A 50,671-nucleotide genomic window follows, 5' to 3' on the forward strand; every position below is an offset into this window, starting at 1 on the left:
AATCGTGACCGAAGTTAATTGCGAGAAAAATTTAATTCCAATCTTTTTTTCAATCTCGGGTCTACTATCTATTTTTACATTATCAAAGCGTTTATTTCCTAATACTAAGTTGTCAAAAGAAAGGGTTTCAAAAGCATTTATTTTCATCTCAGAAAGGCTCATACTTATTCTTGAACTACTAATAATATCATTTTTAGGATCTTTTTTCAACTTCTTAAGCACAGGCTCGTTAGTTGGAACTTCAAGAAAATCGTTGTATCCCGTATCGATTAAACAATTTTTTAATACATTTCCTTGGATCTTAATAGTAGTAAAATGCCTGTTGCTTTTGTACACAATCGGTATGGTTAGCATTTCAGTAGTAGGTTCAAAAACAGTTTTAGAAACATACAGTAGTTTTTTGTCAAAATCAATTTTCCAATTCAAATTGTTGATGGCATTCGCGCCAAGTAAATACAGGTCTTTACAGGCTAGAAAGGGCATGTCATAAATAACACTTTTGATATCTTTAATTTCAAAAGTACCAATAGTTACCGTTTCTATTTCTGTAGATTGCATGGTGTTTTGATTTTCGTTACTATCAGTAATATTTTTTTTTCCAGAAATCCTAATGTTAGCCGCGTTAGCTTTGGCCGTAGGAACTACACCAAGCGAAGCACCAGTATCTAGTGCAAAATCTGTAGCTACTCCGTTTAGTTTTCCTTTAAAAACCAATAAAGATGATTTCAAGGTAAATGGAATTGTGTCTATTTTTGTTTTTTGAGCGTAATTTGAAAATGAAAAGCTCAAGAATAGTGTTAAAGCAAAAATTCTTTTCATCATTAAATTTTATTTAGGTTAGATTTTAATTTTTGGATAGACCTTGAAATGAAAATGCTACCTATAATTCCTGGTAAACTCCAAGCTACCACATCTGGTAAAAAAGTATTGTTAACTACAATAAAAGCTGTAAAAGCTGCAATATAAGCACCTGTCATGCGGCCAATATGATTTTTTAAACCGTATAAGGTATCGGTAACTTTACCTGTGTAGGCTTTGTATTCTATGTAACACAATCTTAAACTGGCAGTTCCAAATAATAGAAATACGATACCAAAAACTTGTTTAGCTAGTAAATAACGGATGCCAATGTAGTAAAAAAGTGCTGAGCAGATCAACATGGCAATCGTAAGTATTGCATCGCCAAGTTGCGGTTTCTGACCTAAATGGGCTTTTTTTAACTGAATCATTCTGTATCCCGAAACGGCCAAATAGATCGTAAATACACCTACTATAAAAAGAAATAAATTAGGATGTACGTACGATAAGTAAAAAGCACACAATCCGGTGCTGACCATTGCTACGGTAAAAATCAAACCAATTCTTTTATGAAGTCGATCGCCTTTTTTGCGAATTAAAATAACGGTACCCAACAGTAAACCAGTAAATCCAGAAAGAATGTGAAGTATTAAAATAGTTTTGAATAGCATAACAGATTATTTTAAATGAAAAAGGTTACGTAAATATATTGCTATCTTACGTAACCTTTAAAAAATGTATACTGAAATGTTTTAGTTCAATTCTGAGTTGTAGATTTTAATTACTCAAGCGATTGTAAACTCACCAGTTTATTGTAAACACCTTGCAATGCAATCAATTCTTCGTGGTTTCCTTGCTCGACAATTTTTCCTTTTTGCATCACCACAATAACATCTGCTTTTTGAATCGTGGATAATCTATGTGCAATAACAATTGAAGTTCTGTTTTGCATCATGTTCTCTAGCGCTACTTGCACAAATTTTTCACTTTCAGTATCCAATGCCGAGGTTGCTTCATCCAAAATCATGATTGGCGGATTTTTCAAAACGGCACGAGCAATAGACAAACGTTGTTTTTGTCCACCGGATAATTTGTTTCCGCTGTCGCCAATGTTGGTATAAATTCCTTTTGGTAAATCTTTTACAAACTCAAATGCATTTGCAATTTTCAAGGCTTCAATGATTTCTTCATCGGTAGCATCTGGCTTTCCTAATGATATATTGGCTTTGATGGTATCATTAAATAAAATACTGTCTTGTGTTACCAATCCCATTAAACCGCGTAACGATTGCAAATCAAGATCCTTAATGTTTGTTCCATCAATTGAAATCGTGCCTTCGTTTACATCATAAAAACGAGTTAGTAAGTTAGCAATAGTACTTTTTCCACTACCAGATTGTCCTACCAGCGCCACCGTTTGTCCTTTTTTTACTTGCAACGAAAAGTTTTTTAGCACTTTTTCGTCTTCGTATTTAAAGTTGATGTTTGAAATAGTAATATCTGATTCAAATGCGTCTTTTTCAATAGCATTGTCTTTGGATGTGATTTCGTTTTCTACATCTAAAACCTCAAAAACGCGTTCGGCAGCAGCCAATCCGTTTTTTACAGAATAAGATGCTTTTGAAATGGCTTTTGCTGGTGTTAAAATATTGAATGCCAGTGTTAAGTATACAATGAATGAAGCGCCATCAAGAGTTTTGTCATTTAAAACCAATAGGCCTCCGTAAAAAAGTAAAATAGCTATTGTAGTTACACCAAGAAATTCGCTTAAGGGTGTCGCTAAGTTATTTCGGCTTCCGATGCTGTTGTTCAAATTTAACAAACGGGTTACAGATTCATTAAAGCGACCTTTAAAAGTGGGTTCGGCATTGTAACTTTTGATCACTTTTAAACCGCCTAAAGTTTCTTCAACCACAGAAATTAAAGAACCACTTTCTTTTTGCGCCTCCATCGATTGGCTTCTTAAATTTTTAGCCAATTTAGAAATGATATAACCCGAAATAGGCATGAAAATTAGTACAAATAATGTCAATTTGGTACTAATGGCAAACATCATTCCCAATGCAAAAACGATCGTCAAGGGTTCTTTTACAACCAATTCTAAAATGGAGAAAAAAGAGTTTTGAACCTCGTTGACATCACCCAGCATACGCGCCATCATGTCTCCTTTTCTTTTTTCAGAATAGTAGGAAATAGGCAATTCAATAATTTTGGCGTACATCGAGCGTCTCAAATCCTTTAAAACACCGTTTTTTAGGTGCATGATGTGATAGGAAGCCAAGTAGTTGAACAAATTCTTAATGAAAAATGTTGTGATGACCATGGCTACAACAAACAATAAAACAACCTCAGTACTTTCACCATCTGATAAAGAGGATATTTTAAAATTAATGAACTCTGTTACATAATCCTTAAGATTTCCTATTCCAGTGTAAATTGGCTGTTCATATACTTTTTCTGTTTTGCCAAAAAGTACCTGCAATACAGGAAACAAAGTCAGCATTGAAATCGTGCTAAACAAAGCATACAAAATATTATAAATCACATTCCAAATAATGTGTGATTGATAGGGTTTTGTAAAAGGTATTAATTTTTTTATATTTGGATCCATTAGTTCAATTGCATTGCAGTAATAATGTTGGCGATTTTTTGGTCCAGAATTGCTTCCACTTCTTCAAAATCTTCAACAGACTCTAGTACAGTATTTACACTGATATAAAATTTAATTTTTGGTTCGGTACCACTTGGGCGAGCGCATATTTTAGAACCGTCTTCGGTATAGTAAATCAATACATTTGATTTTGGAATCGTCATGGCTGATTCAGTACCATCTAACAAGTTTTTAGCAGTGCTAGATTGGTAATCTTCTACCATGATCACTCTTTCACCATTGATTTCTTTCAATGGATTTTCGCGTAAGTCAATCATCATCTGAGTGATTTCTTGCAAACCTTCCATTCCTTTTTTAGTGATTGATACCAAGTGTTCTTTGTAAAAACCATTATCTACATATAATTTAATCAGTTCTTGATATACGGTACTACCATTGGCTTTGGCTTGAGCCGCCATTTCACAAACCAATAGTGTTGCTGCAACAGCGTCTTTATCTCGTACAGCGTCGCCTACCATATAACCAAAACTCTCTTCGCCACCACCAATGAACTCTAGCTCTGGAAAGTCTTTGATCATTTTGGCAATCCATTTAAAACCGGTTAAACCTACTTTGCATTCTACGCCATAATTAGTAGCAAGTTCCATCATCATAGGAGTTGATACAATCGTAGAACCAATAAATTGTTTGTCGTTAATTTTTCCAGCTTTTTTCCATTGCTCAAGCAAGAATGCGGTCATCAAAACCATAGTTTGATTTCCGTTTAACAATACCATTTTACCCTCGTTATCGCGCACCGCAACTCCCAATCTGTCACAATCTGGATCAGTACCCACAACAATATCGGCATTAGTTTTATCTGCCAACGCCAATGCCATAGTCAAAGCTTCAGGCTCTTCGGGATTCGGAGATTTTACCGTTGGGAAATCACCATTTGGTTCGCGTTGTTCCTCTACAATATGTACATTGTTATATCCGGCTTGCGCCAAAGTTTCTGGAATGATAGTTATTGAGGTACCGTGTAAGGAGGTAAATACAATATTTAAATCGTCTTTTGCTGTTTGCGATGTGTTAAAACTTGCATTTGCAATAGATGATGCTATAAATGCGGCATCAATAGCAGTATCTACGTAGTGAATTAAATCTTCATTTGCTGTAAACTGAATTTGATCATAGGTCAATTTTTCAATTACATCAATAATACCTTTATCTTCTGGTGGAACAATTTGACCACCATCTTGCCAGTACACTTTGTATCCATTATATTCAGGTGGGTTGTGTGATGCCGTAAGTACAATACCACATTGGCATCCCAAATGTTTTACCGCAAAAGACAATTCTGGTGTGGGTCTCAATTCCGAAAACAAATATACTTCAATCCCATTTGCCGAAAATACATCAGCAACGATTTTGGCTAGTGTATCACTATCATGACGACAATCGTAAGCAATAACGGCCTTCAAAGGTTGGTTTGGAAACGCAGTATGCAAATAATTAGACAATCCTTGGGTACTCTTTCCTAATGTATATTTGTTAATACGGTTGTTTCCTACTCCCATTACACCACGCATTCCTCCAGTTCCAAATTCTAAGTTCTTATAAAAACTTTCCTCTAAATTTTTTGGAGAAGTAGTCATCAATTCTTTTACAGCCACTTGTGTAGCGCTATCAAATGTAGGGGTTAGCCACTCATTTACAGCGTCTAAAATGTTTTGTTTGATTTCCATCGTATGTTTTTTTTTATTTTTTGGAGCTTTATCCTGCTATTCGTTACAATCTTTTATGCGCCGCGGCGCATAAAAGGATTTTCACTGCTATCAGGGCTAGGGTTTGTCCCGTTGTATGTCGTTTTTTCTTAAAACTACAGGTTTACACTGCTTGCAATTTTATAGCGCTCTTCATTATTTTTTGTTCTCAAAATGATTTCACCTAGAAATCCCGCTAGAAATAATTGTGTTCCCAAGACCATTGTGGTTAAGGCAATATAAAACCAAGGATTATTGGTCACTAGGCTATAACGCATATCGTTGTACATGTGGTATAACTTTGAAATACCGATGTAACCAGCAAGCATAAATCCTATAATGAACATTAAAGATCCTATGGCGCCAAAAAGGTGCATGGGTCTTTTTCCAAAGCGAGACAAGAACCAAATGGTAATCAAATCTAGGAATCCGTTAATAAAACGTTCCATCCCAAACTTAGTTTCACCATATTTTCTGGCTTGATGTTGTACTACTTTTTCACCAATTTTTCCAAAACCAGCATTCTTAGCCAATACCGGAATATAGCGGTGCATTTCACCAGAAACTTCAATATTCTTAACTACAATATTTTTATACGCTTTCAATCCGCAATTGAAATCATTCAATTCAACTCCCGATGTTTTTCGTGCCGCCCAGTTGAATAGTTTCGATGGTAAATTTTTAGCCACTACTGAGTCGTAGCGTTTCTTTTTCCACCCCGAAACCAAATCATATTTCCCATTTGTAATCATGTCATACAATCCCGGAATTTCTTCAGGACTATCTTGCAAATCAGCATCCATGGTAATGATGACATCTCCTTGAGCTTTAGCAAAACCAGCATGTAATGCCTGTGATTTTCCAAAGTTTTTCATAAAACGCACTCCTTTTACATGAGGATTATCTTTTGAAAAGCCTTCAATGAGTGCCCAAGAATTATCAGTACTGCCATCATCTAAAAAAATGATTTCATACGTGTAATTGTTGGATTGCATTACTTTGATAATCCATGAGTAAAGCTCATGTAGTGACTCCTCTTCGTTTAAAAGAGGAATTAGTATAGATAAATTCATTAATTTTTATTCTTGTGTAGATTTGCTTTTAAAAATAGCTGCTAAAATTAAACCAAAAATAGAACTAAACCCGATAGAAAAAAGAGAGCCTTTTAATAATTCGATTGGAGAATAAGGGTCGTTTTCTCTCATTTTTGCAATTGCTTCGTTAATAGCTGCTGACGGCGCTCCTAACTTTTGCATCATGTTCATAGTGTATTTAATAATTAGTTCATTAACGGTTTCTTTTGCCGATGGATCAACTACATTGAAAAGTAAAATATTAAACAAAACTGAAATTAAGATTCCAATTACGATTGCTATAAAGTATGTTGTAAATGCATCTTTAAACGAAAAAACACCTTTTAACTCTTTTTTTGTTTTTACCAATAATACGATACCCAAAACTAAATAAGTTAAAATACTGAGTACGCCAATCCACCATTCAGTAAACAAATTAAGATCAACAGCATATATTGTTGCTGTTATTAGTGCAGAAACAATTCCAATTATAACTCCAAATGTAATTCCGTTTTTTTTAACAATTTCGTTGATCATTTTAGTTGGTTTTTAAATTAATCCACAAATATAACAATTCCCAATATATTCAACACTAAAAAACGTTTTTTGAGTTCATATAAAAAAAGTGAAACAAAGATTTGTTTATTGAAAAAATAGTGTAAATTTGCAGACTCAAAATAAAAGTATAAAACAAAAAAGTTATGAGGGGTTTATACCTTTTCTATAACAAGAAAAGCTTCAAAGCCAATTATAATTAACAAATAAAAAAGATTTACAAGATGAAAAAAGGAATTCACCCAGAAAATTACAGATTAGTAGCCTTCAAAGACATGTCAAATGAAGAAGTTTTTATTACTAAATCTACTGCAGATACTAAAGAAACAATAACTGTTGATGGTGTTGAATACCCAGTTGTAAAAATGGAGATCTCTAGAACATCTCACCCTTTTTACACAGGTAAATCTAAACTTATCGATACTGCAGGACGTATTGATAAATTCAAAACTAAATACGCGAAACACGTTAAATAATTATAACTTGTTTTTTATAATAGTAAAGCCTTTCTTCAAGAAAGGCTTTTTTTATGCTATTTATTTGAAAACTTTGTAACTTTGAAGTCAATATTGCAAAAATTAAGGTGCAGTTGACACCGATATACTTATAAATAATACACACTATGAATTACATCCTTTTTGACGGACCTTCAAGAAATGCCTTATTGCCTTTTACGTTTACTCGTCCTGTTGCTGATATCTTGATTGGTATCATGACAATTAGACAAAAATGGGAATTGCATTTGGGCTCTACAACAACAACACTTACAGAGGAATATTTATCAGAAAAATATCCAATGGTGGAATTAGAAGTCAATGTAATGATTAATGCATCGTACCTTCCTAATGCGGTGTTAGCAGAGATGGTAAGCAATCTAGAGCCTAATCAAGCTATTTTTAAAGGAGACGAAGTGATTGCTTTTTACACAACAGAGGAGCAAGAAGAAGTAGATTTTGATACTTATGAGATACTTGAGTATACTGAAGATTGTTTAACGGTGCATAATTCTTGGGATATTTTTGCTAAAAATGATGCTGCCATTCGAGAAGATTTTGAATTTTTAACCGAAGATAGAAAATCACAACCCATTCCAAAGAGCGTAAATGTTATAGCACCAGAGAATATTTTTATTGAGGAAGGAGCAAAGTTAGAATTTGTAACTTTGAACGCATATACTGGTCCCATATATATTGGTAAGGATGCAGAAATTATGGAAGGCTCTGTAATTAGAGGTCCATTTGCCTTGTGCGATCATGCGCAGGTGAAATTAGCTACCAAAATTTATGGTGCTACTACGGTTGGTCCACATTCTAGAGTAGGTGGCGAAGTCAATAATTCGGTTTTGTTTGGGTATTCAAATAAAGGACATGATGGATTTTTAGGAAATTCGGTTCTTGGAGAATGGTGTAATATTGGTGCCGATAGTAACAACTCAAATTTGAAAAATAATTATGAGGAAGTAAAATTATGGAGTTATGAAACCGAAGGATTTGCAAAAACGGGACTTCAGTTTTGTGGTTTGATGATGGGTGATCATAGTAAATGTGGCATCAATACTATGTTTAATACAGGAACAGTGGTAGGTGTGAGTGCTAATATTTTTGGAAGTGGCTTTCCTCGCAATTTTGTGCCAAGTTTTTCTTGGGGTGGAGCCGCTGGATTTACAACTTACATCACTAAAAAAGCTTTTGAAACAGCCCGATTAGTTATGAGCCGCAGAAATATAGAGTTTGATGAAAGAGAAGCGGCTATTTTAGAACATGTTTTTGAGGAAACCAAAAAGTGGAGAAAAGAATAAAATAGTTTTTTTAAGGTCTTTTATTTTAGAATGCTATTGCTGTGAAGGAAATGCTGTGTGCTATTATCCTTTTCAGCAATGGCATTTTTTGTTTTTTGGATATTAAAAACTTTCTGGGTTGCAAATTGTCTAGTTCTGTATTTAAACTATCTTTGCACCTTCAAAAAACGGTTTCATAAAATATTGAATCCTTTACGCTTTTGAACATTAAACTTTAAACTCAAATAATGATTACAGTAAATGATATTTCAGTGCAATTTGGTGGTACAACGCTTTTTAGTGATGTTTCTTTTGCCATAAATGAAAATGACAAAATTGCCTTGATGGGTAAAAATGGCGCGGGTAAATCTACCTTACTTAAAATTATTGCAGGACAAAGTAAACCTTCAACCGGAAATATTTCGGCACCAAAAGATGCAGTAGTAGCTTATTTGCCGCAGCATTTGTTAACAACTGATGGGGCTACCGTAATGGAGGAGGCATCAAAAGCTTTTGGGGAAATTTTTTCAATGAAAGCTGAGATAGACGAGATTAACGACCAATTAACCATTCGTACCGATTATGAAAGTGATGCGTACATGAAATTAATCGAAAGAGTTTCAGACTTAAGCGAGAAGTTTTATGCCATTGAAGAAGTGAATTACGAAGCCGAAGTTGAAAAAATATTAACTGGTTTGGGTTTTTTACGTGAGGATTTCACCAGACAAACATCGGAGTTTTCAGGAGGTTGGAGAATGCGAATTGAGTTGGCTAAAATTCTTTTGAAAAAACCAGACTTAATTTTACTAGATGAACCTACCAATCATATGGATATTGAGAGTATTCAATGGTTAGAGGATTTTTTGATAAATTCAGCCAAGGCGGTTGTGGTAATTTCACACGATAGAGCGTTTGTTGATAATATTACAAATCGTACTATAGAGGTTACTATGGGTCGTATTTATGATTATAAAGCCAAGTATTCTCATTATTTGGAGCTAAGAAAAGACCGTCGTATGCACCAGCAAAAAGCGTACGATGAACAACAACGCATGATTGCTGATAATCGTACTTTTATAGACCGTTTCAAAGGAACATTCTCTAAAACAGATGCCGTACAATCACGTGTAAAAATGCTCGAAAAATTGGTGATTGTTCAAGTGGATGAGGTAGATACATCGGCTTTAGAATTAAAATTTCCTCCAGCTGCTCGCTCTGGTCAATATCCCGTTATTGTGAAGGAGTTGACTAAATCGTATGGTGATCATGTAGTTTTTAAAGATGCTAGCTTGGTTATTGAAAGAGGTGAAAAAGTAGCTTTTGTAGGTAAAAATGGTGAGGGTAAATCGACTATGATTAAGGCCATTATGAAGGAGATTGGCATTGATGGTGGTAGTTTAGAGATTGGTCATAATGCTCAAATTGGGTATTTTGCTCAAAATCAAGCTTCGTTATTAGATGAAAATGCAACGATATTTGAAACCATAGACGATATTGCCGTAGGTGATGTACGTACTAAAATAAAAGATATTTTGGGCGCCTTTATGTTTCACGGTGACGATGTTACTAAAAAGGTAAAAGTACTTTCAGGTGGAGAAAAAACACGTCTTGCGATGATTAAATTGTTGCTTGAGCCTGTAAATTTATTAATTCTAGATGAGCCTTCGAATCACTTAGATATGAAAACCAAAGACATTATCAAAGATGCTTTGCGTGATTTTGACGGAACTTTGATTCTAGTGTCACACGATCGTGATTTCTTGGACGGATTAGCAACAAAGGTTTTCGAATTTGGAAACAAACGAGTGGTGGAGCATTTTGAAGATATTACCGGTTTCTTGGCTAATAAGAAAATGGAAAGTATGCGTGAAATTGAAAAATAATTTTTTAGATTAGAAGTGATAAAAAAGAGGCTGTGTCATAAGATACAGCCTCTTTTTTTATAGTCTTATTCCTGGTGGAAGTAATTCTTTGTAAATTGGATTTTTTTTAAAGAATGCTACAATTCTTGGCAAAATCGGAACTACTTTCCACTTTTTTTCGATGGCATTTTCTAAAATACTTTTTAAAAAATCATTCAAAAAATCTTCATTGTCAAAGCCTTCGGGTGTGTTAATTTTGGTTAGAAAAAGTTTCTTTTCCTGAAAGGAGTATTCCACCGACACGAGTCCTTGCGTTGTAGTAGCCTCATACTGTCTCGAAAATGCATTATCTTTAATTTCCATAAAAAAAGTATTGTAGTTATTGTTACATAGGGATTTCGATCAATAAAATTTTTGACTGTTTAAGAATTTTAATTTCGATGTTTTCAACAGCAGTAATTCCTATAGCGTCTCTCGCAGATAATTTTTCATTATTAATTTCGATTTCACCTTCAATCAAGAATAAGTATATGCCGTTGTTTTCAATTTTTACGGGATACGTTACGGTCCTGTCTTGATCAAAAATACCTAAATTGAAAAACGTGTTTTGATACACCCATAGCGCGTTTCCGTCGTTTTTGTCCTTAGGCGATACAATGTTTACAAAGCTATTGTTGTTCTTTTCTAGGTCAAATGATTTTTGGTCGTATCTCGGAGTAACGTTTTCTTGATTAGGAAATACCCAAAGTTGTAAGGTCTTTGCGTTTTCTGTTTGGGATGCATTCATTTCAGAATGTTCTACGCCGCTACCTGCGCTCATGACTTGAACCTCTCCAAAACCAATAACGCCTTGGTTGCCCATGCTGTCTTTGTGCATCAAACCACCTTCGAGCGGGATGGTGATAATTTCCATATTGGCATGGCTGTGCGTGCCAAAACCAGCACCAGCAACAATAGTATCATCATTTAGAACACGTAACATGCCAAACTGTATGCGATCCGGATTAAAATAATTACCAAATGAAAATGAAAAATTAGCTTTTAGCCAGCCAAAGTCGGCTGTGCCTCTTGTATTTGATTTGTAAATTTGCGAAGTCATAATTTATTATTAATATATGATTGTATGTAGGTGTATTTTCTAAAAAAAAATTAATTTTAAACAAATTTCGGTATAATAATATCGAAAGGTGTTATAAATAAGTTAAAAGCAATTATGAGTAAAATACATGTTTATTTTATGCCTGGTTTAGCGGCCAGTATAACTATTTTTGAGCGTATAAAACTACCTGAAACTGATTTTGAAATACACTTCTTGGAGTGGGAAATTCCATTTGATAATGAAACATTGGTAGCGTATGCCAAGAGAATTGCAGATAAAATAGTTCATCAAAATCCTGTTTTAATAGGAGTTTCTTTTGGGGGTATTTTAGTTCAGGAAATGGCAAAACATATTGCTGCTAGTAAAGTGATAATTATTTCAAGTGTCAAGAGTAATGCTGAATTCCCTCTTCGATTAAAACTGGCTAAGTCTACTAAAGCATACAAGTTAATCCCGATGAACTTGATTTTGAACATAGAAAGTTTGGCTAAATTCTCTTTTGGAGAAAAAGTAAATCAAAGACTCAAGTTGTATGAGAAGTTTTTATCTGTTCGGGATATTCGGTATTTAAATTGGGCAGTAGAACAAGTGGTGCTTTGGGATAGAGTTGTAGTTGATGAAAATGTGATTCACATACATGGAGATCTAGACGATGTTTTTCCTATAAAAAACATAAAAAAATGTATTGTTGTAAAAGGTGGTACTCACATTATGATTTTAAATAAATACAAATGGTTGAATGAGAAATTACCACTTATAATTAATGATTGTTATGGGGTTTTAAACATTTTTGAATAAAGTGTGCTTAATGTTTTCTTGTAGTTGTGTTGAAGCTTAATTTAGTGTTTGTTGTGCGAATCATATCTTCAAAAAGGGAATAACTCATTGCGAATGCTGCGTCCTTGGAAATTTTTATTTTATTTTGATTTTTAATTCGGTTAATGGTTACTACCTTTTTATTTTCGTCTATGTAATAAACGGTAGGCATTCCTAATGTGTGTTTTAAAGTAGCTACTATTTTAAAATCATTTTGGTAAGCCTCATTAGCGTAGCAAATTTTTATTTTAGAATTAAATTGATTTGCTGTTTTCTTTAAATTTTTCTTTTTGTCCCAAAAGACTATGACTATTTGTAAATTATTACCATATTTATTAGCTAGTGTATTCAAAGCTGGAGCATCTCCTTTGTTACGCACGCACCAGCTGGCATAAGTTACTAATAAAATGGGTTTGTTTATTTTGTGAAGTATTACTTTTTTTGAATGATATCCTTTTATTGTAAAATCATCAAATAGAGTACCATTTAGTTTATGTTGGACTAAAGAGTCAAATAAACGCTTGCCCTCTGTGAAGTCTTTATTTTCAAAAGCAATTGCACTTGCTGATCGATAAGGTTTAATATTGCGTTTTACAGCATCAGAAAAATAGACAATACTATCTTGTGCATAATTGCCTGTGGTAAAGAGGAAAAATAACAGTAAGTATAATTTTCTCCACATATATTTTTATTATTGTTTAAAAGTATGTTAATAACTTTATTAATTTTAATAAAATCGTTCAATTACCAAAAAAATCGACAAACTGTAATAGGTGTAAAAAAACCACTTACAATTGTAAGTGGTTCGTAATTAATTTATTAAAAAAAAAGAGTTACATCTTTTTCATTTGCTCTTTCATCATTACAATTTGCTCTTTCAGCATGTTTTGTTTGTCTAATTTTTTAGCTTCGTTCAATAATGTTGTTGCTTCCAGCTTACGACGTCTCGTCATGGCTACACCAGCAAGGTTTAATTTGGCTACAGCCAAATCCATATCCATTGATAAACCAAGTTCAATTGCTTTTTTGAAATATTTCTCAGCTTGATTGATATTAGTTTGAGAAAGCATAATTCCGTGAAGGTAATTAAAGTAACCCTGTTGTTTTTGTACCAATGCAGTCTCTGGATTTTTAATGTATGCTAACCATTTTTTTGCACCTTCAAAATCTTGTTTTCTTAATTTAAGAAAAGCTAAAAGGATGAATTCATTTTTAAAATATAAAAAAACGGGGATAACACTTAGTATTAAAAGAAAAATTCCGTTACCAATATTACTCTCTGTGAATTGCCAAATGCCAGTAGCTACAATAAGTCCGGCAATAATAAGTTTGATATTTCTGTGAAACATAGTATGTTTAATTTAAGATTACAAATATAGTAAAATGAATTGAAAATAATTTTGCAAAACTACTTGTGAGGAAAAAAAGTCTTTGTATATTTGCACTCGGTTTTCGAATAAACAATTATTCAAATTAGTAGACATATAAATAAGATTTTAAAGATACAAAGCAATGAGCAAAAGAACATTTCAACCATCGAAAAGAAAAAGAAGAAATAAGCACGGATTTATGGACAGAATGGCTTCTGCTAATGGAAGAAAAGTTCTTGCGCGTAGAAGAGCTAAAGGAAGACATAAATTGACTGTTTCTAGTGAACCAAGACACAAAAAATAATGTTTGAATAAACATAATTAAGGCGTTACTTTTTTTAGTATCGCCTTTTTTTATACCTATTCGTTAAAAAAGGAAAGGTATTTTTACAGTTAAGTATCTATTTTTGATACTTTTAATAATTATAAACAACAACTACACAACACTACATAAAATGCCAAAAGATACATCTATAAAATCCGTTTTGATAATAGGTTCTGGTCCTATTGTTATTGGTCAAGCTTGTGAATTTGATTATGCAGGCTCACAATCCGCACGTTCTATTCGTGAAGAAGGAATTGAGGTCATCTTAATCAACTCTAACCCAGCTACAATTATGACTGATCCCTCAATGGCTGATCATGTTTATTTGAAGCCATTGACCACAAAGTCAATCATTGAAATTTTAAAAGCACATCCTCAAATTGATGCAGTTTTACCAACGATGGGAGGGCAAACGGCCTTGAATTTATGTCTAGAGGCTGAAGAAAAGGGGATTTGGAAAGATTTTGACGTAAAATTAATTGGTGTTGATGTTAATGCTATTAATATTACTGAGGATAGAGAGCAGTTCAAACAATTGCTTAAAAAAATAAATGTACCCTCGGCACCTGCTGAAATATGTACATCCTACCTTAGAGGGAAAGAAATTGCGCAGGAATTTGGTTTTCCATTGGTAATCCGTCCTTCGTTTACATTAGGAGGAACGGGAGCAGCAATTGTATACAAAAAAGAAGATTTTGATGAACTTTTAACTAGAGGTTTAGAAGCTTCTCCTATACACGAAGTTTTGATTGACAAAGCTTTGATGGGTTGGAAAGAATATGAATTGGAACTTTTGAGAGACAAAAATGATAATGTCGTTATCATTTGTTCTATCGAAAATATGGACCCGATGGGGATTCACACCGGAGATTCCATTACAGTTGCTCCAGCAATGACTTTATCTGATACAACGTTTCAAAAAATGCGTGATTATGCTATTTTGATGATGCGTAGCATAGGGAACTTTGCGGGTGGATGTAACGTACAATTTGCTGTTTCGCCAGATGAAAAAGAGGATATTGTAGCCATTGAGATCAATCCTCGTGTGTCTCGTTCTTCTGCGTTAGCATCCAAAGCAACAGGATATCCTATTGCAAAAATCGCCTCTAAACTGGCATTGGGTTACAACCTAGATGAATTGCAAAATCAAATTACAAAATCTACTTCGGCATTGTTTGAGCCAACTTTGGATTATGTAATTGTAAAAATACCACGTTGGAACTTTGATAAGTTTGAAGGAGCTGATAGAACATTAGGACTTCAAATGAAATCTGTAGGTGAGGTGATGGGAATAGGACGTTCGTTTCAAGAAGCTCTTCACAAGGCCACACAATCTTTAGAAATAAAAAGAAATGGTTTAGGAGCTGACGGAAAAGGATATACCAACTACGAACAAATTATTGAGAAACTAACTTTTGCAAGTTGGGATCGAGTTTTTGTGATTTATGATGCTATTGCCATGGGAATTCCTTTGAGTCGCATTCATGAAATCACTAAAATAGACATGTGGTTCTTGAAGCAATATGAAGAACTTTATACTTTAGAAAAAGAAATTTCTACATTTAAAGTTGAAACGTTGCCAAGAGAATTGTTGCTTGAAGCCAAACAAAAAGGGTTTGCTGACAGACAGATTGCGCACATGATGGGTTGTTTAGAAAGCCAAGTTCATGATTTGCGTACCGCTAAAAATATCAACCGTGTATTTAAACTGGTAGATACTTGTGCTGCGGAGTTCAAAGCAAAAACACCATATTACTATTCTACTTTTGAAGCTGAAATCGAAAAAGCAGATGGTACACGTTACGTAGACAATGAAAGTATTGTTACGGATAAAAAGAAAATTATTGTTTTGGGCTCAGGGCCAAATCGAATTGGGCAAGGTATTGAATTTGATTACTCTTGCGTACATGGTGTGCTTGCTGCAAAAGAATGTGGCTATGAAACCATCATGATCAACTGCAATCCCGAAACGGTTTCGACCGACTTTGATACGGCAGATAAATTGTATTTTGAACCTGTTTATTGGGAACATATTTATGATATTATTCAACACGAAAAACCAGAAGGAGTTATTGTTCAGCTAGGGGGTCAAACGGCTTTGAAATTAGCTGAAAAATTATCTAAGTACGGAATCAAAATCATAGGAACTAGTTTTGATGCACTGGATTTAGCTGAAGATAGAGGGCGTTTTTCTGAACTTTTAACAGAATTAGCTATTCCGTTCCCACAGTTTGGTATTGCAGAAACTGCTGATGAAGCATCGGCATTGGCAGACCAACTGGATTTTCCATTATTGATTCGTCCTTCTTATGTTTTAGGAGGGCAAGGAATGAAAATTGTTATCAACAAGCAAGAACTAGAGGAACACGTAATTAATTTATTGAAAACCATTCCAGGTAATAAATTACTTTTAGATCATTACTTAGATGGTGCTATTGAAGCTGAAGCTGATGCTATTTGCGACGGTGAAAATGTATACATCATAGGAATTATGGAACATATTGAGCCTTGCGGTGTACACTCAGGCGACAGTAATGCTACTTTGCCGCCATTCAACTTAGGTGAATTTGTGATGCAACAAATAAAAGATCATACTCAAAAAATTGCATTGGCACTTAAAACAGTTGGATTAATCAACATTCAGTTTGCGATAAAAAATGATATTGTATACATTATAGAAGCTAACCCAAGAGCCTCTCGTACGGTGCCGTTTATTGCAAAAGCCTATGGAGAACCGTATGTGAACTATGCAACAAAAGTGATGTTAGGCCACAATAAAGTAACTGATTTTGATTTCAATCCGCAGTTGAAAGGATTTGCCATTAAGCAGCCCGTGTTTTCTTTTAGTAAGTTCCACAATGTAAACAAAGCTTTAGGACCAGAAATGAAATCAACCGGGGAAAGCATTTTATTTATTGATGACTTGAAAGACGATCAATTTTATGAATTGTACTCTAGAAGAAAAATGTATTTGAGTAAATAAAACTCTAAATATTTATATTGACAAAGCCCCAATTGGGGCTTTTTTTATGAAGAAACATTAAGTACTTAATATTTTATATTAAAGTTACCTTGTGATATTTGATGAGTAGTTGGTAATGTGAAAGAAGTTGCTGTAAAATAAAAGCTACCTGTTACTCTTTTATTAGTAATGTCATGACTAGAAATAGTAATAGTCCCAGATGTTGCTGCAAAACCACCATCAGTGGAATTAGCCGTATATTGCCCTACGTATGTCCCAAAAGGGTCAAAATCGTATGTTCCTTGTTTTACATCACTTGGGAAGTTAATGGAAATGGCTTCATTACCACCTCTATTTGCTACAATTGCAATTGAGTTTGTGAGATTAATTTTTTGAACGAATAGTATTGTTGGAACAAAGTTAGTGCCGTTTAATTTAGCACTAAATGAATTTGTAGATGTAGTAGGTGTATTAGTTGTAGTTGCAGTGCTGAATACAACTTGATTTCCATAATAAGTTCCTTTGCTATTAGTAGCATATGCTCTCACATAATACGTTGTATTAGCAGATAACACGCTAATCGAGGAAGAAAAAGTTCCTATTCCAGAATCATTACTTGTTTTTGAATTTGAAGTAGTTGGATTTTGATTTGTACTCCATACAACTCCCCTAGATGTTATTGCTGCACCGCCATCAGTGGTTATGTTTCCACCACCTGAAGCAGTAGTACTTGTGATGCTATTTATTGCTGAGGTTGTTATTGTAGGCGTTGTATTTGCATTTGAATTGATTGTTTTAAAAGAGACTTGATTACCATAGAAAGTGCCATTACTATTTGTTGCGTATGCACGAACGTAATAGGTGGTGTTTTCAGACAATGAAGCTAAAGAAGAGTTAAAATTACCAATTCCAGAACCATTAATAGTTTTTGTATTAGTTAGTGTTGGGTTTTGAGAGGTGCTCCAGACAATCCCACGAGCAGTGATCGTAGCTCCTCCATCTGTTGTAATGTTTCCACCTCCTGAAGCAGAAGTAGCAGTAATACTGCTCATTTCTGTAGTAGTCAGAGTTGGAGTTGAGTTTGTAATTGGCGTTTGAAATGACACTTGATTTCCATAGGCGGTACCTTTACTATTTGTAGCAAAAGCTCGTACATAGTATGTGGTATTAGCTGTTAAAGTCGTTATAGATGTGGTAAAAGTACCTGTTCCAATACCATTTATTATTTTTGAATCTATAATGGTAGGATTTTGATTTTTACTCCAAACAATACCACGAGCAGTTATTGCTGAGCCTCCATCAGAAGTTATGTTTCCACCAGCGCTGCAAGAGGTGGTAGTAATATTTGTAATAGAATTAGTTGTTAGAATAGGGTTCGAAGATTCTAATGTTGGTTCAAAAGGTTCGACATTACAATTATAAAACAATAAACATATGATTGCGGTTATTGCAAAATGGAAAGCTGATTTTTTCATTTTTATTCTGATTTGGTTTTTGATAATCTATTTTATTAATTCGTTACAAATGTAGTAAAATTATTCTTAAATTTTATTGGTGATGTATTTTCTAATATTGTTAAGTTTGAAATCGCTTGGGATGTATTTTTTTATTAGTATTCATGACGTGTCACTTCAAATTGTGGGTGATTTTCCATATTTTTTATAAATTTTGAATAAACTTTAAGACCTATTAGGGATTTCTAAGTAGGAAATATTTAATTGAAGACTTGAAAGACGATGAGTTTTGTGAATTGTAATTCAAAAGAAAAATGGATTTGAGTAAATAAAACTCAAAGTATTGATACTAAAAAGCCCCAACTGGGACTTTTTTATTAGAATTTTAAAATTTCGAGTGCCTTTAGAATCAAGGGGTCATTTTTATTTTCGATATCCTTTTTGGTATTCTTAAGTTCTATTTTTACTGGAACACCAACATCTTCAAATAATTTTTTATCCGTAGAATAATATCTTTGATTAGATAATGTGAATGAAATATTATGCGATAGATCTGCTCCAAACATGTCTGATAACATACCCGATGTATTGGTGCCAATAGTTGTTACGTTGCTTTGTTGGTATAGCGAAATTGTAAAATCTTCTGCAGAACTTGCTGTCTTATCATTGGTTAAAATCACTATAGGTTTTAAATAACGAATACCAGTGTTTGGGATGATATATATAGATTCGGGATTGCTGAAATTTTCATAATCTCCTTTTTGCCTAATTGATTTGTAATGTGTTATTCTTTTTTCTAATGCAAACCTACTGGCTAAACTATCTCCTCCATGTCCGCCACCATTTGACCTCATGTCTATAATAATAGCTTTTGTTTCTGAAAAAGATTTTAAAATACTATCAAAAAGCGTTAGCATTAATTGAATATCTTCCTCTTCTTTTTTATCATCAAAAAGGCTTTCAAGAGTTCCAAAACATCTTGAGATTCTGATGTAGCCAATGTCATCATTTTTTGCAACATTATATAGAGGAATTTCTTTTACAACAGGTCCTACTGCAGTTACTTTTGAAAAACCATTATTTTCTAATGTGGTAAAGCTAGTTTTCCACAGCTCATTTTCAAGCCCTTTAAATTCTTCACGAAATGCTGAATACTTTTTTACTTTATATAAAATTTCATCATTTTTTGAAATAGTAATATGCCCATCGTTTAAAGATTCAACCATTTTTTTAAATAATTCAATCAATTCTTTTTCTTTGGTTTTACTTGTTACCAGTGGACGGAATTTCTCGTAAGTTTCATTCCAGTTGATCTTTTTTAAATCGAAGAAAGCATAGTTATCTTTGAAGGTTGTCCAGAAAATTTCGAAATCTTTTTCGGGCTGACTTAGTTTTTTACTGTTTTGACTTTTGGAAGTACTACTTAACAAAAGCAGAATTACTATTATAAATTGATTTAATTTCATAGATGAAAATAATTTTTATAACTATTTTTTTTAGTAAATATATTGAATTCTTGACAGGATAATTAATTACATGAAAATAAGCTCCAATTATGGAGCTTTGTAAATTGGAAGTTATTCTTGTTTATTCTAAGATTTATTATTCATTTGATTGCAACATGTTATCTCTTGTGTTTTTCTGTACTGATATAGCACCAAATAGAGCTAACAAAAAAGCAAAGGCATAAAAACCTTTTTCACTTGCTAAAATGGTTGCATTCCAAAGTCCAACAATAAGCAATACAATAGATAAAAGTGTAGCAAACCAGCAAAGTCCGTAATAGAGATCTGTAACAGGTAATTTTTCTAGTCTGTCTCTAACACTTTTTTGCAATGAAACCACAGCAAATAATCCGAACATTAAAACGGTGAAATAATATCCTTTTTCATTTAAAAGCATTTCAGCTCGTGAAAGACCAACTATGAAACCAACTGCCCCTGCTCCAAGAGCTACCCATGATGCCGCTATAAAGGCCATCGATGTTTTTTGTACCATATTTATTTTGTTTTAATTGTATTTTGAAAAAATGTCAGTGTCTAAAGCAGTCCAAAAACAACATTTTTGACCACTAATTTTTAGAGCGCTATTTGCCCATGTATTGCACGTTTGAAATAAGCTATAACTGCCATTAGCTTCATAGAAAGCGTCTGTTTTTCCATAATTTGCATCTGTCTTTATATTTAAATAGTTACCAGATGCATCTTTTTTAAAACTATTACTAATGTATTTGATTAAACGAAAATACTGTTCTTTGCTGAGCATTATTTTTTTGCAGTCATTAGCTTGAATCATTTTTTTGTAATAAGTAGTATGAATTGCTGTAGTACTTAAACCTGTGGCGGCTTTAATTGCAACTGAAGCTTTTAAGTCAGACCACTCAGGAGTTTCTAGATAAAAGCCTTTGTCTCCCCAGCCCAATGCTAAATATTTATAGGTAGAATCGGCAATTTTAGTATTTTGAAATTGGACTAGTTTACTCCAATCTATTTGATCATTTTTTGTAGGCACTACTATATCAGTATGAACTCCATTGGTTATGATGTAAATTTCTACTTCGGGGTTTGTATTATATTCTTGATTTACAGTAATTTTAGAAAGTGTAAATACAGCAATAAGATATAAAAATACAAATCCTAAGAAAGTTAAAAATATTTTTAAAGTAAGTTTTAAAGCTTTTTTCAATGAAGACTATTTTATGATTTTTAAGATTTGAAAGCATGGTTATCCTACAAAAATAGAAAAAATATCAACTTATTGAATTAAAAACATATAAATTATAATGCATCTATTTCATTTAGTAATTGACTTTTCTGAAAACTAAGAATGAGTTAAATAAAGTATGTTATTCTCTTTTTAATCATAATAAAAATGGTTTGTTTTATAAAAATTATTCTCCTGAAAGGTTTTATCATTTAGGGGGTCAGCCTTTTAGTGAAAGTGCTTAGACTAGGATTTTTTTGCGCGTCTATATATCGTTTTAGGCAATATTTCCCAAATCTGTTGGAAAAGGGCGATAAGCATAATAGTGTAGCACCTCTTCAATGGCTGTGCTTAATGCTTTATTGATAGGCATCATAGTAGTTCCTAGGCGTGCATCAATCTGGGAAAGTTGCATGTAATAGTCTGTAAAAACAGGAATGTAAAGCCCTTTACTTATAGCTTCTTCAGTAGTTTTGTAGTGCTCGTTTTGTCCTTCTTTTATGATTTTGCAAGTCGCTAATCGTAGCTGACCGTATTTGTCTCTTGTGGCTGCATACCCAAAAAGTCTACAAATCAAACCGCGGTATCGGTAATTGCTGCAACGCCCCATAGCTCGATCTACCAAAGTTAAAGGTTGATACAAGTAACAAAAAGTGCTGGATTTATGTTGTAACGTATCCAGCGTTTTTTCAGCTTCTCCATTCAAAAATAAATGCAGTGCCCAAGGCAAAAACTCTAATGGCGACGCTTCTATCTCAGGAGTACTGCAACATGCGCCGCAACCGCTACAACAGTTTAATTGTGATTGGGCCTGAAAGACTACAATTTCCTTTTCAAGACGGTCAAATAATGCTTCTACCAATTGAACCTTGTGCGCTATAGCCATGACTTTCTTGGTAAGGTAGGCTATTAAAAACCAGTAGAGTAAAAATTAGGATTTACTTGTGAGTTGTGATGTAATGGGTGTGCTTTACTAATTTTTGTTTGACTAGCTGTTTATTTTTTTTGTATGCCTAGCAAAGTTTTACAGGTTGCGCATTTTTTAATTTTTAGAGTTTGATTCTAATTTTTTTAGTAGGTCTGATTTTACATATACTTTGCCTTCAATAATTGTGATTGCAACTGTTTTTATGTTTGTAATATCTTGTAATGGATTTTTATCTAGAATTATTAAATCAGCAGATTTGCCTAGTTCGATTGTTCCCCAATTTTTGGTTTCACCAAAGAAGGAAGCAGGTGTTGAAGTGGCCGATTTTAAAATAGTAAAGGTATCAATTCCAGCATTTGACCAATTTACCATTTCATCGTGCATATTAAATCCGTTCATTTGAAAGGTGCCTGCTGGGTCACTACCTAGTAACAAAAGACATTTGTTATCATTGAGTTGTTTTAGAATTTTTTGTTTGTATTGAAATTGAGGTTTGTATTTTTCTGCAGCTTGTATGATTTGGTCATTCCCTTTTGCAGTTACGTAATCGTTTAATTCTTTTTCCCATTTTTCGAGATACGTTTTAGGAGCATTAAAGTATACCAGTCTATTTTTATAGTCATTAGGATAACTTAGTTTTACTGACATAATATCCCAATCTAGCGTAGGGCAGTTGTAAACGCTATATTTTTTTGTTAATTGAATAGCATTTGCAAGAGCACTTGGGTCATTAATTTTTTCGTAGCCAGCAAGATGTTCAATACTTTTGTAGCCAGATTGCAGTACTTTTTCAAGTGCAACTTCCTTAGGATAGTGTCCACAAACGATAACAGAATTTCTATTAGCCGATTTCATCAAGTTGTCAAAAACTTCTTCATTAGCTATGCTAAAAACTTTTATAAAATTAAGATTATTCTTTTTTATTGCAACCATCAAACTGTCAAATTGCGGTTCTGTATATTTATCCTCACGGGATATAATATGACTGTAATGTATTTTAGGACTTAAAATCTTTGAATTGGTTTCAATTTTATTTTTTAGCAGGAGTTGTGGTGTTTTAGTATTCATAATCCTAATGTGAGTTACTCCTGCGGCAATATTTTCCAAAAGATAATTCTCTACATCTTTTTCTGCAGGGACATGGCTGTGCATTTCAGCTAAGCCTGGCATCAAGAACTTGTTGTAACCCTCAATTACTTCAAGGTTTGATTTTTTTGACATTTTATTGTAATCATCAATCTTTACAATTTTGCCATTTTCAATTAAAACGCTTTTTCTTTCAGTAACATTTGGACTGGTCATTGTTATTGTATTAATGTCTTTTATGATCAATCCTTTGGATTCTTGCGCCATTCCATTAATACTCCATAAAACAGCAAAGAGGGATAGTAATTTTAGTTTCATTTTTGCTTTAGTTCTTTTTCTTTATTAGGAATCCATCTTACAACTACTTTCAATTTAACAGTGTAAGTGCTTATTTTTGTTGGTCAAAACAAAAATTCCCAAAGATAATTTGGGAATTTTATCTCATATTTCATTATTTCTTCTTTAATTCCTGCTTGAAAAAATCAATGGTTCTGGTCCAAGATAAAGTAGCGGCTTTTTCATCGTATCTTGGTGTGGTATTGTTGTGAAAACCATGGTTAACACCATCGTAAAAATAGGCTACATGTTGTACGTTGTTCTTTTTTAAGATGGTTTCATAAGCAGGCCAACCTTCGTTCACACGGGTATCTAAGCCAGCATATTGGGCTAGGATAGGAGTTTTAATCATTTCGGCTTCAGCAGCTGTGGGTTGCCCTCCATAATAAGGTACTGCGGCATCAAGTTCTGGTATTTTTACGGCCATCATATTCGCAATCCAACCTCCAAAACAAAAACCAACAACTCCTACATGTCCGTTGCAATCTTTGTGCGATTTTAAAAAATGGTATGCAGCAATAAAATCTTCGAGCATTTCCTCGCGCGTACGTTTCTTTTGTAGTTCGCGTCCCGCATCATCAGTACCAGGATAGCCACCTAATGGAGATAAAGCATCTGGCGCTAGCGTAATAAATCCTTCAACTGCTCCTCTACGGCCTACATCTTCAATGTACGGATTAAGACCTCGGTTTTCATGTACTATAATAATTCCTGGTAATTTCTTTTTTGTTCCTGTAGGTTGAGATAAAAGTCCTTTTATTGGTCCGCCACCTTTATCTGAATTGTAAGTAATAAATCCCGATTTTATTCTGGGGTCTTCTGGCTGAATCAAAATTGAGTCTACATAATTAGGGGACATAAAGCTCAATAATGACGGAAGCGTTAAGGTACCAACAGCAAATAAAGATAGTTTTTCTACAAATCCTCGACGATCAATTTTGTTGTGTGCATAATCGTCATACAAGTCAAATACTTCTTGACTGATATCTTCTTTGGTTATTTTTTTCATAGTTTCTTTTTAGTTGGTACTAAATTATAAAAAAAGTGGGAACGAATTACTTTTGAAAATGGTATTATATTATGAGATTGAAAACGTTTTTATACTCTGTATAAACTTACTTGTTTTTATATTTATATTTTTGTTGTTTCAATCAAACATTTAGGGAGGCAATTCAAATGGTATTTTTTGTCATTTTATAACTAAAAGCTATGAATCCAAAAGGAGAATCACAACAAAATACGGGTTTTGGTACGAATGCCAATAATTACGGTGGCCGTTTTATCAACAAGGATGGAAGTGCCAATGTTGAAAAAAGAGGAATGTTTATCTTAAATAGAATCAGTTGGTACCACACCATGATTGATATGCCACGTTGGCGGTTTCTTTCTATACTTTTGTTATTCTATATTGGAATAAATCTTGTTTTTGCACTTTTATATTATGCAATTGGGATCGAACACTTAAACGGTATTGATGTTACAGGATCTGATTGGGGAAAATTTGGTCAAGCTTATTTTTTTAGTGCTCAAACCTTTACCACTGTAGGGTATGGTCACATTAGTCCTGTGGGTTTTTTTAGTAGTTTATTAGCTGCAGCCGAGGCATTAATTGGTTTGCTGAGCTTTGCCATTGCAACAGGTTTATTTTTTGGAAGATTTAGTAAACCCACCGCTTTTCTTAAGTTTTCCCATAATGCTATCATTGCACCGTATAGAGAGGGTACGGGTTTGATGATGCGAGTAACCCCTTTTAAAAACACCAATCTTACTGATGCTTTTGCTAAGGTCACCATTAGAATGAGCATAAAAGAAAATGGGGTTTATATCAATAAATTTTTTGCATTAGACCTAGAATTAGAAAGAATAAATGTACTCACTTTAAGCTGGACACTCGTTCATCCTATTACAGAGAGCAGTCCACTATATGGTTTTACCGAAGAAGATTTCAAATCTACCAATGGAGAAATTATTGTATTCTTAACCGCTTTTGACGACATGTTTAGCAATACAGTTGCCACAAGAACATCATATACATTTAACGAATTAATTTATGGGGCTAAATTTGAACCTATGTACACTAGAAATGAAGATAATTCTAAGACAATTCTTCATTTAGACCTTTTGAATGCAGTAAAGCACGTAAGTTTAAAGTAAATACGACTGTTTTTGCTTGTTTTGATTTATTTAGTGCCATTTATAATAAAATTTATTTTACATTTGTTCAATAAATATTGAAAAACGATGAACAATGTAAAAAATGTATTCAGTATCAAAGATCTTGAAAACCTTTCGGGGATAAAAGCTCACACGATACGAATTTGGGAGAAACGTTACGATATTCTTCAGCCCATGCGTACAGATACTAACATTCGTTTGTATGATTTGGCTAGTTTACAAAAACTTTTAAATATAACCTTGCTCCATGATTATGGGTACAAGATATCAAAAATTGCAACCTATCCTCAGGAAAAAATTCCGTCGCTTGTACGTGAAATAATTTCTAGTAAAACTGCGAAAAGCCACGCCATCAGCGAGTTTAAGATGGCCATGATGAACTTTGATCAAGAGTTGTTTTTTAACACATACAATTGGTTAATTGCTGAAAAATCGTTCAAGGAGATTTTTCATCAGGTTTTTATTCCATTGATGAATGAATTAGGACTTTTATGGCAATCAGATACCATTACACCTGCTCACGAGCATTTTATTAGTTATTTAATCAAGCAAAAATTGCTAATTAATACAGAGAAACTTCAAGTATTGAAGCAAACCAAGAACGATAAAGTTTTTGTTTTGTCTTTGCCTATGAACGAGATTCATGAGCTAGGTTTGATGTATTTAAACTATGAAGTATTATTGCACGGGTACAAGACGATTTATCTGGGTGAAAGTATGCCTATTGAAAACCTTAAAGATTTAAAAAAACACTTTAACTCTATTGTATATGTGTCTTACATGACGGTTCAGCCAGAAAGAGATCTTCTTGATAATTATATCCAGAAGATGTCAGAAGAATTATTAGATGACACCACAGAATTATGGTATATTGGTCGCATGGTTGAGTTTATAAAAAAGGACGAACTTCCAGAGCAAATAACAATTTTTAATTCTATTTCAGAATTAGTTGATTGGATTTAATATTTTGTTCAAACAATTATTATATTTGCTAAACAAATGATAGATATAAAAAAAATTACAATAATAGGATCAGGTTTCTCTGCTTTGGCTGCAGCTTCCTATTTAGCTCAAAGTGGTCATAATGTGACAGTTTATGAAAAAAACGATGTATTAGGTGGTAGAGCCAGACAACTTAAAATAGACGGTTTTACATTTGACATGGGGCCAAGTTGGTACTGGATGCCTGATGTATTTGAGCGATTTTTTGCTGATTTTGGCAAAAAAACTACTGATTTTTATGAGTTAATAAAACTAGCACCAGCATATAGGGTATACTACGGAATCAATGAATTTATTACTATTGCTGATAATTTAGATGAAATTGTTGCCACTTTTGAGTCCATTGAAAAGGGTAGCGGTGCAAAGCTGCAAAAATTTATGTCACGTGCCAAAAGCAACTATGATATCGCTATTAAAGATTTAGTCTATCGTCCAGGAGTTTCTGCTTTAGAGTTAATCACTACCGAAACGGCATTAAAAGTAGGTGAATTTTTCAGTAACATAAGTAGAGATGTACGCAAGAAATTTAAAAACGAAAGGCTAATCCAGATTTTAGAGTTTCCTGTATTGTTCCTTGGTGCAAAACCATCAGATACACCCTCCTTTTATAGTTTCATGAATTTTGCTGATTTCGGCTTGGGAACTTGGCACCCAAAAACTGGAATGTTTGATGTGGTGAGAGCCATGGTAAATCTTGCAAAAGAATTAGGAGTACAATTTGTAACCAATGCTGGAGTTGACAAAATAATTGTTGAAAATGGTACTGCAGTTGCACTTCAAATAAACGGAGAGCGCATAGCATCTGATTTAATTTTGAGTGGTGCTGATTACCACCACACAGAAACATTATTAGATCAAAAATACAGAGCTTACTCAGAAAAATATTGGGACAGTAGAGTTTTTGCCCCATCATCATTATTATTTTATGTAGGCTTTAACAAAAAATTAGACAACATAACACACCATGCTTTGTTTTTTGATGTTGATTTTTATCAGCATGCCAAGGATATTTATGATGAACCTCAATGGCCTAAAGAGCCTTTGTTTTATGCAAATTTCCCATCGGTGACAGATCAAACTGCTGCTCCTGAAGGTATGGAATCTGGATTTTTTCTTGTACCTTTAGCACCAGGGATAAATGATACTGAGGCTTTAAGAGAGGAATATTTTCAAATAATTATCAAGCGTTTTGAAACTTTAACACAGCAAAATGTTAGAGAAAGTATTATTTTTAAAGAATCGTTTTGTAAAAATGATTTTGTTTCAGAGTATAATTCATATAAAGGTAATGCCTATGGTATGGCAAATACACTCTTGCAAACAGCGTTTTTGAGACCGAAGTTGAAAAGTAAAAAGGTTAAAAATTTATATTTTACAGGCCAGTTGACCGTTCCTGGACCAGGTGTTCCACCCGCATTAATTTCTGGAAAATTAGTGTCGGAATTAATTAATAAGCAATTTTCAGAACAATAGTATGAAGCAATTATTTGACGACGTATCTTTCAAATGTAGCAAGTTAGTTACCAAAAATTATAGCACCTCGTTCTCACTAGCGGTGTACATGCTGTCACCAAGCATTAGGGACGCCATTTATAGCATTTATGGTTTTGTGCGTTTTGCAGATGAAATTGTAGATACCTTTCATGGTTTTGACAAGGAAAGTTTAATCACAGAGTTTGAAGACGAATACTATAAAGCCTTTGATCGTGGTATAAGTCTGAATCCCATCTTGAATTCATTTCAACAAACCGTAAAGCAATATAATATTACTGACGATTTAATTCAGGCCTTTTTACGTAGCATGAAATTGGACTTAATCAAATCTGATTATGATAGTAAAGAAGAATATGATGCTTACATATACGGATCAGCAGATGTAGTAGGCCTCATGTGCCTCAAAGTGTTTGTAGCCGGAGATAACGAGCGTTACGATCAACTTAAGGATGAAGCCATGCGATTAGGATCGGCTTTCCAGAAGGTGAATTTCTTACGGGACTTAAAAGATGATAATTTGGTATTGAACCGAAATTATTTTCCAGGAGTTGACCTAAATTCATTTGATGAAAAGGCAAAAATAGCCATCATTACTGAAATCGAAGAAGATTTTAGAGTGGCTTACGAAGGGATTGTGAAATTGCCAATCGAAGCTAAGTTTGGTGTTTACACCGCATTTGTTTACTACAAAAAATTATTAAAAAAACTTGAAAATACGCCGTATCACGAAATCGGTAGCGCTCGTATTAGGGTTTCTAACTACACCAAAGCAGGTTTACTAGCCAAATCTTTTGTGTCTTATAAATTGAAACTAGTATAATTTTCAGCATTAATAAAAATTGTTACACTTAAATACATAATAAAATGATATTTTTTTTGATTTTTCTTGGTACTTTTTTAACCATGGAGGGGATTACTTGGTGTACCCATAAGTATGTAATGCACGGTTCCATGTGGTATTTTCATGCAGATCATCATCAGCCAAAATACGCAAACATCTTTGAGAGAAACGACATCTTTTTTGTCATTTTTGCAGCGCCAAGCATTGCTCTTTTTTATTACGGAGTTGAAGGCGGCTTGAATTATAGATTTTTCATAGGTCTAGGCATTATGTTTTATGGTTTGTGTTATTTCTTAATCCATGATGTCCTTATTCATCAGCGTTTTAAGTGGTTCAAACACACAAATAATAAGTATTTAATAGGTTTGCGCAAAGCACACAAAGTACACCACAAGCATTTAGGTAAAGAACACGGAGAGTGTTTCGGGATGCTTTTTGTACCCTTCAAATACTACAAAATTTAATAAAAATCGTTGGGGCGTGACCTCGCTTCCACTAGCGTTACAGCGGGGTCGGGCTATCCGTTCCCGCTTTTTTTTGGCTTGACAAAAAAAGTCAACCCAAAAAAAGAGCTCCACTACTATCCCTCACGCGCACAAAAACACCAATTTCTTTTACAAAACCATTATGAAAATATACAAACAAGAAACCGTTCAGCATGTCAATGCATCTGTTGCTGAATGTTGGACTTTTTTTTCGAACCCAAAAAACCTTCAAAAAATTACACCCGAAGGAATGGGTTTTCAAATCACTGATTTTGATCAAAAATCAATGTATCCCGGACAAGTTATACAATATAGAGTGACACCACTTTTTGGCATCACCTTATCTTGGATGACCATTATTACTCAAGTTAAAGAAAACAGCTATTTCATAGACGAACAACGTTTTGGACCTTACAGCTTTTGGCATCACAAACATTTTTTTGAGGAAACCCCAACAGGAACAAAAATGACTGATGTGGTACATTATGGCTTGCCATTAGGCATTTTAGGTCGAATTATGAACGCCTTAGTTGTAAAAAATAAATTAAAATCAATTTTTGAATACCGTGTAACAAAGGTTGATGAAATTTTTAATTCAAAATAATGAGCAAGCAACAAGTATCTCTCTTTTGGTTTAGACGGGATTTAAGACTAGACGATAACGCAGGTTTATTTCAGGCCTTACAGTCAAGCGATGTTGTAATTCCTTTGTTTATTTTTGATGAAGCTATTCTGGATAAACTGCCAGTAAATGATGCAAGGGTCAACTTTATACATCAATCATTAAGTACCATTCAGGATGCATTAGCTCAAATAGGGAGTTCACTACTTGTAAAAAAAGGACAAACTCATGTCGTTTGGAAATCACTTTTAGAAGAGTACGATATTCAAAATGTTTTTTATAACAAAGATTATGAGCCGTATGCATTAGAGCGTGATGCTGCCATTTGTGAGTTGCTGGAACAAAATAATGTAAAAGTACAAGCTTTTAAAGACCAAGTAATTTTCGAAGAAAAAGAAATCACAAAAGCTGATGGGTTGCCTTATACCGTATACACACCCTTTAAAAACAAATGGTTAGAAAAATACAAAACGATGGCGCCTGTTGTGGAGTATGATACGGAATTATTATATGCTAATTTTCATAACAATACCTATGCAATGCCTTCTTTATCCGAAATTGGTTTTGAAAAAAGCGCTATCACTGTTAAGCCGCATAATCTCAAGTTTATATCAAATTATCAGGATACAAGAGATTTTCCAGCTATGGATAAAACCTCTTATTTGTCACCTCATTTGCGTTTTGGGACAGTAAGTGTGCGCAAATTAGTCAATTGGGCTTTTCATAAAAATGATGTTTTTTTAAGCGAATTGATTTGGAGAGAATTCTTTATGCAAATTCTTTACAGTTTCCCAAAAGTAGTCAACCGTAATTTCAAGTCAGCTTATGATGGTATTGAGTGGCGCAATGACGAAGCCGATTTTAAGCGTTGGTGCGAAGGAAAAACAGGTTATCCTATGGTTGATGCAGGGATGCGTCAGCTTAATGAGACCGGCTACATGCACAATAGAGTCCGTATGGTTGTGGCTAGTTTTTTATGCAAGCATTTATTAATTGAATGGCAATGGGGCGAAGCCTATTTTGCACAAAAATTATTAGATTATGACATGTCTGCAAATGTTGGCAACTGGCAATGGGCTGCTGGAACTGGTTGTGATGCAGCGCCATATTTTAGAGTTTTTAATCCAGATATTCAACAAAAAAAGTTTGATGAAAAAGGAGCTTACATTAGAAAATGGATTAAAGAATTTGATTTAGGATACGGAAAACCTATGGTAGATCACGCTATGGCTAGAGATAGAGCTATTGCTACTTACAAAGCAGGAATTTTAAAATAGTTTACATTTAATAATACGTGTTTGAAGTTTTTAAGCGCGTATTGTTTTTTATTTTAAACAGAATTAGTAAATTAATTTTTGAAGCATTCCTTTAAATATAAATCCGTGAAAAGGAACAACGCTGTACCAATACAATTTGCCCCATATTCCATCAGGTCTAAAAGTTGCTGATTGATATAAGGTATTTCCAATTATTTTAAACTCGAGCCAAGCTTCACCTGGAAGTTTCATTTCGGCAAATAAGATAAGTTTTCCTTCTTCTTTATTGGCATACAAAACCCTCCAAAAATCAAGAGCATCACCTGCATGTATGTCATGTCTGTTGGTTCGTCCACGTCTGGAACCTACACCACCATATAATTTATCAATAAAACCTCGTAAATCCCAGAGCCAATCTCCATAATACCAACCCGTTTCACCTCCTATGGACCAAATTCTACTTATGGTAAATTCCCGATCAATGATTTCCATTTTTCTGCGGTCAATAAAGCAGTCTTTTTTGGGTACTTTTAAATAATTAGAAAGATTGGTGTTGAAACGCCCGCTAATCATAGAATCTTTCCAGCTGGAAGCCACCTTATCTTCGTCCACTTTTATCAAAGCTCGTTTTAATGCCTGTTGGTACGTCATAGGTTTTACTTGCACAATGTCATTAATTCTATTGTCATTGCATACCACTTCCACTTTCATACTACTTACTAGTGCCGATGCCAATCTGTAGGATGTTGAAGTTACAAAATACAACCAATAGGAGGAAAGTTTAGGGGTCATTACAGGAACTGTGAAAATCCATCTTTTTAAATTTTTGGCTGCAGCAAAACCTAAAAGCATCTCTTTATATGTTAAAATATCAGGCCCACCAATATCAAAACTTTGATCAAACGTTTTTGGATTCAATAAGGATCGCATTAAAATATCCAACACATCAGTGATGGCTATGGGTTGGCATCTTGTATTGAGCCATTTTGGGGTGATCATTATAGGTAGTTTATTCACTAAATCCCTGATAATATCAAATGAGGCGCTACCAGATCCTACAATAATTCCAGCGCGTAGGGTAGTGGTAGCAAAAGTTCCATTAGTTAAAATATCTTCTACTTTTTTTCGGGAAGAAAGATGTTTTGACAAGGCTTGGTCGTTTACAATACCACTTAGGTAAATCACTTGCTGTACCCTAGTTTGGTTCAACTTAGAAACAAAATTTTTCGCTGATAAACTTTCTAATTCGTCATAGTTTGTAGCTGATCCTGACATGGAGTGTATCAAATAATACGCTACATCTATGGCATTCGGAATATTTTGAACCGATAGTTCTTCTAAAAAATCAACCTCAATTACCGTAATTTTACTTTGAAATTCAATAGGGCAATAAAACCTATTCTTATCTCGTACACAACATATGACTTCATGACCTTGTTCTACTAATAAGGGTAAAAGTCTTTTTCCTATGTATCCTGTGGCACCAGTTAAGAGAATTTTCATGGCTTTATAAATTAGGTTAACAAAAAAAGGAAACTACGCAATATTTAAATCTTGTAATTTCCTTTTGTGAATTTATGGTAGAACTGTAATTTTTAAATAAAGATACAATTAACTTAGTTTATTAGATACCAAACTGATAAACTCTTTTCTGGTTTTGTCTTTTTCAAATGCACCAGTAAATGAAGAAGTAGTTGTTACAGAATTTTGTTTTTGAATCCCACGCATTTGCATACACATATGTTGAGCTTCAATAACAACTGCCACTCCTAATGGATTTAAGGCCTCTTGAATACAGTTTTTAATTTGGTCTGTTAATCGTTCTTGCACTTGCATTCTTCGAGCAAAAGCATCAACAACTCTTGGTATTTTACTCAAACCTACAATTTTACCATTTGGAATATAAGCAACGTGTGCTTTTCCAAAAAACGGAAGCATGTGATGTTCACACATGGAGTACACTTCAATATCTTTTACAACAATCATTTGCTGGTGATCTTCAGTAAACATAGCAGATTTTAGAATTTCTAAAGGATCTAAGCCATACCCATGTGTTAAATATTGCATTGCTTTTGCAACGCGTTCAGGTGTTTTTTCTAGACCTTCGCGAGTCACATCCTCACCTAAATTTTCGATTATTACTTTATAATTATCCGCCAATGCGTTTGTTATTTCGGTATCGTACTGTTCAATTTTTTCGTAACTTTTCATTTCTTTGATCATTCTATTCTGGGTTTCAATTTTTATTTTGGGTGAATTATTTTTAGATTTTAAAAGATACGATGCCGTAGTCCATTTCGAATATCTGACCGGATATGGATTTAGCATTCTCCGAAATCAAGAAGTTAGCCATATTCGCAACTTCTTCGGGCTTTAAATACCCTTTCATCGGGTGGCGTTCTACCATATTTTCCTTCATACGATCGTTTCTTAATATTCCCGCTGCTAAAGTCGTTTCGGTAATTGTAGGGGCAATAGCATTGATTCTAATCACCGATGCTAATTCAGCTCCTAATGATTTTACAAGTCCTTCAATACCTGCTTTGGCCGTTGCAATACTCGCATGAAATGGCATTCCTAATTTTACAGCAACAGTACTAAATAACACTATTGATGGATTAGTTCCTTTTCGTAAAGCGGGTAAGTATTTTTGAATAGCTTTTACAGCCCCAATGACGTTTATTTCAAAATCATTTCTGAAATCGTCAATACTTAAACTTCCTATTGGTTTAAGATTTATAGAACCTGGACAGTAAATTAAAGTGTCTACGTTTTCTATTTCTGGTAAAGCATCTTGTAGGACATTTATTGAAAAGTGTCTCAAGTTGGGGTGAGTTATTTCAGGCTCGTTTCTACTTATGTTGTACACGATATTGCTTTCTAATTGTTGTAATAGTATAGCACTACCAATACCTTTGCTTCCCCCAATGATTACTATGTTTTTCATGTGTAATATCAATCAGTTATTAAAATTTATTTTTGTAGTTGTATGTAAATTATCGTTTTGAAATCTTATTGTTGTTGATTTGTCTTTGCATGGTGCATTTAAATCGTCCTTCTCTAAAATCTCTTAGTTTTTCATGCTTAGTTTTTCTACCTTGAACTCGCTCACGCCACATTTTAAAACTTGAGGGTTTCATTTCGGTGCGCATCAAGTTAATTACTTCTTGTTCTTTGAGTCCAAATTGCAATAAAATAGCATCAAATGTTGTTCGGTCTTCCCAAGCCATTTCTATAACTCGGTCTTTTTCTAAATCAGTAAGTTCTTTTTTTACAGTCACGATAGAATATTTTTGTTATTATCTTTTTTAATCTAGGATTCACTTTCGCCTATATCGGCCATAGTATGTAATTTTAGGATACGAGAACTTTCTTCTTTTACAAGCGGATTTTTTTTCATTTTCCATAAAAAATCACTCGCAAATTTTCTAGTCCTTTCCATATTGACAATTGGTTTTGGATAATCTACACCAACTTCAAAATCATTAAATTTTTGATCTAAATAGGTCATTTTATAAGGTTCATGGATAAAGCTGCGCGGAATATTTTGCAACTCAGGAACCCATTTTCTTATAAACTCTCCCTCTGGATCATGTTCATAACTGTTTTTTATAGGATTATAAATTCGTAGCATGTTTATACCTGTTTCTCCTGCTTGCATTTGCAATTGCGGAAAATGAATACCCGGCTCAAAGTCCAAAAACATTTGGGATAAATGATGGGTAGCTTCCTGCCATGGTTGCCACAAATTATGTGTAAAAAAGGACACTAACATAGCACGCATTCTAAAATTTAGATATCCAGTTTCATTTAAACATCTCATGCAGGCATCAATAAGTGGGAATCCTGTGTTACCTGTTTTCCACGCTTCTATATAGTTCAAATTCACCTTTTTTTGTAAAGAATGAAAGCCTTTATTTACACTCTCAAACTCCATGATTTCCTCCATTTCAAATTTTTGAATAAAATGGGCCTGCCATGTTAGCCTAGAAACAAAGGAGTCAATTTGTTTGGGATCACTACAATTTAATCTAAAAGTAGCTGCTTTTTGCAATACTTCGCGAGTGGATAAATTTCCCCAAGCAATATAAGGAGAAAGTCTACTACAGCTTTTTCTAGCCAATAAAGGTTTAGAAATATGCGAACTATAGTTGAAATAACGTTCAGTAAAAAAGGTTTCTAAATATTTACGCCCCATTGTGGTACCTCCTTTTTGAAAAATGGTATCTGGTACGGTTTCTAGATTCTGTTTTTCTAATGTTTTTTCTATTTCGTTAATCTCTTCAGCTGAGATGTATTTATTCGGATCAAAATCAAAATGTAGTAACGGTGAATTCATATACTGCTCCCAGTCTTGTACCCAGTTGGAACGATTCTTTAAAGCTCTAAAAATACCATTATTGATATTTTCTTCCCATTGAATAAAGTTGTTTTTACAATATCTCTTGAACGTTTTATCTCGTTCATAGGTTATTTTAATTCCTGTTTCTTGGTGTGAATAGACGGTTATTATTTTATAATTTTCTTCAAGAAAATTGAATACTTGAATCACCTCAGATGAAACTGCTAATATTTTTGTGTTAGATTTTTCTAATTGCTTGTTTAAATCTACTATAGATTGTTTGATAAAATTCCAATGTCTTGTACTGTAATGAGTATCATTTTCTAATGATTTTTCAAATACATATAACAACAAAGTAGGTATTCCCGTTTTTGTTGCATTGAAAATAGCTTCGTTATCTTGCAAACGAAGGTCTCTTTTCAACCAGACTACATTGATATTTTTTTTATTGGTATTCATTTATATTAGAATAGTTTGTTTTGCAACCATAAATTTTGAAACTTGGATTGTCCGTCATAATTAGATGCTTGTAACTTGATGTTGAATTTGCGATCTCTAGGATCGTTACCTACTCCAGAAACATACATCCAGTTCCCGTAGTTACTGTGTACGTCATAATCAAGTAGTAGCGATTCAAAATAGGCAGCGCCAATACGCCAATCCAAACACAGTTCCTTGGCAAAATAAGACCCAACATTCTGTCGGCCTCTATTACTCATCCAGCCAGTTTCCTTTAGTTCAATCATATTTGCATTTACAAATGACTCTTCGGTAGTACCATTTATCCATTTAGTAATTGCATATTTATTATTTTTCCATTCATAATCTCGGTTTAAAATCCCACCAAGTTTAAATATAGAATTTCCGTTTTTTAATGAAATGTATTTGAAATAATCCCTCCAAATCAACTCAAAAATTAACCAGTATGTAGATTCGTTTTTCTCTACCTCTTTTTCGTATTGCAAGATTTCCCAATAAATAGTTGTGGCCGAAATAGAACCATTGGCCAACCAAGGTGAAAATTTCGAACTAAAATCGGCGCCAATCAATCCATTACGTGTGAGTTTATATACACTTAACTTTTCGCTGTCCCAAAAATAACTTTGTAATCTAGACAAAGCTGCATCTTCACCTCCACGAAACGGAAAAGCAGTTCTAGAATCTAATTCAAAATCTTCTAATCCTAAGTCTTGTAGAGTAGGAATCTTAGTGTCATTTGGCACTAAATTTTCTTTTGATTTTGATTTAGAAACAAATAAAGATTTAACTCGAGCTGATTTTTCGCATTTATTTCTAAATTGTGTAAAAACATTTGGTATCGATTCAATATCAAATGGAATGGAATCAGGATGAAATAAAAACTGGTTGTAAGAAGTTCTAAATTCTACTGAAGGATCTGTTTTTTCTTTAATATTTAGTTCAACTTGCTTTTCTTCACTTGTCCATTCTTCTTGAAAATAAACGGAATTAATTTCTTTTTTTTGAACTAAATCTGGAATTACATCTTCAGGTTTTTGTTGGTAAACTAATAATGAAATGTTTAGTTTTTCTAGATTTTTGCGTAAAGCAACCACAGATTCAATTAAAAATTTGGCTCTAAATTTTTCTGTTTTTTTAAATCCAAATTGCGTTTCTTCAAACTGTCTTGGGTCAAAAAAATATACAGCAACAACCGTCTCATTAGTATCAATTGCATTCTTAAGTGATTCATTATCCTGAACTCTTAAATCATTTCTAAACCAAACTAAACCTTTTTGTTTCTTCTGCATTTTTCACTACAATATTTTACGTCTTCCCAAACCTTTTCCCATTTTTTCCGCCAGTTGAAGGGCCTGTTACAAACTAGGCACATCTTAGATGGCAAATGCTCTTTTTTCACTACTTGTATTTTTCAAACTCATTGACAACTACTGTAGCCTTTAAGTCAAACATTAAATTGTACAATCCAAAAAATGTTCTGTTCATGTATATAAAATGTTTAGAACCTCTATTCCCATTCATCTTTCTCAGGTTGGTGTCTTTTGAAAAACGTTCCCCTAGTGCTGCAATATCTTCAAAAAATCGTTCGTTAGAAAAATCAAATGTTGATGCTTGAAATGGCTGTGTAAATAAGGATAACAGATCATGAAACATAGTTGTAAAATAAGCTATCTCCTCTTTGGTGTCATCTGTTCTTAATATCTCAAGTTCAAACAATTTAGCATTAAATATTTTAGGGTCGTTGATTACTTTTTTGTCAATAAGTTCAAAATATGGAATGTAGAATTCGGTAGGAATTTTTTTCATGCATCCAAAATCGAGTGCTACAAGATTGTTGTTATCGTCTACAAGAAAATTACCAGGATGTGGATCTGCGTGTACTTTTTTCAGTATATGAATTTGGTACATGTAAAAATCCCATAAAGCTTGACCTATTTTGTCTGCTGCTACTTGATCTGTATTGATCTTGGTAAACTCTGATAAGTGTTTTCCTGTCATCCAATCCATAGTGATGATTTTCTCTGATGAAAACTCAGGATAATAGCTAGGGAAAATTAAATTTTCAATTTTTTGACAGGCCTCAACTACTTCTTGGCTTTGTTTTAGTTCCAATAAATAATTAGTTTCCTCAATCAATTTATCTTCTACTTCTTTGAAATATTTATCAGAATCTTTCCCTTGCAGGTTAAACATTCTTATAGCAATTGGTTTTACCATAGACAAATCAGATGATATACTATTGGCTACACCAGGATACTGAATTTTCACCGCTAATTTTTTACCGTCTTTAACCGCAACGTGCACTTGTCCTATGCTAGCGGCATTTACAGAGTTAGTATTAAATTCATCAAATATTTCATACGGTGTTTTACCAAAATTAGTTTTGAATGTCTTTAAAACCAATGGAGCAGATAAAGGTGGAACTGAAAATTGCGATAGTGAGAATTTTTCAACGTAAGCTTGTGGTAAAAAACTTTTATCCATGCTTAACATTTGGGCTACTTTAAGTGCACTTCCTTTTAGGCTTTTAAGTCCATCATAAATATCCTCGGCATTATCTTCATTCAATTGATCACGAGTCATATCAGAGTTGACCATTTTGCCACCATAATATTTAAGGTAGTTTACGCCAACTTTTGCTCCTGTTTGTACTAATTTAGTTGCCCGCTCAATTTTTGAGGTGGGTATATAATCTATTGTTTTCATTACTTGTTGTATATTTTTTCTTTGAAAATAAATTTTCCAAAGTCGATTAAACTGTCTATTGGAGCAATATTCATTAACTCAAAAGTTACTTTAACAGATTTTTCAATATAGATATCTGTTTTTTCGAATGCGGGACTAGCATCATCAAGCCAGAACTTTAAGGTTAATAAAAGTTGTATCCAAGACGTTTCTTGAAAGGCTTTTTCTTGAAAGTTTTGTAACCTTTCTTGTTGTGTTCTAAAATCATCAGAGATAATCTCGGTTAGGAAATTTTTAAAGCTATTTCTCAATCCAGAGAGTTGCATCACTTTCTTGAGCTGATTGTTGTGTTCTTTTAAAACTAAAACTACATAACTTCTATTGGCAGTAAGAATCTCAAAAAAAGTAAAATAAAAACTTAGCATTTTACTCTTCATGTCATACATCTCATATTCTTTGTTTTTATGCAGTAGTTCTACTGTTTTTTCTATAAACATTTTGAAAATTTCCTTTTCGATGCTCTCAATTGTTCCAAAGTAGGCATAAAAATCAGTCTCAGTAAAATCATTAGACTTGCTAAAACTGTATACGGACTTAGGTTTTTCACTGTGTTCTAGTACATAATCCATATACAATGAAACTATTTTATCTTTTGTAATTGCTGTTTTCTTGGTAGCCATTTTAGTGTGTATTTCAAATTAAGGTATAAAGATAGTAAATGTTTAACTATATATTAATAAAGTTAAACAAAATTTATTATAAATTTATATCTTTAAAAATCATTAGCTTTACACTATTATGAAAAAGAATGTATTAATAAGTGGCGGAACAGGATTTATAGGAAAGCAATTGACAACTTTGCTTTTATCAAAAGGCTTTACAGTTTCTATTTTGACAAGGACTTTAAGACCTAACCTTGAAAAGGTTTTTTATTATAAGTGGGACGTTGAAAATCAAACCATTGATGAACAAGCAGTTTTGCGAGCAGATTTTATTATACACCTTGCTGGAGAGAACATCGCAGAGAAAAGATGGACTGCAAAACGTAAAGCTGCTATAATTGAAAGTAGGGAACAATCTACTTTATTATTATACACTACGATCAAGAAACACAATAAAAAGCTTGACGCATTTATATCTGCCTCTGCAGTTGGTATTTACGGTGCTGTTAATGGCGAGGAGATTTGTGAAGAAACAATGCTTCCAGAAAATGATTTTTTAGGGTACACTTGTCAAAAATGGGAGGACGCAATTGATTTTATAGAGAATAGAAATATTAGAACTGTTAAGTTAAGAACAGGCTTAGTATTGGGTAAAAAGGATGGTGTATTGAATAAGTTATCCACAGTTTTTAAACTTCGGTTAGGATCTGCACTTGGTACTGGAAAACAGTATATGCCTTGGATTCATGTAGATGATTTATGTGAGATGTATTTTCATGCCATGCAAAATGAAACCATGAACGGAGCCTACAATGCTGCCATACAAGACAATACTACTAATACTATTTTCTCAAAAACTCTTGCCTGTGTATACGGTTACGCTATTTGGTTGCCTAATGTTCCTGTATTTGTTTTAGAGTTTATGATGGGAGAAATGTCAAAAATTGTGCTTACGGGTAGGAGGGTTTCGTCCGAAAAAATAGAGCAAACTGGTTTTCAATTTCAGTTTAAAAATCTGGAAGGTGCTTTAAGGAATTGTTTAACTAAATAACAGTATTCTTTAACATTTTTGTGATTGTGTTATCATGATGGATGTTAGGGTTCTAAATTAAGTTTTACATTATGATGTGAAAGACTTTCAATGGCAGATGGAGAATTATAATCGAAAATTTCTTCATGTAAGTCTTTTTCTTTTTTCAAAGCAATTTGCTTGACGCAGTTAAAATAGCGTCTCAAATCATTTTGATTTGACAATATAAGCCCTGGAACGGTTACGCTTTCCCCTGAATTATTTTTGGCAACCATAGTAAAATAAGAAGAATTACAATGTTTTATTTTTCCGGTTTGAATGTTTTCTGCTTCTACTCTGATGCCTACAATCATGGAACTTTTACCCACATAATTGACACTTGCTTTCATGGTCACTAGTTCACCAACTTCAATGGGTTTTAAGAAATTGACTGTGTCAACTGATGCGGTTACACAATAATTTCCCGAAAATTTTGAGGCGCAAGCAAAAGCAATTTGATCTAAAAGGGATAATATATAACCGCCGTGTATTTTACCACTAAAATTAGTATGTGAAGGCAACATGAGTTCAGAAATAGTAATCTTTGACGAAGCAATAGTTTTAAACGTCTGATCCATTTATTTTATTTTAAATGGCGAGTTGACTTTTTTAACCTCAGTAATGAAATAGCGTGTATCGCCCCACCACGGAAAAGTACGGTATCGTTCTACATAATTTACTTGAACATATTGACCTTCTAGCGACTGCAGATCAGAGATTACTTTCTCCTCGCTATCCAATACGGAAAAGGTGAAAATTTGTGCTCCTGAAATTCCTTGGCTAATTTCTCCTTCCCAAGTTTTAAAGGCGACTCCTTTATTACTTACCTTTATTAATTCGCCAGAACGAACTCCTTCACTATAGGTAGCATTGTATAAAAAAGTGAAATATCCAACAATAAATAATAGAATCATTGCTGTTGTGATCATTAAAAATTTTCTCATTTTATTTAGTTTAGTAATTGATTATCGTCTTTTTCGGCTCTGTTTAATATACTTTCTGGAAGTGCTTTTTTAGCTTTGGCTCCCATTTTTTTCAATTTTTCGACACTGACAATTAAGTTACCTTTTCCATCAACTAGTTTGTTCATTGCGCCTGAATATTCTGTTTTAGTTTCGTCTATTTTTTTACCAATTTTGATTAAATCAGCAACAAATCCTTCAAATTTATCATAAAGTGCACCAGCTTGTCTCGCAATTTCTAGTGCATTTTCCTGTTGTTTTTGATTGGTCCACATACTATCAATAGTTCGTAAGGTAGCTAATAAAGTGGCTGGAGTTACAATGACTATGTTTTTTTCGAATGCTTTGTTGTATAGCGTAGTATCTTCATTAAGGGCCATAGCAAAGGCTGGCTCTATCGGAATAAAAAGCAGAACAAAATCAGGACTTTCCATTTGGTATAAGTCATGATAATTTTTATTGCCTAATTGCTCCACATGACGTTTAATTGAATTGACATGCTCACGTAAAAATCCAGTTTTTGCTGCATCATCCTCTTCATTAATGTACTTTTCGTAAGCCGTAAGGGACACTTTAGAGTCGACAATCATTTTTTTACCATCCGGCAAATTAATAACAACGTCAGGAAATACGCGGTTTCCATCTTCGGTAGTAAAGGCTTGTTGTACTTCATACTCACGACCTTTTTCTAAGCCTGACTTTTCTAGAACGCGTTCCAAAACTAATTCTCCCCAATTTCCTTGCATTTTGCTATCGCCTTTTAATGCTTTGGTAAGGTTGATGGTTTCTTTGCTCATTTGAATATTCATTTCGCGTAAGCCCAGAATTTGTTGGCGTAAAGCGGCATGATAATCAATACTTTCTTTATGTGTATCTTCTACTTTCTTTTCGAATAACTGAATTTTATCTTGTAGTGGAGACAAAATGTTTTTCATGTTTTCTTTGTTTTGCTCCGTAAATTTATTCGATTTTTCGTCTAATATTTTATTGGCAAGGTTCTCAAATTCCTTGGTGAATTTTTCTTGTAGTTTTTCTACTTCGTCCTTTTGTTCTTTATTTCGTTCCCAAAGATTTTCGAAATCTACTTCTTTTTTTGAAAGTTGAATCGCTAAACTGTCTTTTTCATTCCGAATTGCTTCTTTCGCAATTGTGGCGCTCTCCAGTTGTTTTTCAAAAGTTGCTTTGTCTACTTGAACTTGTTCCTTAAGTTGATTGAATTGGCTGGTGTAAGCAATTAGTTTTTCTTCTAATCCAATTTTTTCTGACTGAAATCGAGCAGAAAAAATGAGTTTTCCCAGAAAAATTCCGAGACCTAATGCAACCAAAAAAATAAATAAAAAAGGAAGTAAAGTTGACATAAAATTTCTTTTGTAAGACTGTAAAATTAAGAAAAACTTTCTAGCTATTTAGATACTAAATCAAATAACTGTTTCAAAATAATTCGCAAGTATATTAACCTGTTTTTAGTTTTATCGTAACAAAAAAGCCAGATTTCAAATACATGAAATCTGGCTTTTTTTATGGATCTACTTTAAATTATTTTTTTATGATTTTATCAGTTTGAATAATTTTATTTCCAACGGAAAGCGAGTAGATGTATATGCCTGTAGGTAGTTGAGATACATCAATAGAGGAATTATCTCTGTTTGATTTTGGACTCAATTGTATTGGCATTCCAATGGCTCTTCCTAAAACATCATAAAATTGAAGTTTCACGTTTTCATTTTCAAATGAATCTAATGAAATGTTTAATATATCAGATACTGGGTTTGGATACATTTTCACGATTGTTTTATTCGTTGGTAAAACATCATTTACACTCAACACAGGATCAGCTTTTAATTCAAAACGAGCAATTACAGGACCGTGATCTGAGGTTGTAGTAACATAATTTGGAACATCATTTCTAGGATCATATACTACTGTAGAATTTGTAACATACTCATCAGTAAGTTCATTAGATACTAAAATATGATCTAAAAATCCTCCAGATGACAAATAACTAAATGCACCAGCTTTACTAATATCTAAGGTCAGTGTATTATATCTTGCTGTGTCTTCTACTAATTTTTGATAAGAAGACGGATTTCCTGCAATTACAGATTGGTCAACATCATCATTGTAATCGCCAAGAAGAATAATATTTGCATTAGGATAATTTACATCAAGACTGTCTTTTAACAATTCAACATCATACTTACGCATGTTGTATCTAGCAATATCGCTACCGCTATTTGCACGAGCGTGAAGATTAATAATGGTAAGGTCTTTTTTAACTCCATTAATGTTTGTCTCTATTTCAACCATATACGGCAAACGACCAGACGAATAAAAGCTATCACCTGTACTTGGGTAGTTAGGTAACGTTTTAGTTCCTGCACGTACTTCATCATAAAGTTTACTAAACATGACACGAGATTTCTTTACGGTTGTAGTTTGAGTATTATACAGCACTACCAGTTTTTGTGGAGGAAAGTTAGGATCTGGTGCTTGAAAGGAGCGAGACCATACAGGAGAAACAGATTTTGCAAAAGTTTTTCCATTCACACTTATTTTTTGGATCAAAGTTTCTAATGCGGCATCATCTGATACTTCTTGAACTGCATACACATCAGCGTTCATTGTATTCATTACTTTTGCAACATTATCTATTTGAAGTACATCATTTGTTGGACCGAATTCACTTCCGCTGGTATCTTTAACATCAGTACCAAAAAATTCTAAATTATAGGTTACAATGTCAAAAGTTTCAGTTTTTGGTAATGAAGAACCTTTGAAAGAACCAATTTCTTGATTTAGTCCCGTTCCTGTAATTTTTAATGGGCCAGAGATACTTAATTCCTTTGAAGTTGGTACGAAACGCGCATATACTAATTTACCTATCACAGCATCGGCAGCAGCTACAACTAGGCTAGTTGTAAAAACACTATTGTCTGTTGATAATTCATAGTTTGCTGGAGCATTAATAGTTATGTTTCCAAAACCACCTGCCATAAATATAAACGATTGACTAGCAGAAGTGGTGTTAGGACTAATTTCTCCAAAGTTTAAGTTAGGGTTTGAGGCAATAAAATTAGCTTCATTTGATATTCTCACATCATCAATAGTCCACTCGGCACTATCAGTTCCACCAGATGTGGCTGATTCATATACCCAAGCCACATAAGTTGTATTTGTTTTATAGGACTCAAGGTTAATGAACTGTGATTGTTTGAAAGTTCCTGTTGTGGTTGGAAAATCTCCTTCAATGGCGGTCCAAGTTGCTGTTTCGGGATTGCTTTTTCCGTCATAGTTTGTAGAAACCATCAATTTAAGAGGCGTTCCTGAGAAAAATTTTCGAGCGTAAAAAGATAACAATGGAAATTTATCAAAAGCATTTAATCGCAATACAGGAGAAATCAACCAGTCTTTACTAGCTCCGTTTTCTGCATATCCATTCATTTGAACGGCAGCAGGAGAACTATTAAATCGTGTGTTTGTACTAGTCCATTTTAAGTTATTTCCAGCAACACTGTATTCTGTCCAGCCACTATTAGTAAGTACATTTGGATCATTAAAATCTTGGAAATATGGATTTATTCCTTTACCTGTAAGAGTAACAGTTTTATTTGTTCCACCAGTTGTTTGGTGGGTAATAGTTCCTGTTACCGTTCCTATAGCTGTTGGTGTGAATTTCACAAAGACTTTTGCTAAAGCTGCATTAGTAAATTCATTAGCACCATAATTTAAACTGTTTGCATAAGTACCAGTTTCTGTTTTAGATATAACGTAATTACCCGTTGCCGTTACTGTGATATCATTGCTTAAATTTTCAGCTTGAATGTCATATTGTAGTGGAGTGCTGATTGTATTTTGTTCAACGAAACCAAAGTTTAAATTTGATACTGTTGACTTGATAGAAGGTACAGCCACTGATGATGTAGTAACGTTCAATACAGTACTTGACGTTTGCGTATTACCAGATCCGTCTTCTGAAATGGCATATAAATTATAAGATGTACCAATAGACAAACCTGTTATACTTTGTGTATACTCAACCTCTGGGTCAGTAACGGTTAGTAATCCAGCTTTAAAAGCAATGGTATTGGTAGCATCTGTTCCTGCCTTTATTTGCTCAATGCTGGGTGCAGGACTACCAACAGGTAGCACTACATAAAAAGTTTTTCCAGGTTCATTGATTTTAGTTATAAAATCAAAACCTGTTGAGAGGATATCACTTATTTTTGGGAATCCAGTTGCGTATACTGGTGCAATTACATCATTTATCACCCTAATATTGTCTATTGCAAATGAAGGTCTTGAACCAGTGCCCGATGCTTGTCTTGATATCCATCTTATTTGTACTATGTCTTTATCTTCGCAATCTACTGGAAGTTGTACTCTTATTTTTTGTAGATTTTGTTCTGTAGTTCCTGAGGTTTGTGGAGTAGTGGTACTAGAATACAATGTTGATGAAAGGGTAATAAAAGCATCTGTAGTGCCTACTCTGTATTGCATTACAAGGTCATTTATGCGGGTATTGTTGGTTCCATTATAAGGATTACGAATGACCATGGCATCATACTCTACAAAAATCCCTGTTTTTCCAGTTGTTTTTAAAGCTAGAGCTATTGTTAAATCTAGTGATCCTGAGTTCAAAAAACCAATTTTACCATTGTAGTTATGTACGTTACCAGAAGTTGTTCCTGCCGTACTACTTGCTGTTAAAGGAGTATCTCCTACCAACGTTCCCGTAGTAACGAAACTGCTTGTCGGTAAAATACTTGCTTTCCACCCCTGAAATCCTGCTGAATAGGTAGTTGATGTGGCATCAAGTGTAGAGAAGTTTTGAGTAAAAGGTAAGTCTTGAGGTGTAGGTTGGGTTACTTGTGCTTCAAGATTTGGCGTGAAGCCCATAAAAAAAATAAATAAAACCATAATATGGTTCCATGTGTAATTGTGTTTCATAGGGTTACAATTGTAATTAGCCTGCAAATTTACAATTCCCAAAGTTAAGCCAATATTATATGTTACAGGTTTTTAATTAAATTTTGAAGGATTTAGAAAGTTATTAAAAGTATCAGATCTTTTTCAATTAGTAAGGTTTCCGCCTAACAAAAAAAGCTATTCAAGATTTTCTTAAACGACTTAAATTGAAAATAGAGATTTTTTTTAAAATTATAATTTGGTGTGTTTTGCTTTAAGAATACTAATTTGTTTTATAAAATAAATGGTAGTACTAAAGTTTTGCAAGTCAATTATATTGTTGACGCCAGCATCTGTTTAAAAAGTTTTTAGTACTTGATCAGAAAGATTGATTTCTAGAAATTCTGCATTCGTACCAGATTATACGTTATAAATTTCTTAACTTTGATTTGGGTAAATAACCACAACAAGAGTTGATTCAAAATCAATAGTACTATGAAATCTCTCAGTAATATGGGCCAAAGTGATGGTAATACCGTCTGCAAATTTTAATTACAGTTTAACCACTTTGAAAAGATGTTTTCTGCAAAAAAAAAGGCCTTGATTTTGAGTCAAGACCTTTTCATTATTTTAAAAAATGAGATTATTTAAAATTCCATCCTAGCGTTACACCAAAAGCTACCGGTTTAATTTCAGCATCTTTATCAGTACTGTACAAGCCATTAGCTTTCCTTTCAGCTGTAGATGTTGGGCTGTAACCAATATAAGATTCATTTTTGTTTTGGTTTAAGATTGTACCATATCCATTTTCCAAAAACATGGCTGCATACAAAGAACTCTTTTTTCCCATATCAAATGTAAATCCTAACTCAAAAGAGCTCATTACAATTCCTTTAGTTTTGTATTCTCCTGATGCGGAATAATTATTTTGTTGACCAAAACCAAATTCTGGTAAATCAAAAATAGTCAGGTTTACATCTGGATAATAAGCAGTACCATTTGCATAATCGGCAGTTGCATTAATTTCATAGTTTACAGGTAAAAAATATTTAGCACCAGCTCTAAAATTAAAGTCGACACCAGTATTTATGTTTTTTTTATATTGCACAAAAAGAGGAATTTGCACAGCCTGTAATGTTTGTTTTTCTCTATAATTGCTTGTAGTCATGTTATATACAAATGCCGAAGTTGAAGCATCAACTTCAAAATTTGAAAGTGTTGCAGTAGGTCGAGAAAAAGAAACTTCTTGCTTGTATTGTGAGAACTCTAACCCTGTACCAATTCCAAAATGACTATTTAAAGAGTAGATATAGCCTGCTTTTATAGCTCCTCCAAGGCGATTACCTGTTTGTATACCAGCAATATCACTCTGAATATTTCCTATTCCCGACTGTATTCCTACATAAAACTGTGCAGCTATACCTTGTGAAATTAAGAAAGCTATAGTTCCTATTATGTTTTTAATATTGAATTTCATAGATATAAAATTTATTTTTTAGCATTCCTATGCGTCATCGCCTTTTATTTGTTGGTTATTGCTCACGAAAACTATTTGGTAATGGCGATTTCATACTTGTTTTTTAAATTAGAATAATCCATCCCCATTCATTAAAAATGAGGATGTCATATTCTTTAAATTATTTTATTTTCTTACTAAAAGATTTTTAGTAAAATAGGTTCCATTTGCTAAGGTAATTTTTACAATGTATATTCCCTCAACACTCGGAGCTATCATGTCAATATTGTTTTGACTTGTATTTACAGTTGTTAACAAGTTTCCTGTTAAGTTAAAAACTTCAACACGTGCATTTTGTATTCTGCTTGCACTAATATTAGTCATTAATTGGAAACTCGTATTGCTTTTAACAGGGTTTGGAACAATTCTCATGTACTCTTCTTCTCTTGTTGGAGAGAGGGTCAATGGACAGCTTGTAATTAATGTTCCGTCCAGTTTTGTTGCTACTGCGTAATAAGTTCCATTCAAAGCACCATTTTCTTTAAAATACTGTGAAGTTTGTCCTGGAACTAAAACCCCATTTTTATACCAGCTGTACGATTTGAAATTCTTCGAACTGTTGTCAAAGAATATAATATTTTCAAATTGTTTTCTAATCAGGTTGGGCTGACTTGATACTACTGGTAAAATAACTGCCGGAGCTGCGTTGTAATTCATGTTTCCAGGTTGCGATGCTGTTACATTTGTAGATCCGTAATTTTGGAAAAATAATGAATTATTTGAAACAGAAGCAATGTTCGCATTTGCAGAAGTATAATTTACTGCTAAACCACTATTTGAAACAGCAGTTAAAACAATACTAGTTCCTCCATCACAACCAAATCCTAAATTCTGATTCCAAGTTATCAACTGATCTGCTTTCGTAATAGTGAAATTAGAGCCGTTATAAGTAATGGTATAATTAGCACCGGCGCTTAAGTTACCTTGTGTAATGGTATAAGTCCCCACATTCTCTCCCGCAGTTCTTGCTAAGGCTCCAGTGAAAGAGTCACTACTAACTAAATTTGGTGAAACTGTGTATGTGTAAACCGGATTCGTTGTTCCATATACTTTAGTTTGTGAAGCATTTGCAGTTACTATGATCGGTTTTGCCGTAATAGTAAAATCTCTGCTTACATAAGTAATGTTATAATTGGCTCCAGCACTTAAGTTACCTTGTGTGATAGCATAGTTTCCAATATTCTCTCCAGCAGCTCTCGTTAAAGATCCCGTGAAAGAATCGCCACTTACTAAACTTGGTGCGAAAGTATAAGAGTAAACAGGATTAGTTGTGCCATAAACTTTTGTTTGTGAAGCGTCTGCCGTTACAATGATAGGTTTTGCAGTGATAGTAAAATCTCTGCTTACATAAGTAATGTTGTAATTAGATCCTGCACTTAAGTTTCCTTGTGTAATAGCATAGTTTCCAATGTTCTCTCCTGCGGTTCTTGTTAAAGTTCCTGTAAAGACATCACTGCCTACCAAATTTGGTGTAAATGTGTAAGTTAATGCAGAATCTGTTGTTCCATAAACTTTCGTTTGTGATGAAGTTGCTGTCACACTAACTGGTTTGGCAGTAATAGTAAAGTTAGCACCTGCGTAACTAATCGTATAATTAGATCCCGCACTCAAACTTCCTTGGTTAATGCTATAAGTTCCTGTATTTTCTCCAGCAACTCTTGTTAAAGCTCCAGTAAAAGAATCACTACCAACTAAACTTGGTGAAACGGTATAAGCAACAACTGGATCTATTTCCCCATAAACTTTGGTTTGTGAGGTAGTTGCTGTCACTGTAATTAGTTTAGCGGTGATGGCAAGGTTAGTTCCAACATAGGTAATTAAATATTTAGACCCAGCTGAAAGCGAACCTTGATTAATAGCATAAGTGCCAATGTTTTCACCACTAACTCTTGTTAAAGCTCCTGTAAATGAATCTCCAAAAAGTAAACTTGGTGATACTGTATAAGTTAAAACAGGATCACTTTCTCCATATACTTTAGTTTGAGAAGGTGTTGCAGTTACGGTAACTGGTATTTGGTTTAATTTCAGTACATAATTAAATGTAGCAGTACAATTATTAGCATCAGTAGCAGTAACGGTAAAATTACTATCTGCAATTTGAGTTGAAATACCTGTTATCTGTCCAGATGTTGATAGTGAAAAACCAGAAGGCAAACTTCCCGCTGTAACTGCATACGTTTTAGATCCTGTTCCCCCAGAAGCTACAACAGTTTGACTATATCCAGTATTGTAATCATAACCAGACAAAACAGTTGTTGTGAAATCAATTGTTGTTGGCTGTGTAATGGTAAAACCTTGAGTCGTTGAACAACCATTAGAATCTGTAACTGTTACTGTATATGTGCCAGCACTTAATCCAGTTGCACTCGCAGCTGTCCCTCCAGATGGAGCCCATGCATACGAGTATCCACTTGTTCCTCCAGACACGCTTACAGTAGCAAATCCGTTAGAATCTCCATTACAAGATACATTGGTTTGTGAAGCAGCTGTTGCTATAAGAACCGTTGGTTGTGTAATTGTAAAGTTTCTAGTAGCCGTACATGCGTTAGCATCGGTTACCGTTACAGTATATGTTCCTGCACTTAATCCAGTAGCTGTAGCAGCCGTTCCACCCGAAGGCGACCAAGAATAAGTATATCCACCAGCACCACCAGAAGGAGTCACCGAAGCAGAAC

Annotated in this window: 46 protein-coding genes (1 of these 46 running past the window's edge); 14 read left to right on the forward strand and 32 right to left on the reverse strand. The window is 33.7% G+C overall.

Translation table 11 applies throughout. The features are described 5' to 3' along the window. The 6 genes from AC061E_RS12455 to AC061E_RS12480 form a co-directional block, all read right to left on the reverse strand. Positions 1-822: the 5' portion of a retroviral-like aspartic protease family protein gene (locus AC061E_RS12455; RefSeq protein ID WP_478286529.1), read on the reverse strand. It extends 345 nt beyond the left edge of the window; 822 of the gene's 1,167 nt are visible here — the first part of the coding sequence; it begins with the start codon at positions 820-822; its stop codon lies off the left edge, out of view. Continuing rightward, entirely contained in the window at positions 822-1,469 is a 648-nt protein-coding gene (locus AC061E_RS12460) for a DUF2306 domain-containing protein (RefSeq protein WP_478286530.1), read from the reverse strand. Before AC061E_RS12460 ends, AC061E_RS12455 begins: the two co-directional genes overlap by 1 nt. Positions 1,470-1,579: 110 nt before the next feature. Beyond that, a complete protein-coding gene (locus AC061E_RS12465; protein WP_478286531.1) occupies positions 1,580-3,409 on the reverse strand; it encodes an ABC transporter ATP-binding protein in 1,830 nt (609 codons plus the stop codon). Further along, positions 3,409-5,136: a phospho-sugar mutase gene (locus tag AC061E_RS12470; RefSeq protein WP_478286532.1), complete on the reverse strand. Its 1,728-nt coding sequence runs from the start codon at positions 5,134-5,136 to the stop codon at positions 3,409-3,411. Before AC061E_RS12470 ends, AC061E_RS12465 begins: the two co-directional genes overlap by 1 nt. Positions 5,137-5,270: 134 nt before the next feature. Continuing rightward, a complete protein-coding gene (locus AC061E_RS12475; RefSeq protein WP_478286533.1) occupies positions 5,271-6,227 on the reverse strand; it encodes a glycosyltransferase family 2 protein in 957 nt (318 codons plus the stop codon). Positions 6,228-6,233: 6 nt separating this feature from the next. Next, entirely contained in the window at positions 6,234-6,764 is a 531-nt protein-coding gene (locus AC061E_RS12480) for a DUF4199 domain-containing protein (RefSeq protein ID WP_478286534.1), read from the reverse strand. A gap of 242 nt (positions 6,765-7,006) precedes the next feature. On the opposite strand from AC061E_RS12480, the gene AC061E_RS12485 reads away from it, so the two are divergent. The 3 genes from AC061E_RS12485 to AC061E_RS12495 all read left to right on the forward strand — a co-directional run bounded on the left by AC061E_RS12485 (position 7,007) and on the right by AC061E_RS12495 (position 10,442). After that, complete coding sequence (locus AC061E_RS12485; RefSeq protein WP_086455156.1) at positions 7,007-7,258, forward strand: type B 50S ribosomal protein L31; 252 nt, start codon at positions 7,007-7,009, stop codon at positions 7,256-7,258. 146 nt (positions 7,259-7,404) lie between these two features. Continuing rightward, positions 7,405-8,580, forward strand: coding sequence for a GlmU family protein (locus AC061E_RS12490; RefSeq protein WP_478286535.1), 1,176 nt, complete (start codon positions 7,405-7,407; stop codon positions 8,578-8,580). A 227-nt stretch (positions 8,581-8,807) separates the two neighbouring features. Next, positions 8,808-10,442 carry an ABC-F family ATP-binding cassette domain-containing protein gene (locus AC061E_RS12495; RefSeq protein WP_478286536.1) on the forward strand — a complete coding sequence of 545 codons (1,635 nt, stop codon included), beginning with the start codon at positions 8,808-8,810 and terminating at the stop codon, positions 10,440-10,442. Positions 10,443-10,499: 57 nt separating this feature from the next. Here AC061E_RS12495 and AC061E_RS12500 read toward each other — a convergent pair whose 3' ends face one another. Beyond that, positions 10,500-10,784 (reverse strand): GNAT family N-acetyltransferase, encoded by a 285-nt coding sequence (locus AC061E_RS12500; RefSeq protein ID WP_478286537.1) that lies wholly within the window; start codon positions 10,782-10,784, stop codon positions 10,500-10,502. Positions 10,785-10,806: 22 nt separating this feature from the next. Further along, positions 10,807-11,520 carry a pirin family protein gene (locus AC061E_RS12505; protein ID WP_478286538.1) on the reverse strand — a complete coding sequence of 238 codons (714 nt, stop codon included), beginning with the start codon at positions 11,518-11,520 and terminating at the stop codon, positions 10,807-10,809. Positions 11,521-11,634: 114 nt separating this feature from the next. Here AC061E_RS12505 and AC061E_RS12510 point away from each other — a divergent pair, with 114 nt between their 5' ends. Further along, positions 11,635-12,318, forward strand: coding sequence for an alpha/beta hydrolase (locus tag AC061E_RS12510; protein WP_478286539.1), 684 nt, complete (start codon positions 11,635-11,637; stop codon positions 12,316-12,318). 7 nt (positions 12,319-12,325) lie between these two features. Here the strand turns inward: AC061E_RS12510 and AC061E_RS12515 are convergent, their stop codons facing one another. Both AC061E_RS12515 and AC061E_RS12520 read right to left on the reverse strand, forming a co-directional pair. After that, on the reverse strand, positions 12,326-13,018 hold the full coding sequence (locus AC061E_RS12515) for a TlpA family protein disulfide reductase (protein WP_478286540.1): 693 nt from the start codon (positions 13,016-13,018) through the stop codon (positions 12,326-12,328). 151 nt (positions 13,019-13,169) lie between these two features. Then, positions 13,170-13,685 (reverse strand): DUF2892 domain-containing protein, encoded by a 516-nt coding sequence (locus AC061E_RS12520; RefSeq protein WP_478286541.1) that lies wholly within the window; start codon positions 13,683-13,685, stop codon positions 13,170-13,172. A 163-nt stretch (positions 13,686-13,848) separates the two neighbouring features. Between AC061E_RS12520 and rpmH the strand changes: the two genes are divergently transcribed. Further along, complete coding sequence (gene rpmH, locus AC061E_RS12525; protein WP_008464848.1) at positions 13,849-14,010, forward strand: 50S ribosomal protein L34; 162 nt, start codon at positions 13,849-13,851, stop codon at positions 14,008-14,010. A 151-nt stretch (positions 14,011-14,161) separates the two neighbouring features. Continuing rightward, a complete protein-coding gene (carB, locus tag AC061E_RS12530; protein WP_478286542.1) occupies positions 14,162-17,014 on the forward strand; it encodes a carbamoyl-phosphate synthase large subunit in 2,853 nt (950 codons plus the stop codon). A gap of 65 nt (positions 17,015-17,079) precedes the next feature. Here carB and AC061E_RS12535 read toward each other — a convergent pair whose 3' ends face one another. The 7 genes from AC061E_RS12535 to AC061E_RS12565 form a co-directional block, all read right to left on the reverse strand. After that, positions 17,080-18,468, reverse strand: a complete 1,389-nt coding sequence (locus AC061E_RS12535) for a hypothetical protein (protein WP_478286543.1) — start codon at positions 18,466-18,468, stop codon at positions 17,080-17,082. Positions 18,469-18,824: 356 nt separating this feature from the next. Further along, complete coding sequence (locus AC061E_RS12540; protein WP_478286544.1) at positions 18,825-19,913, reverse strand: S41 family peptidase; 1,089 nt, start codon at positions 19,911-19,913, stop codon at positions 18,825-18,827. A 136-nt stretch (positions 19,914-20,049) separates the two neighbouring features. Next, the gene (gene yiaA / locus AC061E_RS12545) at positions 20,050-20,445 is read right to left on the reverse strand and encodes an inner membrane protein YiaA (protein WP_478286545.1); all 396 of its coding nucleotides are present in this window, start codon (positions 20,443-20,445) and stop codon (positions 20,050-20,052) included. Between the two features lie 12 nt (positions 20,446-20,457). After that, positions 20,458-21,132 carry a TIGR02117 family protein gene (locus AC061E_RS12550; protein WP_478286546.1) on the reverse strand — a complete coding sequence of 225 codons (675 nt, stop codon included), beginning with the start codon at positions 21,130-21,132 and terminating at the stop codon, positions 20,458-20,460. A gap of 295 nt (positions 21,133-21,427) precedes the next feature. Further along, on the reverse strand, positions 21,428-22,036 hold the full coding sequence (locus AC061E_RS12555; RefSeq protein ID WP_478286547.1) for a YkgJ family cysteine cluster protein: 609 nt from the start codon (positions 22,034-22,036) through the stop codon (positions 21,428-21,430). Between the two features lie 156 nt (positions 22,037-22,192). Further along, positions 22,193-23,482, reverse strand: coding sequence for an amidohydrolase family protein (locus AC061E_RS12560; protein ID WP_478286548.1), 1,290 nt, complete (start codon positions 23,480-23,482; stop codon positions 22,193-22,195). A gap of 133 nt (positions 23,483-23,615) precedes the next feature. Further along, complete coding sequence (locus tag AC061E_RS12565; RefSeq protein ID WP_478286549.1) at positions 23,616-24,509, reverse strand: dienelactone hydrolase family protein; 894 nt, start codon at positions 24,507-24,509, stop codon at positions 23,616-23,618. Positions 24,510-24,709: 200 nt separating this feature from the next. On the opposite strand from AC061E_RS12565, the gene AC061E_RS12570 reads away from it, so the two are divergent. From AC061E_RS12570 to AC061E_RS12600, 7 genes are all read left to right on the forward strand, one after another. After that, complete coding sequence (locus AC061E_RS12570) at positions 24,710-25,654, forward strand: ion channel (RefSeq protein WP_478286550.1); 945 nt, start codon at positions 24,710-24,712, stop codon at positions 25,652-25,654. 87 nt (positions 25,655-25,741) lie between these two features. Beyond that, positions 25,742-26,638: a MerR family transcriptional regulator gene (locus AC061E_RS12575; protein ID WP_478286551.1), complete on the forward strand. Its 897-nt coding sequence runs from the start codon at positions 25,742-25,744 to the stop codon at positions 26,636-26,638. A 36-nt stretch (positions 26,639-26,674) separates the two neighbouring features. Then, complete coding sequence (gene crtID, locus AC061E_RS12580; RefSeq protein ID WP_478286552.1) at positions 26,675-28,150, forward strand: bifunctional phytoene desaturase/3,4-desaturase; 1,476 nt, start codon at positions 26,675-26,677, stop codon at positions 28,148-28,150. A 1-nt stretch (position 28,151) separates the two neighbouring features. Then, complete coding sequence (locus tag AC061E_RS12585; protein WP_478286553.1) at positions 28,152-28,991, forward strand: phytoene/squalene synthase family protein; 840 nt, start codon at positions 28,152-28,154, stop codon at positions 28,989-28,991. Positions 28,992-29,035: 44 nt separating this feature from the next. Beyond that, the gene (locus AC061E_RS12590) at positions 29,036-29,476 is read left to right on the forward strand and encodes a sterol desaturase family protein (RefSeq protein ID WP_144888901.1); all 441 of its coding nucleotides are present in this window, start codon (positions 29,036-29,038) and stop codon (positions 29,474-29,476) included. Positions 29,477-29,639: 163 nt separating this feature from the next. Continuing rightward, positions 29,640-30,101: an SRPBCC family protein gene (locus AC061E_RS12595; RefSeq protein WP_086453576.1), complete on the forward strand. Its 462-nt coding sequence runs from the start codon at positions 29,640-29,642 to the stop codon at positions 30,099-30,101. Continuing rightward, positions 30,101-31,396 (forward strand): cryptochrome/photolyase family protein, encoded by a 1,296-nt coding sequence (locus AC061E_RS12600; protein ID WP_478286554.1) that lies wholly within the window; start codon positions 30,101-30,103, stop codon positions 31,394-31,396. The genes AC061E_RS12595 and AC061E_RS12600 overlap by 1 nt, the downstream gene beginning before the upstream one ends. 63 nt (positions 31,397-31,459) lie before the next feature. Here AC061E_RS12600 and AC061E_RS12605 read toward each other — a convergent pair whose 3' ends face one another. The 9 genes from AC061E_RS12605 to AC061E_RS12645 form a co-directional block, all read right to left on the reverse strand. Further along, positions 31,460-32,878, reverse strand: a complete 1,419-nt coding sequence (locus tag AC061E_RS12605) for an SDR family oxidoreductase (protein ID WP_478286555.1) — start codon at positions 32,876-32,878, stop codon at positions 31,460-31,462. A 108-nt stretch (positions 32,879-32,986) separates the two neighbouring features. Further along, the gene (gene folE, locus AC061E_RS12610) at positions 32,987-33,586 is read right to left on the reverse strand and encodes a GTP cyclohydrolase I FolE (protein ID WP_086453577.1); all 600 of its coding nucleotides are present in this window, start codon (positions 33,584-33,586) and stop codon (positions 32,987-32,989) included. A gap of 52 nt (positions 33,587-33,638) precedes the next feature. After that, positions 33,639-34,322, reverse strand: coding sequence for an SDR family NAD(P)-dependent oxidoreductase (locus AC061E_RS12615; protein ID WP_230156549.1), 684 nt, complete (start codon positions 34,320-34,322; stop codon positions 33,639-33,641). Between the two features lie 49 nt (positions 34,323-34,371). Further along, positions 34,372-34,656, reverse strand: a complete 285-nt coding sequence (locus AC061E_RS12620) for a TIGR03643 family protein (protein WP_478286556.1) — start codon at positions 34,654-34,656, stop codon at positions 34,372-34,374. A gap of 32 nt (positions 34,657-34,688) precedes the next feature. Beyond that, positions 34,689-36,176 (reverse strand): cryptochrome/deoxyribodipyrimidine photo-lyase family protein, encoded by a 1,488-nt coding sequence (locus AC061E_RS12625; protein WP_478286557.1) that lies wholly within the window; start codon positions 36,174-36,176, stop codon positions 34,689-34,691. A 5-nt stretch (positions 36,177-36,181) separates the two neighbouring features. Then, positions 36,182-37,486: a DASH family cryptochrome gene (locus AC061E_RS12630; protein WP_478286558.1), complete on the reverse strand. Its 1,305-nt coding sequence runs from the start codon at positions 37,484-37,486 to the stop codon at positions 36,182-36,184. Continuing rightward, positions 37,462-37,596, reverse strand: a complete 135-nt coding sequence (locus AC061E_RS12635; RefSeq protein WP_144888895.1) for a DUF2256 domain-containing protein — start codon at positions 37,594-37,596, stop codon at positions 37,462-37,464. Before AC061E_RS12635 ends, AC061E_RS12630 begins: the two co-directional genes overlap by 25 nt. Further along, positions 37,596-38,903 carry an ABC1 kinase family protein gene (locus AC061E_RS12640; protein ID WP_478286559.1) on the reverse strand — a complete coding sequence of 436 codons (1,308 nt, stop codon included), beginning with the start codon at positions 38,901-38,903 and terminating at the stop codon, positions 37,596-37,598. The genes AC061E_RS12635 and AC061E_RS12640 overlap by 1 nt, the downstream gene beginning before the upstream one ends. Then, positions 38,903-39,562, reverse strand: coding sequence for a TetR family transcriptional regulator C-terminal domain-containing protein (locus AC061E_RS12645; RefSeq protein ID WP_478286560.1), 660 nt, complete (start codon positions 39,560-39,562; stop codon positions 38,903-38,905). Before AC061E_RS12645 ends, AC061E_RS12640 begins: the two co-directional genes overlap by 1 nt. 118 nt (positions 39,563-39,680) lie before the next feature. Here AC061E_RS12645 and AC061E_RS12650 point away from each other — a divergent pair, with 118 nt between their 5' ends. Beyond that, the gene (locus AC061E_RS12650; protein WP_478286561.1) at positions 39,681-40,595 is read left to right on the forward strand and encodes a TIGR01777 family oxidoreductase; all 915 of its coding nucleotides are present in this window, start codon (positions 39,681-39,683) and stop codon (positions 40,593-40,595) included. Between the two features lie 44 nt (positions 40,596-40,639). On the opposite strand, the gene AC061E_RS12655 is transcribed toward AC061E_RS12650, so the two are convergent. From AC061E_RS12655 to AC061E_RS12680, 6 genes are all read right to left on the reverse strand, one after another. After that, on the reverse strand, positions 40,640-41,191 hold the full coding sequence (locus AC061E_RS12655; protein ID WP_478286562.1) for an acyl-CoA thioesterase: 552 nt from the start codon (positions 41,189-41,191) through the stop codon (positions 40,640-40,642). Continuing rightward, a complete protein-coding gene (locus AC061E_RS12660) occupies positions 41,192-41,557 on the reverse strand; it encodes a 6-phosphogluconate dehydrogenase (RefSeq protein WP_478286563.1) in 366 nt (121 codons plus the stop codon). 5 nt (positions 41,558-41,562) lie between these two features. After that, the gene (locus AC061E_RS12665) at positions 41,563-42,933 is read right to left on the reverse strand and encodes a DNA recombination protein RmuC (RefSeq protein ID WP_478286564.1); all 1,371 of its coding nucleotides are present in this window, start codon (positions 42,931-42,933) and stop codon (positions 41,563-41,565) included. Between the two features lie 178 nt (positions 42,934-43,111). Further along, positions 43,112-46,522, reverse strand: a complete 3,411-nt coding sequence (locus tag AC061E_RS12670) for a choice-of-anchor J domain-containing protein (protein WP_478286565.1) — start codon at positions 46,520-46,522, stop codon at positions 43,112-43,114. Between the two features lie 601 nt (positions 46,523-47,123). Beyond that, positions 47,124-47,957 carry an outer membrane beta-barrel protein gene (locus tag AC061E_RS12675; RefSeq protein WP_478286566.1) on the reverse strand — a complete coding sequence of 278 codons (834 nt, stop codon included), beginning with the start codon at positions 47,955-47,957 and terminating at the stop codon, positions 47,124-47,126. Between the two features lie 165 nt (positions 47,958-48,122). Further along, positions 48,123-50,671, reverse strand: a 2,549-nt coding sequence (locus tag AC061E_RS12680; protein ID WP_478286567.1) for an MBG domain-containing protein, incomplete at its 5' end; no start/stop codon positions are given.

It is taken from the genome of Flavobacterium sp. GNP011 (assembly GCF_056428925.1).

Coding starts and splice junctions, on each gene's coding strand:
- AC061E_RS12460 (WP_478286530.1), bottom strand. CDS start 1,469: ATGCTATTCAAAACTATTTTAATACTTCACATTCTTTCTGGATTTACT.
- AC061E_RS12465 (WP_478286531.1), bottom strand. CDS start 3,409: ATGGATCCAAATATAAAAAAATTAATACCTTTTACAAAACCCTATCAA.
- AC061E_RS12470 (WP_478286532.1), bottom strand. CDS start 5,136: ATGGAAATCAAACAAAACATTTTAGACGCTGTAAATGAGTGGCTAACC.
- AC061E_RS12475 (WP_478286533.1), bottom strand. CDS start 6,227: ATGAATTTATCTATACTAATTCCTCTTTTAAACGAAGAGGAGTCACTA.
- AC061E_RS12480 (WP_478286534.1), bottom strand. CDS start 6,764: ATGATCAACGAAATTGTTAAAAAAAACGGAATTACATTTGGAGTTATA.
- AC061E_RS12485 (WP_086455156.1), top strand. CDS start 7,007: ATGAAAAAAGGAATTCACCCAGAAAATTACAGATTAGTAGCCTTCAAA.
- AC061E_RS12490 (WP_478286535.1), top strand. CDS start 7,405: ATGAATTACATCCTTTTTGACGGACCTTCAAGAAATGCCTTATTGCCT.
- AC061E_RS12495 (WP_478286536.1), top strand. CDS start 8,808: ATGATTACAGTAAATGATATTTCAGTGCAATTTGGTGGTACAACGCTT.
- AC061E_RS12500 (WP_478286537.1), bottom strand. CDS start 10,784: ATGGAAATTAAAGATAATGCATTTTCGAGACAGTATGAGGCTACTACA.
- AC061E_RS12505 (WP_478286538.1), bottom strand. CDS start 11,520: ATGACTTCGCAAATTTACAAATCAAATACAAGAGGCACAGCCGACTTT.
- AC061E_RS12510 (WP_478286539.1), top strand. CDS start 11,635: ATGAGTAAAATACATGTTTATTTTATGCCTGGTTTAGCGGCCAGTATA.
- AC061E_RS12515 (WP_478286540.1), bottom strand. CDS start 13,018: ATGTGGAGAAAATTATACTTACTGTTATTTTTCCTCTTTACCACAGGC.
- AC061E_RS12520 (WP_478286541.1), bottom strand. CDS start 13,685: ATGTTTCACAGAAATATCAAACTTATTATTGCCGGACTTATTGTAGCT.
- rpmH (WP_008464848.1), top strand. CDS start 13,849: ATGAGCAAAAGAACATTTCAACCATCGAAAAGAAAAAGAAGAAATAAG.
- carB (WP_478286542.1), top strand. CDS start 14,162: ATGCCAAAAGATACATCTATAAAATCCGTTTTGATAATAGGTTCTGGT.
- AC061E_RS12535 (WP_478286543.1), bottom strand. CDS start 18,468: ATGAAAAAATCAGCTTTCCATTTTGCAATAACCGCAATCATATGTTTA.
- AC061E_RS12540 (WP_478286544.1), bottom strand. CDS start 19,913: ATGAAATTAAATCAATTTATAATAGTAATTCTGCTTTTGTTAAGTAGT.
- yiaA (WP_478286545.1), bottom strand. CDS start 20,445: ATGGTACAAAAAACATCGATGGCCTTTATAGCGGCATCATGGGTAGCT.
- AC061E_RS12555 (WP_478286547.1), bottom strand. CDS start 22,036: ATGGCTATAGCGCACAAGGTTCAATTGGTAGAAGCATTATTTGACCGT.
- AC061E_RS12560 (WP_478286548.1), bottom strand. CDS start 23,482: ATGAAACTAAAATTACTATCCCTCTTTGCTGTTTTATGGAGTATTAAT.
- AC061E_RS12565 (WP_478286549.1), bottom strand. CDS start 24,509: ATGAAAAAAATAACCAAAGAAGATATCAGTCAAGAAGTATTTGACTTG.
- AC061E_RS12570 (WP_478286550.1), top strand. CDS start 24,710: ATGAATCCAAAAGGAGAATCACAACAAAATACGGGTTTTGGTACGAAT.
- AC061E_RS12575 (WP_478286551.1), top strand. CDS start 25,742: ATGAACAATGTAAAAAATGTATTCAGTATCAAAGATCTTGAAAACCTT.
- crtID (WP_478286552.1), top strand. CDS start 26,675: ATGATAGATATAAAAAAAATTACAATAATAGGATCAGGTTTCTCTGCT.
- AC061E_RS12585 (WP_478286553.1), top strand. CDS start 28,152: ATGAAGCAATTATTTGACGACGTATCTTTCAAATGTAGCAAGTTAGTT.
- AC061E_RS12590 (WP_144888901.1), top strand. CDS start 29,036: ATGATATTTTTTTTGATTTTTCTTGGTACTTTTTTAACCATGGAGGGG.
- AC061E_RS12595 (WP_086453576.1), top strand. CDS start 29,640: ATGAAAATATACAAACAAGAAACCGTTCAGCATGTCAATGCATCTGTT.
- AC061E_RS12600 (WP_478286554.1), top strand. CDS start 30,101: ATGAGCAAGCAACAAGTATCTCTCTTTTGGTTTAGACGGGATTTAAGA.
- AC061E_RS12605 (WP_478286555.1), bottom strand. CDS start 32,878: ATGAAAATTCTCTTAACTGGTGCCACAGGATACATAGGAAAAAGACTT.
- folE (WP_086453577.1), bottom strand. CDS start 33,586: ATGAAAAGTTACGAAAAAATTGAACAGTACGATACCGAAATAACAAAC.
- AC061E_RS12615 (WP_230156549.1), bottom strand. CDS start 34,322: ATGAAAAACATAGTAATCATTGGGGGAAGCAAAGGTATTGGTAGTGCT.
- AC061E_RS12625 (WP_478286557.1), bottom strand. CDS start 36,176: ATGAATACCAATAAAAAAAATATCAATGTAGTCTGGTTGAAAAGAGAC.
- AC061E_RS12630 (WP_478286558.1), bottom strand. CDS start 37,486: ATGCAGAAGAAACAAAAAGGTTTAGTTTGGTTTAGAAATGATTTAAGA.
- AC061E_RS12640 (WP_478286559.1), bottom strand. CDS start 38,903: ATGAAAACAATAGATTATATACCCACCTCAAAAATTGAGCGGGCAACT.
- AC061E_RS12645 (WP_478286560.1), bottom strand. CDS start 39,562: ATGGCTACCAAGAAAACAGCAATTACAAAAGATAAAATAGTTTCATTG.
- AC061E_RS12650 (WP_478286561.1), top strand. CDS start 39,681: ATGAAAAAGAATGTATTAATAAGTGGCGGAACAGGATTTATAGGAAAG.
- AC061E_RS12655 (WP_478286562.1), bottom strand. CDS start 41,191: ATGGATCAGACGTTTAAAACTATTGCTTCGTCAAAGATTACTATTTCT.
- AC061E_RS12660 (WP_478286563.1), bottom strand. CDS start 41,557: ATGAGAAAATTTTTAATGATCACAACAGCAATGATTCTATTATTTATT.
- AC061E_RS12665 (WP_478286564.1), bottom strand. CDS start 42,933: ATGTCAACTTTACTTCCTTTTTTATTTATTTTTTTGGTTGCATTAGGT.
- AC061E_RS12670 (WP_478286565.1), bottom strand. CDS start 46,522: ATGAAACACAATTACACATGGAACCATATTATGGTTTTATTTATTTTT.
- AC061E_RS12675 (WP_478286566.1), bottom strand. CDS start 47,957: ATGAAATTCAATATTAAAAACATAATAGGAACTATAGCTTTCTTAATT.